We start from the raw sequence: 57,278 nt of genomic DNA on the forward strand, positions 1-57,278 counted from the left end.
TCCCGAAGCGTTAGTGATGGAAATCGAAGTGCCGCGGCGTACTGGATACCCCGCTGGAGCCTGTCATCGGGCTCGCCGAAGGCGAGACCCGGTGGCGGGGTATGACGGCTGTTGACGGAGGAGCCTAGCGTATCCGGCCGGCTTACGGCGCCTTGATCAGGTAGATCGGGCTCGACCACGCCTGATGGCCATCTTCCTGGGTCACGCGCACGTAGACCGGGACGTCGTGGCCGGCCTGCGAGGTCTCGGTTACCTCATGGGTGAGGTGCATCGACGTGACCTTTTTGCCTTCCGGCAGGCGATAAACGCGCAGTTGCCGGCCGAGGCCACCGGCCTCGAAGACCATCTCGCCGTCATCGAGGCCCGCGAGATCGCATTGCGCCGAGACGATATTGGTCTCGATCGAAAGCACGCCGGTCCGCCCGGACTCGAGCCAAAGGTCAAAACCCGCCATGTTTCCGGTGGTGACGGAATCCCATGTGACCACGCCGCTGTCCTTGGCATGCCGCAGGGGTTTATCCGGGTTGAGGAAATTCACCGCCTCGACCCGTTCGATGCGATTGCCATCGACGCTGGCCTTGCCGCGCCAGTTAACCTCACGCCCGCGCCCGCGATATTCCGCGCCGCTCCACATCACCCGGATTCGTTTTCCGAGATCATCAGGCGAAAACGGGCGAACGGTGCGCTTGAGAGTTTTGCCGTGAAAAATGTCGACCCGCTCGATCGGGCATGAACCGATCAATTCCACGCTCAACTGCATGGGCACCTCGCCATTGGCGACGATGGCGCCCATCGGCACTTCACTCGCTGGTTGCCAGGAGGTCGGGCCCAATAGCGGATCGTCGGCATATTGCGGCACCGGGCGACCGAACGTGCCTTTCACCGACATGAACAGGCGTGTGCCGGTGGTGCCGTAATGGCGGCGCTGGCGCAGCGCCTCGAAAACCGCGTCGCGGTCGAGCTTCGGCATCAGATAGCAGGTCAATCCACCGATCGCGCCGAAGGTGGAGGCGCCGGGTTGCGTGGCGCCCGGCCGCCCTTTGTGGTCGTCGCTGTGGCAGACGATTCCTACGCGATAGCCGCGATCGAAGGCGTCGTGCAACAGCCACTCGAAGGTGCCCCAGGTCGAGTGAACCTCGACGGCACGTTCGAAGCGGCCATCGTGCGCGAGCTTGATGTCGGCATAGCGGCCGCCGACATGGGCGATGACGATGGCGTCTTCGTTGCAGCGCGCAAGCGCGGCGAACAATTCCTCGGCGGTGTAGCAATCCTCGCTGGAGGGATCGGAGACCAGAACCCGAGAGGAGCGGCGGATCGGCTTGCCTTCGGTGCGATAAAACACGTTGCGGTCGCCGCCCATGCCGGTGTTGCCCGACCATTCATAGCCGGGCAGCGCGACAAAGTGTCCCGGCGCGTTGAATTCGCGCGTGAGATCGTTGAGCGATTTCCAGAACGCGTCGGTGATCTGAAAGTCGTTGCCCTGGTGTCCGACGATGTCGACGAAAGCCTTGTCGCGGGCATACGCAAAATAGTCGGCAGCCGAATTGGTGCCGATGGTCTCTTCGCTTTGCGCATGCAGGTCGCCCCAATAATGCCGGTAGTGCGCGTTCGCGACCGCGCGTAGCGGCGTCGTCCGGCAAAGCAGCGCGCCGTGCTCGTCCAGGATCTCGATGCCGATATCGCCGGGCGTGCGCGCAACCAATCCTTTGATAATGAACGTCCCGTTCTCGCGCGGCATCAGCAGGCCATCCGGCAATCCGTCAATCGCCGAGGAAGTCTTGAACTTCAGCGCGCCGACGCCTGTCGCCGTCGGATTTCCCCAGCGATCCTCCGCGACGATGCAGAGACGAAACGGTTCGCCGACAATGTTCTGGCTCGGAAGCAGCGCCTTCCAGCGCGCCGCGGGGCCCGCAACGAGCGCGATCTCGGGCGACCGCGGAAGTTCGGTGAATTGATAAGTAGCGAAGGCGTCGACCAGCACCTTGAATTCGAAGGTGGGCTCGACATTGGTCTGCAGCCGCAGCCCGGGCGAGCCCTGCCGCGTGTCGCCGAGGCGGACGGTGATGGTATCGCCGCTGCGCAGGAAACCGCGGCCCACCCTGATCGACAACGCGTTGACCCAGGGCCGCGTAAAATTGCGGTCGACCCGGCAGTGCAGGACCGCACCATTGGATGCCTCGACGGTGGTGTAGTTGGCAGCAGTCGGCTCGGTGAATTGCGGCTTGCCCATGTCGGACGTTCCGCGCCAGACGATTTTGAGGTCGCCGGTATCGTCGATGCCGAATTTGCCCGCGGTGTAGGTCAAGACCAGCGCGACATGCGATCCCGCCACGAACGGGCCCGCGGGTTCGAGCGTCGCGATGCCCATGTGTTCGGGGAGATACGAGGAACCAAGCATGAGACTAACCCTGCGGTTCGAGGTGGCGGTTGAACGCGGCGTGACCGGTGAACCGGGCCGGGCGCGGCGTGCAGTGTCGCGAGGACTATATCCCAAAAACAAGCTTTACATGTCAATAGCACTAAAGCTATAGTTCTTTCCGCGAACGACACTGCCGTCGGACGACCGCGCCGGTGCGGGACGGTTCGAAAGTCGCTGTGGCAGAGCCGGTTTTCGCTCTCGCGACCGTTGGGGGAGTTCAATCCATGGCCATCGCACGCGCCTTCGATTTCATCACACCGCCACCCGGACGGAGCCTGACCAAGCCGCGCACGAGCGGACTGACCATGGTGATCGACCAGGGACTCGGACTGGCCGCGCAGCGCGATCTCTGCGAAACCGCCGGCGATTACATGGATTTCGCAAAATTCAAGACCGGGCAGGCGCGGCTTTATCGCGAGGCGCATTTGCTGCAGAAGGTCCGTCAGTATCTCGAAAGCGGCGTCAAACCTTTCATCGGCGGACAGTTCCACGAATATGTCTTTGCCGTGCATGGCGCCTCCGCACTGCCGGGTTTTTATGCGGAAGCAAAGCGCGTCGGATTCACGACGATCGAGATCTCGGATAATACGGTGCCGCTGACGCCCGCGCAGCGGCGCGATCAGATTCACGGCGCGATCGACGCAGGGCTTGAGGTGTTTGGCGAAGTTGGCTCCAAGGACAATCAAACCTCCGCGGCCGAGTTGATCGACCAGGCCGGGGTTTGCTTCGAGGCAGGCGCGTCGCTGGTGCTGGTCGAAGCCGCCGAACTCGTGACCGCGGGAAAGCCCAATCAGGCGATGTTGGACCAACTCACCGGCCATCTCGACATGAAGCGGGTGATGATCGAATTGCCAGGCCCGTGGATTGCGGAGGTGCGCAGCTGCGACGTCGAATTGCTGAAGAAGCTCCTGGTGGTAGCGCTCGGTCCGGACGTGAATGTCGCCAATGTGTCGCCCGATACGGTGATCGATTTCGAAGCGACCCGCGTCGGGCTTGGCGCCGCCGGCCCGCAGAATATTGTTCATGGCAATCGGCCCGCATGAGGACGCAAATGCCATGAAGATCTCGGGCGGAACGGTCGTGACCGGAGATGGCGCCAGCGTCATTCCGGACGGCTACGTCCAAGTCCGCGACAGCCGCATCGTTGAGATAGGGGCGGGCGGTGGTCCGCCGGACGATGATGTGATCGATGCTTCCGGGCAGATCGTCATCCCCGGCATTATCAACACCCACGCGCATGGTTGCGTGGAAGGTCCGTTCGTGCCGGTCGGCTCTCCGGCGTTTTCCGGCACGGCTGTGCATGCCGAACTCGACCGGCATCTGTTCGGCGGCGAGACCACGGTTCTTTGCGTCTGCGGGTTCTGCCTGCCGCGCGAAATCGACACAAGCCATCCGGTTCGCACCCGTTTGGCAACCAGCCACACGCCATCAAATTTCGCCGCCGCCGATCTCGTCGACGGCAAGGGGCTGTTGCCGCCGCACCGCGCGATGACCGTCGAACAAGCGCTGAAAGACGGCGCGGTAGCGATCGGGGAGATCGGCGCCGGCCATTCACTGGGCGGCGGCGCGCAGGATTATCTTTACATCCCCGACGTCATCGAGAAGGCGACCGGCGTTCGCCTGCGGCCGGACCAGGCGCGGCAATTGAAGTGGGCAATCCTCGGCCGCATGCTGTCGCGCGATGCCTTCGATGCCGCGCGGACCGAAAGATGTCTGGATACGCTCGGCCTCAGCGACCGGCTCGACGTGACAACGGCGCGCCGGCTGATCGACCAATCGGTGCTGCCCTCGATCGCAACCACGCTCGAAGGCTTCGAGGAAGCCGCCGCGCTCTCTGCCAAAACCGGCGTGCGGGCGGTCTTCCATACCTCGCCGGTGTCAGTCGGCGTCATCGAACGGCTCGCCAAAAAATATCCCGCCGCAAAACTCGTCGCCGGTCATGCCAACCAGAGCGACTTTGAGCCGCAAGAAGCGGTCGATTGGGCGAAGCGCCTGCGTACCCTCGGCGTCACCATCGACATTTCGACCTGGGATATTCCCGGCAAGGCCATCCAGGCAAAACCCGATAATTTCCTGGCGATGCTGAAAGCCGGTGTCGTCGACACGGTTTCAACCGATTATGCCGGCGGCGACTGGGAGCCGATTTTGAAAGGTCTTGCCCTCGCCATCAAAGCCGAAGCGGTCGGCCTTGCCGCGGCGGTCGCGCTGGCAACCGCCAATCCCGCCCGCCTGTTTCCTGGTCTCGCCCCCGACCGCGGCGTACTTGCGGCAGGCAAGATCGCCGATGTCGTACTGGTCGACGCCAACAACGTAGGAAGCGTTCGAACCGTCATCATCGGCGGCAAGGTTCTGGTCCGGGATAAGGCTGCTGCCGGCGGGAGATTGAATTGAACAAGATCAGAAACAGCTTGCGCTCGGTCCTGCTGATGCTCCTGGTCAGTCTTTCCGCCGCCGCACTGTCGGCGGCATGCGCGCAAGACAAGGTCAGCGAATTCCGTGTCGGGCGCCAGCCCGGGCTGATCTACCTGCCGCTCTATGTCATCGAAGACCAGAATTTGCTGGCAAAACACTGCACCCGCCTCGGGTTGCCGCCGACAAACCTTCGCCTGATCGATTTCGGCAGCGCGTCGGCGATCAGCGAAATGCTGCTGAGCGGCAGCGTCGAGGCGGTGTCGGGCGCAATCACCCCGCTGCTCACGATGTGGGACAAGACCCGTGGTGCGCAGAAGGTGAAGGCCATCACCAGCCTTTCCAATTCCGTTCTGTATCTGAACGCCAACGACCCCAAGCTGCACTCCTTGCGCGATTTTACCGATCAGGATCGCATCGCGCTCTCTGGCGTCGGATTCTCGATGCAGTCGACGCTGTTGCAGATGGCGGCGGGTCAGGTTTTCGGCGACGGCCAGGAGAAGCGGCTCGACCCGCTGACGGTATCGATGTCGCATCCGGAAGGTCTCGCCGCTTTGTTGTCCGGCAACGCGCGCCTGATCGCGGCGCACCTCACCACTTCGCCGTTCCAGAATATCGAGCTGCGCGATCCCCGCATCCATCGCATCCTGACCTCGACCGACATTCTCGGCGGCTATGCGCCGGCCGCGCTGGTGTTCACCACGCAACGCATTTACGACGCCAATCCGCGCCTGCTGCAAGCCTTCGCGGCGGCGGCGAGCGACGCAACCGCCTGGATCACACAAAACCCGAAAGAAGCCGCCGAGCTATATCTGCGCAAGGAGCCCCAAAAACTCAGCGTCGACGAGCTCCGGGAGCTCCTGGTCAACGGCGACACCAAATTCTCAACCACGCCGGAAAATTCGCTGAAGATCGCGACCTTCATGGCGAAGCTCGGCCGGCTTCACGAGGCCCCGACGAGCTGGAAGGACTATTTCTTCCCGATCCTCAATGGCGACGGAAGTTGAGGCCCACGGCTTGCGAACAGGATCAGGGTTTTAGGACATTTCATGATTGTCGAACGACACGCGCCGGAAATTGAGGCGATCCCGATGCCCGAGCCGCTGCTCGAGCTGGAAGGAGCGACGCTGCAATACAAGACCGCGCAGCATCTCGTCACCGCTACTTACCGGGTGAGCTTCAAGGTGTATCGCGCCGACCGGTTCATTTTGCTTGGGCCGTCGGGCTGCGGCAAATCCAGTCTGTTGAAAGGGATCGCCGGCTTCGTGAAACCGGTCGAAGGCACGGTGCGGCTGAACGGCCGCAAGGTGGCGGCTCCAGGGCCGGACCGGATGATGGTGTTTCAGGAATTCGACCAGCTGATGCCGTGGCGCACCATCAGGGAGAACGTCATGTTCCCGATGCGGGCGAGCCATCGTTATCCGAAGCGCGAAGCCGCCGATCGGGCGGGCGCCTATATCGACAAGGTCGGCTTGACGAAGTTTGCCGACGCCTATCCGCACATGCTGTCGGGCGGCATGAAGCAGCGCGCGGCTATCGCGAGAGCGATGGCGATGGAGCCCGATATTCTCCTGATGGACGAGCCGTTCGCGGCGCTTGACGCGCTGACCCGCCGCAAGATGCAGGACGAATTGCTGCAGTTATGGGATGACATCCGCTTCACCGTGCTGTTCGTCACTCATTCGATCGAGGAGGCCATCATCGTCGGCAACCGCATCCTGGTGCTCTCGCCGCATCCGGGGCAGGTGAAGGCCGAGCTCAACGCCGGCCAGCAGGGCAATATCGGCGGCAGCGCTTTTACCGAACTGCGCGACCGCATCCATGACATGCTTTTTGCCGAGCGCGTGGAGGGTGCAACATGAGCCGGATCGGCATCGTTCAATCGACCGACAAGATTCTCCCGCCGCTGCGCCCGGAAGCAGTCTACGACACCAAGATTCACTTGACCGAAATCGGCGAGGTCGCGCGGCTGTTGTCGCGCTGGGAGCAGATCGGTAATCTTGCCTGGGTGCGCCGCGGCGCCATCCTGATCCTGCTCGGACTCCTCTGGCAGGGCTACGCCACGTGGCTGGACAATCCGCTGGTGTTTCCCAAGCTGAGCGACACGCTGTTAGCGCTTTGGCAGTCGAGCGACGTCATCCTGCTGCGCTGCCTGACGTCGATGAAAGTGCTGATCGCAGGTTACGTCATCGGCGTCGCGCTGGCAGCCGTCTTGACGACGTTTGCGGTTTCGACGCGGTTCGGCGCTGATCTGCTGTCGACATTGACGGCGATGTTCAATCCGCTGCCGGCGATCGGACTGCTGCCGCTCGCGCTGCTGTGGTTCGGGCTCGGCAACGAGGCGCTGGTGTTCGTCTTGATCCATTCGGTGCTATGGAGCGTCTCGCTCAACACGCTGTCGGGCTTTCTCGGCGTTCCCGCTACGTTGCGGATGGCGGGCAATAATTTCGGCCTCAAGGGCATCCGCTATGTCGCGCAAATCCTGGTGCCGGCGGCGTTCCCCTCGATCCTGACCGGGTTGAAGATCGGCTGGGCTTTTGCGTGGCGCACGCTGATCGCCGCAGAGCTGGTTTACGGAACGAGCTCCGGCAAGGGCGGCCTCGGCTGGTTCATCTATGAAAATCGCAACGCGCTCGAGGTCCCCAATGTCTTTGCCGGCCTTCTGACCGTCATCCTGATCGGGCTGTTTGTCGAAAGCGTCATCTTCCGAACGATCGAAAAACATACGGTCGACAAATGGGGCATGCAGCGCTAGCCGCGTCGAATCACCTGCAGGTATAAAACACTTTTGTCTTTTGCATCATTTGGAAGAAGCTGACCATGTCGGGAGAAGTTTTGGAGCGGAATTTGGAGCACCTCCGCGCGGAGTTCGCGCATGCGGAGACGCCGGATCTCCCGAAGCATGTGCGGCTGCGGAACGCCGTTCTGTCAGCGATCCGCAAGGGACACTTCCGGCCGGGCGATCAGCTTCCTCCCGAGCAGGAGCTGTCGCGGGCGGTCGGGGTAAGCCTCGGCACCGTGCAACGGGCGCTGACCCGGCTCGCCGCCGATCGCGCACTGACGCGCGAGCATGGCCGCGGCACGTTCATTGCGCGATCGGAACTTCCGGTCGAGGAACTCTGGCAATTTCGCTTCGTCGAGCGGCTCGGCGAAGCACCATTGCCGGTGAGCGTGGAGTTCGTCGACCGCCGTCTGCTGCGCGGGCCGGGGCCCTGGGCCGACGCGCTCGGCCCCGATGAAAAGGGCTACTGGGAGCTGACGCGCAAACTCACCGTCAATGGCGACTTTCGCTGTCTGAGCCGGCTCTATGCGCGGCTCGGCCGGTTTCCGAAAATCATGAAACTGCCGCAGAGCAAGATGACAGGAAATCTCAAAAGGGTGCTGGCTGATGAATTCGATGTGCCGACGCTCTCATTGGACCAATTCATCCTGCCATGCGTGCTCGACGACGACGTATGCGCATCGCTGCAGATCGATCGCGGCAGTTCCGGAATGGTGGTGAATGCAATCGGTCGCAGCATTGGGCAGGAGATCATTACCTTCCAGTCGCTGTTTGTGCCGGCCGGCGGATATTTTCTCGAGATTTCGCCATCCGGCAATCGCGCCCCGGGCGGGCGGCACGAACGGCGCTCGAACTGACGAAGCGGAACCCCTGGGGTTTTCGGGACATGCTGTAACGTTGTTGGTTTCCGCTCAGCGGAATCCAGCTGCCTTTATTGTTTGCACGTGGCCAAGGTCTTGATCGCAGTTTCCGCTTCCGCGCGCGATCGGTAGATGGTGTCGCTCGCCACCGTGATGTTCGGCGAGTCGGTGCGCGGCATCTTGTCGGCGACGGTGCAGTTCTTGGTCAGGGAATTCAGCACAACGTAGAACGCCGGTTCGGTCTTCGCAGCCTGGGACAGACAGGACGCGTCCAAAATCAAAAGCAAGGTGAGGCAGAGTAAACTCCGTTTCATCGTCGCCTCCGTCGTTGCTGAGGGGCGTTACCTGGATGATCGAAGGCCCGATCATACAGGTAAGGACCGGCGGCTCGGCGTTTACGATATCGATCAGGAGATATGGGAACGTTGGGAGGCCGAGCCTGTTCCGCGAGCGCTGTTTCGAATCACTGGGCCCTGCAAATGATTGGGCCCCGGTGCATCAGAGCATCGCGGGGCCCGTGATCTTCGCGCTTTGCGAAGGATTTCTGGTACACACCAGTTTTGTGTCGAAACCTGGAAAGCGCGTGGCCTTTGCACTCCGGGTCTCGCGGATCTGATCTGAATTGTCGGCGGCGCAAATGACGGCTAGCAGCTGCGGATCACCTTTATCTGCGCCGTGACCTTGTCCTTGGGCAAGGTCGATGCAACTTACCCGGTGGCGTCATGCTCCTCACCAAAAAGTGTGGGCCGGCGAACACTACATGAAGTCGCTTCACACGATGTCATATCGTGTCCGTGTCTACTGCGCGGCGTCCAAATCACATGATCGGACGTCATTGCCTGCGAAGCCAGGGGCCGATTACCCCTGAGTCCAGAGGTGCAGCACGCCAAATGCTGCGGCAGATATTCCTGAGAGTCAAGAACTCGAATGGCAAACGATGCAGGCGAGAACGCCGGGAACCTTCGCATGGATGCGTGCACATTCCGGTCAGTTCATGGGCTAACGAGCACGCCGTTGATGCGGCCGGCGCATCGATCATCCAGTTGTGCACGCGCTGATGCGCAAGCATGCGTGCTGCACTGCGATGTCGGCCCAGGGACAAGAGGGCTGCCATTTTTTCCACAGCACAAAGTTAAGGCACACGGCTCCCGATTTCTGCTAAGCTAGCCAGGCAAATTGGCATCACACTGCGGGAGTGTGAGTTGATGAAAAAGCTGGTCGAAATTCGTAACCAGGAATTTGTGTGCCGAGAGCGCGCCATGCGGGATTCCGAGCGCAGGATATTCTGGCTGGCACAAGCCAAAGAATGGGAGCAACGCGCGCTCGATGAAATTGCGTTTCATTTTAGAGAATGCAATCTTGAAAGCGCCGAGGCCCAGACATCCACCTCGTAGCGGGCGGACGCGCGAAACCTTTTCACTTCCGTTAGAGCACTGAGCAGTGCGCGGTCACTTCGATCGTCGTCGCCACGGCGAGACAGCCGGGCGTGGGCGCGTCAGTGCTGTCGTTCGGGCTTCGTTACGGTCTGCCTGACTTCGGCGCCGCAGTCGGAGCACTCATAGATGAAGTCGATCTTGGCCATGCTCCAATGCGGCTCGACGTCTCTCACAAACATGGGAAGCAACCCGACACAGCCGGGGCAGACGACGGGTACGGTCTCGATTTCGTGATGCTGGACGTAGGCTGGCATCTCGGCTCTCCTTCACAGTGGAAGCACGGTAACCTCAGCCCGAACTAACTTATCGCGTATGACGGATGCCGATCATGAACTCTTTCGAACGTACTAAGAACATCGGAACAATGTTGGTGTGTGTTGCATTCCTGTTACATTTCAGGCCGTGACGCAGCCGCTCCTGCACAAGCGCTGAGCACGGACATGTGCTAGATAACGAAAAAAGCCGTAGGGCCGGATGACGAAGTCACGGATCATCGGAAGCGCCGTCGCGGCGTTGTTGATTGGCGGGGCGGTTGCCGCTTTTGCGATCACATGGCGGCCGGCGATATCGGCGATCGATCCACCTCCGCCACAATCTTTCGACAAAGCGCTCGTCAAGCGCGGCCGCGATCTTGCCGCAATCGGTAACTGCAACGATTGTCACACCGTGCGCGGCGGCAAGTATTTTGCCGGCGGACTTCCGGTGCCAACGCCGTTCGGCACGATCTATTCGTCGAATATCACGCCGGAACCGGAAACAGGTATCGGCCGCTGGCCGGAGGCAGCGTTCCGCCGCGCCATGCGCTCCGGTGTCGACCGTGACGGACGACACCTCTATCCGACCTTTCCCTATGATCATTTTGTCAATGTCACCGACGAGGATGACCGGGCCCTCTACGCTTATCTGATGACAAGAGAGCCGGTTCGCGCGCCCGCGCGCGAGAACGAGCTTCCGTTTCCGCTCAATCAGCGCTTTGTGATCGCCGGCTGGAAGCTGCTGTTTCTTCGTCGCGGCACATACCGACCGGATCCCACGCAGAGCGCGGAATGGAATCGCGGCGCCTATCTGGTCGAAGGGCTGGCGCATTGCGGCGCCTGCCATACCCCGCGCAATGTCCTTGGCGCTGAACGTCGAAGCGCCGAGTTCGCCGGCGGCTATGTCGATTATTGGCACGCCTATGCAATCAACGCGCAATCGCCCGCGCCGGTGCCCTGGGATGCCGACGCCTTGTTCGCTTACCTCCGCAACGGCTGGCATCCCGATCACGGCGTCGCGCGCGGACCGATGGCGCTGGTGGTCAGCAATCTGTCGGAAGTCCCCGACAGCGAGGTCCGGGCGATTGCGGTTTATATGGCCGGCGTGTTCGGCGCGCCGACGCCGGATCGCAAGCGCCGGGCCGAGGAACTGCTTGCGCAAGCCAAGTCACCGCCGGCGCCGGGCGCAAAGGCCGACGCCACCGGCGCGTCGATCTACGCGGCGGCCTGCGCGACCTGCCATGAGAGCAGCCGGCAGTTGCCCTATGCCGGGATCAATCTCGCGCTCTCGACCGCCATCTCCGACTTCGATCCGCGCAACGCCGCCAATATCGTGCTCACAGGCGTTCGCCCCGTCGAGGGCGAAGCTAGCCCGATCATGCCGGGTTTTGCCGATGGCATGGACGACCGCCAGATCGCAGCACTATTGAGATATTTGCGGGCGCGCTTCAGCAACCGACCCGCATGGTACGGGCTTGAAACGACCGTCGCGGACGCGCGCCGCACGCAGACGGTGTTCCTCAAGACAATGCCTGAGCCGTACAATGTACCAGCCGATCCAACGCAGCGAGACAAGCCATGATGACGTTGAAGGTCAATGATCGGGAACATCAAATAGACGCCGAACCCGACACGCCGCTGCTTTACGTGCTGCGCGACGATCTCAAGCTCAACGCCGCGAAATTCGGCTGCGGGCTCGGCCAATGCGGCGCCTGCACGGTGATGGTCGACGGCAAGGCAGTGCTGTCCTGCGTCACGCCATTGCTCCTGCTCGAGGGCAAGCAGGTGACGACGCTGGAGGGTCTCGGGTCGATCGACGCACCGGCGCCGATCCAGCGCGCCTTCATGGAAGAGCAGGCGGCGCAGTGCGGCTACTGCATCGCCGGCATGATGATGCGCGCGCAGGCTTTGCTGCAGAAAAATCCAAAACCGACCGACGACGATATCCGCGCCGAGCTGGAACCGCATCTGTGTCGCTGCGGCACCCATATGCGCATCCTGCGCGCGGTGCATCGCGCCGCGCATCTGATGCGGACCGCGGACGCCTCGACCGTTCAGAGGAGCGCACAATGAACGCGCCCGTCATTCTCGACCGCCGCCGCGTGCTCAAAGGCGGCGGCGCGCTGATCGTCAGCTTCGCGCTGTCGGATGCCTTCGCGCAAGATCAGAGCGCGCCGGCCGCACCGGCGGCAAAACCCCCGGGCAGCCTTGCAACGGCGCCGTATCTTGATTCCTGGATTCGGATCGATGCGGATGGCAGCATCACCGCGTTCACCGGCAAGGCCGAACTCGGCCAGGGTTTTAGAACCGCCTTTCAGCAGATCGCCGCCGAAGAGCTTGACGTTGCCTTCGCCACTCTGAAGGTCGTCACCGCCGATACGCGCCTCACCGCCAATGAAGGCTATACCTCCGGCAGCCATTCGATGCAGGACAGCGGCACCGCGATCCAGAACGCCGCCGCACAAGTGCGCGAGCTATTGATCGCGGAAGCCGCCCGGCGTCTCGATCTGCCGCCTGAAAATCTCCGCACCGAATACGGCGCGGTGATCGCACCGGACGGACGGCGCATCCCTTACGGCGATCTGGTCGCCGGCGATATGCTGCATGTGCAAGCGCAGCCAAGATCGAAGCTGAAAGACCCGGCTACATTCAAGGTGATGGGCCAGCCAATTCCGCGCGTCGATATCCCGGCCAAGGTCACCGGAGGGGCGGCCTATGTCCAGGACATGCGATTACCAGGCATGGTGCACGCCCGCATCGTGCGTCCGCCGAGTTATGGCGCGCAATTAATGGAGTGCGACACCGGGGAAATCGAAAAAATGCCAGGTGTCGTCAAGGTGGTGCGTGACGGCAATTTTCTCGCCGTGGTCGCCAACAAGGAGTTCCAGGCGATCAAGGCGATGCAGGCGCTGTCGGTTGCCGCGAAATGGAAGGAAACGCCGGGCCTGCCGAAACGGGACGATCTGTTTCACATTCTCACCAGCCTGCCATCGCAGGACTCGACCATCTTCGAACAACGCGATCCGTCCGTCTCCGGCCAAAAGACCATCGAAGCAACTTACACCCGGCCATATCAATCGCACGGCTCGATCGGACCATCTTGCGCCGTTGCCCAATTCGCCGACGGCGCGATGACGGTATGGACCCACACCCAGGGTGTCTATCCCGATCGTCAGGCCATCGCGGAGATGCTGCGCGTTCCGCCCGCGAGCGTCCGTTGCATCCACGTCGAAGGCTCCGGGTGCTACGGGCATAACGGCGCCGACGATGCCGCGGCCGATGCGGCGCTGATTGCGCGCGCATTGCCCGGCACGCCGGTCCGCGTGCAATGGATGCGCGAGCAGGAACATGCCTGGGAGCCGTTCGGCCCGGCGATGGTGACGAAGTTGAAGGCCTCGCTCGACGACAACGGCACGGTCGCCGACTGGAATTTCGAGGTCTGGAGCAACACCCATTCAATGCGGCCGGGCGGCGCCGGAGCGATGCTGGCGGCGCAGCACATGGCGCAACCCTTCGCCGTGCCGGCTGCAAAGCCTATTCCGCTTCCCGAAGGCGGCGGCGACCGCAACGCGATCCCGATCTACAAGTTCCCCAACGCGAATGTCGTGCATCACTTCATTCCTGATATGCCGCTGCGGATTTCGGCGATGCGGGCGCTCGGCGCCTATCACAACGTATTTTCGATCGAGAGTTTTATGGATGAACTGGCGCTTGCTGCCGGCGCCGATCCCGTCGAGTTCAGGCTGAAACATCTCGAGGATCCGCGCGGGCGCGACGTGATCGCGAAGGCGGCGGAGGGTTTCGGATGGCGGAAGGGGCAGAAAGCGCCAAGGGATCGCGGCTACGGATTTGCCTTCGCGCGCTACAAGAACCTGGCGGCATACTGCGCCATTGCCAGCGAGGTGGAAGTCAATCGCGAGACCGGGCGTCCGCGGCTGGTGCGCGCGGTGGCGGCGGTCGACAGCGGTCAGGTGGTCAATCCGGATGGCCTGATCAACCAGATCGAAGGCGCGATCGTGCAGTCGATGAGCTGGACCTTGTACGAGAGCGTCACTTTCGACGACACCAGGATCACCAGTATCGATTGGCAGACTTATCCGATCCTGCGCTTCAATTCGGTGCCCGACAGGGTCGCGGTGCATGTCATCAACCGGCCCGGAAAACCTTTCCTCGGCAGCGGCGAAACCGGACAGGGGCCGGCGGCGGCTTCGATCGCCAACGCCATCGCCAACGCCACCGGAAAACGGCTGCGCGATCTGCCGCTGACGCGGAAGAAGATCAAGGATGCGATCGACGCGTGAGATGCCACTATCCAAGCATCGGCGTCAGCGCGCCGACCCCGTGGTATTGCCTGAGGGACCTTCGGCTGGCGGCGGGGTCTGGTCCACCCTCGTCGACCCCGCTGTTCCGCTCGGGCCGGGATTACTCTCGACGTGCCTGGTGCTCCCGGGTCCCCATACGAGGATGGCTAGGACCAGAACGAACGCCGCGGCCAGGACGGTGAGCGTTCCGGCGTTGATCAAGCCCTTCCGATCATGACTATCCCACATGCGGCTCTCCGTCAGGTATCGGCGGAGAACGCTGCTGTCCACGCATGGTTCCCGTCTGTGGCGCCATCGTGAACATCGCCCAGCAAGTTCCGTCGAGAGGCACGGCGGACCCGGACCACCGACATTTCGACTTGCGCGGCATACCGCGAACGGAGAGAACGCCCGCGATATGCCGTCTGACCGCCAAAAGCTATTTCTCGAGGGACCGATCGGCGGCGCACTGCTTCGCCTCGCGATCCCGATCATTTTGGGTAATCTCCTGCAGACCGGCTACCAGTTGACCGATGCGTTCTGGGTCGGACGATTGGGCGCAGCGGCGGTAGCGGCCGTGTCGGTCAGTTTTCCCGTCACCTTCCTCGTGATCGCACTGGGTGCGGGGCTCGGCATTGCCGGAGCGACGCTGTCGGCCCAATACATGGGCGCGGGGCGGCAGGATCTGGTCAATCATGTCGCGGCGCAGACCATGTTGATGGTCACGGTCACGTCAGCGGTTCTTGGCGCGGCGGGCTACGCGCTGGCGCCCCCATTGCTCAAACTGCTGGGCGTCGCACCCGACGTCTATGCCGGCGCGCTCGGGTTCATGCGGGTGTCCTTTGTCGGCATCATCTTCATTTTCGTCTACGCCATGTTTCAGGCGCTGATGCGCGGCGTCGGCGAGACCAGAACGCCGCTATTGATCGTGTTCGGAACCGTGGTCCTGAATTTCCTGCTCGATCCGTTGTTCATCTTCGGCCTGGGACCTCTGCCGCCGCAGGGCGTGATGGGCGCGGCGCTCGCGACGCTGGCGACAAAGGGGCTCGCGGCCCTGCTCGGAATCGCGATCTTCCTGCGCGGCCGTCATGGCATCCAGCTGTCGTGGCGCGGCTTTCGTCCCGACCCGGCCTACATCAAACGCGCGTTCTTCTTGGGCTTGCCCGGGTCGATCGAGCTTTCGACGCGAGGCCTTGGACCGATGCTGCTGTCGTTTCTGGTGGCGAGTTTCGGCACGGTGACATTGGCCGGCTATGGCATCGGGTCGAACATCCTGCAATTCGTCACCATCCCCGCGATGGGCCTGTCGCAAGCGGTTTCAACCCTGGTCAGCCAGAATATGGGTGCGGGGAATCAGCAGCGCGCCGCACGCGTTACGCATCTCGGTGCCGGCGCCAGTTTTGCCATTCTCTCGGTCGTGGGCCTGATGGCCTACCTCTTCGCGCCCGCGTTGGTATCGTTCTTTGTGCCGCGCGCACCGGATGTGATTGCCGAGGGCGCGCAGTTCATTCGGATCATGTGCCTGGCATGGGGCGGCATCGGCGTGCAGCTCTGTGTCGTCGCCGCCTTTCGTGCGTCCGGCAACATGCTCGCCGCCATGGTGATCGCGCTGGTCTCCCAGTTCGTACTGCAGTTTCCGCTGGCCTACATCCTTTCCAAACATACGGCCTTGCAGGCTTCTGGCCTATTCTGGTCCTTTCCGATCACCACCATCATTGTCGCAATTGTCTCGGTGGGCTGGTTCGCCCAAGGCGGCTGGAAAAAGACCGTGCTGACGGAAGAGAGCCGGCAGGCCGCCCAGGTTGCCGAGGAAACGATCAACGAAGAAGGCATCCGCTGAGCGCGGGGTTGTTTCCACCACCACCGGCAACGGCACGTCGGGGACGCGTTTGCTCTGAAATTACTTCCGCTTTCGAGGCACAGCGGAGATGGCCGGACTTGCTCATGGAGCGGCCGGGTCGCGAATGACCCAAAGCGGGCATCGGGACGGTAACTCCGGGCCTAGGAGGCGATTGACACCAATCGCCGTTTGCTCCGATTTTTGTCCCGGTGGATACGACTTGCCGCTTGCGCCCTTCGGCGACGGTAAACTTATCACGGCCGTTGGAGCCCTTTGCCCGAACGAGCGGGCCAGTAACGCAAGCCCCTGGCACTTCTGTCTCGTTCAAGCAAAGGATGAAGACATGCGTGATTTCCGCAACGCCAAAGCCATGGCGCAAACGCTCCGTGCTGCCCTTGCCGCCAAGGACCTCAAGATCACCATCAACCACAGCCTAGAATTGGTCGCCGAAATGTTCGGCGTAGCCGATTGGAATACGCTCGCAGCCAAGATCAGCCACGGGGAGAGACCGATGGCTCGGGAGAAGGTCTCCTCACTGCCGCTGCCTACGGTAGCAAGCAATTCGGTGCCGCCGTTGTCGGCGACGCTTGAGGCGACGCCCGATCGGGCCCTCGTCTTCGCTACCGAGCGAAGGCATGAGTACACGACACTGGAGCATCTTCTGCTCGCGCTGATAGACGACGCGGATGCTTCCGCAATGATGAGCGTCTGCAACGCCGATCTTGGCGCGCTAACTGAAGAGCTGCTCGACTACCTCGACAATGAACTGAAAAGACTGGTAATCGACAACGGCGGAAACCCTAAACTAACCGCTGGGTTTCAACGCGTCGCCGTGTCCCCGATCAAATCCGCCGCCTTTTCCGCCATCATCAGCACACAGGCGTTGATGTGGGCAGAGACAAGATCGGGCATGGCCGAGGCATCGACGACACGCAGCGCTTCGACCCCCCGCACGCGCAATTCAGGATCGAGCGGCGCGGCCTCGTCCGATCCCATCCGGCAGGTGCCAGCCGGATGATGCGCGGTCAATGCCTTACGGCGAATGAAGGCATCGATCTGATCGTCCGTATCGCAGTTGGTGCCTGGCGAGATTTCCGTTTCCCGAAAGGGGTCCATCGCCCTTTTGCCACCGACGACGCGGGCACGTCGGATCCCCTCGCGCAGCGGCGGCAAATCCTCGGGCTCGGTCAAGAAGCGGAAATTGATCCGCATCGGTTCCCGCGGATCGGCCGAGCGCAACCGTACCCGGCCGCGGCTCACCGGATGCAACAACGTCGGTCGGATACCATAAGCATCGGGATAGGCGGGGCGCAGAATGGGAAGCCATAAGCGTGCCTGCGGGGAGACGGTGTGGAACATGAATTCGATGTCGGGAACGCCGAGATCCCTCTGCGTCTTGACGAAAGCGTGGAGACCGCCAGGAACCACGGTGCCAGGCCCTGTCCCGAAGAGATAGGCGCGCACCATGCTCACCGCCATGCGATCGAGGCGCATCTCGCGATGGAAACTCCCCGGCGAGCGGCGTCGCCAGAGGATCCAGGCGCCGAGATGATCCTGCAAATTCTCGCCTACTCCCGGCAGATCAGCAACCGGCGTAATCCCCATCTCTCTGAGATGATCGGCCGGACCCAAGCCGGACAGCATGAGGAGCTGCGGTGTGTTGAAGGCTCCCGCCGAGAGAATGATCTCGCGCGCCGCACCCGCGCGCAGGATCGCTCCGCTCTTGGCGTACTCGACAGCGCTCGCCCGCGTGCCGTTGAACACCACCTTCAACGCATGGGCGCCGACCGCGACCGCCAGATTGGGGCGATCGAGGACCGGCCGCAGATAGGCACGCGAGGCGGAGGAGCGGCGACCGTCACGAATGGTATATTGGCCACGGCCAAATCCTACCTGCTGTGCAGCGTTGTAGTCTGACGTATAGGGATAGCCAGCGGCCTTTCCTGCCTCGATCCAGGCCATGAAGATCGGATCGCGCGTCTTTGCCGGCTGCGTGCCGAGCGGGCCGGCGTCCCCACGCCACTCATCCTCCCCGCCTTCCCAACTCTCGCCCCGCTTGAAATAGGGCAGCACGTCTTTATAGGACCAGCCGGTTGCGCCATTGCGCGCCCAGCGATCGTAATCGCCGGGATGACCGCGCGTATAAGCCATGACATTGATTGACGAACAGCCGCCCAGCACCTTGCCGCGCATCGCCTCGATGCGGCGATTGTCGAGATTGGATTCAGGCTCAGCGTGATAGCCCCAATCATGCAAGCGATAAGCGTGCATCTTGCCCATGCCGAGCGGTATGGAGATGAGCGGGTCACTGTCCCGGCCGCCAGCCTCGAGCAAAAGAACGCTCACTTGCGGATCTTCGCTGAGGCGATTGGCTAGAACGCAGCCCGCCGATCCGCCGCCGACAATGACGTAATCATACGTGTTGCACAAAATGCTTATTCCGGACAGATGCGACGGCCGCGTGGCTTTTCCTTGAGCTCGTCGGCCCAGGCGACAATGTACCAGGACGCTGCGAGGAAACCTGGCAGGACTCTTCAGGCTGGTGTCATGCCGACGCTAAACGTCGGTAAGCGCGGTTACACGGCGATTTCAGAACGAGCGAACCTGGTTACATCCGAAACAGGGGAAGTTTGCCGAATGCGCCTCGCTATTTCGACAGACGGGGAACCAGCTTGAGCCATCACGGTCGGCTCACTCGCGGCATTTTCTAGCGTGCAGATGGGTGCCGCGCCAGCTGTCGCCTTCACCGCTCAGCGAGCGAGCTTACGTATTCCTGTTTAACGAGGTACTTCCGCTGTTGGCACATCGCGACATTTCGCTGCGCTGCAGAATTTGGTCGCTATCCGGGCATAGCGGACATCGAGCAAGCCGCGTCAATCGAGCACGATTTAGCGGGTAAATTGCGGTTCACATCCTGAGAAGGCGGAAACGCCAAAACCCTGTCAGTCCAGCAGCAGCCATGCCGTCCGGAGGCTGTTCCTTGCAGCGCAAGGAGCGCATATTGTAGGTAACTGCCGGGCCGACCGGACCCGCCGTGACGTTCCTGTCCCCTGCGATCTCGCCTTCTGTCATCTCAGCTTGAGGAGTAAGTCCATGACGCACGCCATCCGCTTTCACAAAACCGGCGGACCCGAGGTTCTGGTCTGGGAGGAAGTCAATGTCGGCAAGCCCGGCCCCGGCGAGGTGCGCATCCGCCACACGGCGGTGGGTTTGAACTTCGTCGATATCTATTACCGCTCCGGCCTCTATCCGGGCCAATTGCCGAGCGGCCTGGGCGGCGAGGCGGCCGGCGTGGTCGAGGAAGTCGGGCCCGGCGTCACCGATTTGAAGCCGGGTGACCGCGTCGCCTATGGCGCGGCACCAATCGGCGCCTATGCCGAAGCGCGGCTGATCCCCACCGATCGTCTCTTAAAGCTGCCGGACGGCATCGATGACAAGACCGCGGCGGCGATGATGCTGAAGGGCCTGACGACGCAATATCTGATCCGCCAGACCTATCGGGTCAAAGCCGGCGACACCATCCTGCTGCATGCCGCGGCCGGAGGCGTCGGCTTGATCCTGACCCAGTGGGCGAAGCATCTCGGCGCTACTGTCATCGGCACCGTCGGCAGCGAGGAAAAGGCAAAGCTGGCAAAGGCGCATGGCTGCGACCACACCATCATCTATACGCGCGAGGATTTTGCCAAGCGCGTTGACGAGATCACCGGCGGCAAGAAAGTGCCGGTCGTCTATGACTCCGTCGGCAAGGATACGTTCCTGAAATCACTCGACTGCCTGGCCCCGCTCGGCGTCGCCGCGCTGTTCGGGCAGTCCTCCGGCGCCGTCGAGCCGCTTAATCTCGGCCTGCTGGCGCAAAAGGGATCGCTCTACGTCACTCGGCCGACGCTCAACACCTATGCCGCCAAACGCGAGAGCCTGGTTGCGATGGCGAAGGAGCTGTTCGACGTGGTCAAGTCCGGCGCGGTCAAGATCGAGGTGCATCAGACCTATCCGCTGAAAGACGCCGCCAAGGCGCATGCCGATCTCGCCGCGCGCAAGACCACGGGATCGACGGTTCTGTTGGTTTGAGACCGGGCGCCGATGGCGCGCGTCCTCATTCCGCTGCCGGCGCGGGATTTCGACCCGAGTGAAGCGGCCGTGAGCTGGCGGGTGCTGGTTACATCAGGACATGTCGTCTGCTTCGCCACACCCGACGGCCGGCCGGCGGTGGCCGACGACATGATGCTGACGGGGAGGGGCCTCGATCCCTGGGGCGCCATTCCGCTGCTGGGGAGACTGCCCCTCGTCGGACTTCTGATGCGGGCGAACCGCGACGCGCGCCGGACCTATGGCGAAATGATCGCCGATGCGAATTACGTTGCGCCGCAGCGTTGGGATGCCGTCGATCCCATGGCGTTCGATGGGCTGCTGTTACCCGGCGGACATCGCGCGCGGGGCATGCGTGAGTTTCTCGAAAGCGAAATCCTGCAGCGCCATGTCGTGAGCTTTTTCGAGGCGGAAAAACCGGTGGCGGCGGTGTGTCACGGGGTGCTGCTGGTAGCGCGCAGCATCTCCAAGCGGACGGGCCGCTCAGCTCTCTGGGGATATCAGACGACCGCCTTGACCTGGGCGTTCGAGAGCAGCGCCTGGTCGGTCGCGCGCATCACCCGGTTCTGGGATCCCAATTATTATCGAACCTATCTGGAACAGGCCGGACAACCGAAGGGCTTTATGTCGGTGCAGCAGGAAGTGACACGCGCGCTGGCCCGCGCGGACGATTTCCGCGATGTTCCCCGCGAGGACCCGGACTACCGCCGCAAGACCTCTGGCCTGGCACGCGATTCCATCGACGACGAGACGCCCGCCTTTGTGGTCCGGGACCGCAATTACGTCTCGGCGCGATGGCCGGGCGACGCCCATACGTTCGCCAAGACCTTTGCCGGCATGTTGAATGGTCAACATCGGTTCCATCCGACCGCATGCGTGCGGGCGTGAACTGATTGGCGGGAGCTTACCCCGCGTCGCGAACGTCGCACTACTCCGTTCACCATCGCGCCATCGACATGAGATGGCGGATTATCCCGGGGATGCCGGCGTGGTGATGGTGGCGAACATGGGTTCGCGTTGCGGGCGGCTGCTCGGAATCGGACGGCTGGCTGGAAGAATCGGTTGGTCGGTCTGACGATGCTACGTGAGCTGGTCCGATCCCCTCAAACTGCGCCCTCTGCTCGTCGTTTATCTTTGTCCGGAATCCGACCCAAGTTCCAGGAATTTCCAATAGCAGGAACGATCGAGCCCGTCGCAGGTTGCTTTCCGATCGGTCGCCGCCGGCCCTTTTTGGCGGTTGAGCGGGGAACGTCTTGTAATGGAATCGCAAAAAGAGAGGTTCTCATGCGCACTCGCATCATCCACCTCATCAATCCGAAGACCGACTCGCTGACGACCCGCCCCATATACTTCAATCGTGCACTGTATTCTCCGCTTGCAGGCTTGCTGGCCGTTGCCGCCTGTATCCCGAAGGATCAATACCAGGTGATTCTCACGGATGAGAACATTGAGGCCATCGACTTCGATCTGAAAGCCGACTTAGTCGGAATCTCTGCGATGACGAGCTACGTCAACCGCGGATATGAAATCGCCGACCAATTCCGCGCCAAGGGCGTGCCGGTCGTAATGGGAGGTGTGCATCCAAGCTTTATGCCGCAGGAGGCCTTGCAGCATTCCGACGCGGTCGTCATCGGGGAAGTCGAACTTGTGGTCGACAAACTGCTCGACGATCTGAAGCAAGGGTCGATGCGCGGCACCTACAAATCCGACAAGCTGCATCCGATGCTCGGGATGCCGATGCCGCGCTATGATCTGCTCAAGAAGCACCGCTACGTCAACAAGACCTTTGTCCAGACCTCACGCGGTTGCCATCAAGGTTGCACATTCTGCGCCGAACCGCTGATGAACGGCCTCAAGTTTCGTTATCGTCCGGTCGACGAAGTTATCCATGAGATGGAAAATTGCGGTGCGCGCACCATCTCGATCAACGATGCGGATTTTTTCGGTACGCCGGAGCGCCCAAAAGAGGTGATGCGTGCCTTGAGAGGACGCGGCATTCAATGGCAGGCCGGTGTTACCTCCAAGCTGGCGCAGGATGATCGCATGCTCGAACTCGCGGCTGAAAGCGGCTGCACGATGCTCAGCATCGGATTCGAGTCGATCTCGCGTGAAACGCTGAAGAGCGTGCATAAATATGTCAATCGACCCGAAAATTTCATGGCGCTGGTGGAGAAGGTCCATTCACATGGAATCATGGTGTTTGGCTTGTTCATGTTTGGATTTGACGGAGACAACACGTCGGTGTTCGACGAAACCATCAAATTCAACATCGCGGCAAAATACGATGCCTGCGCCTATTCGGTGCTGACGCCCTATCCGGGAACGCTCACCTGGTATGAAATGAAGAAGGTCGGCCGGATCGTTTCTTTCGATTGGACGATGTATGATCAGGGCCATGTCGTGTATCGCCCGGCCGGCATGTCGGCCGATGAGCTTCGGATCGGTCAAGCCAGCGCCTACGAGGGATTTTACGCGAGGTCTTCGATCGCCGGCCGTTTCCCGCTGCACGGCAAGCGACATCGCGCGCAATGGCTGATCTACAATCTTTTCATGCGCAGAGCCTCGCAAACCGAAAACATCGATTCGATTGCGGCGCCGACAGCGGAGCCAAATGTTGCGCCGATGCCTCCGATCCTGCCGGTGAAACGCGATTGGCGCGCGGCTGTGCTGGAGGCAGGCGGTGCCGGACCGCACCTGATGTGAAGATCTCGTTCCGGGCGCGCGAACTGATGGGCCAGGACTTACTCCGCGGCCACCGTGGTGCCCTGCTTGGCGTCGTCGCGGCCGAATCCCATCGCGACCAGGCCGAGCGCTAGCAGCAACGGGCCGCCGGTGCAGCATGCCGCTATGGGGGCCTATACGATTGATCGATATCTGAGCGGCGCCGGGACCACGCCGCCTTCTCCGTTCACCATCGCGCCATTGACATGAGATGGCGGATTATTCCGGGAATGCCGGCATGGTGGTGGCGTCGAACATGGGCTCGCGCGGCCGGTGGCTGGTCGGAAGCGATCGGTTGACTGGAAGAACCGGTCGGTTGAGCTGACGATGCCGAGCGAGCGGGCCCGATCGCCTCGAACTGCGCCTTCTGTTCGTCATCCAGCTTGCCATAGAAATCGTCCAACGCCGCACGTACGATCTTGACTGCCTGCAGCATGGTCTCGAGCCGGTTGGCGATCACCTCGAGCCGTGCCGGCGGCGTGATCGGTTCCGTGGTCGGGCAGGAAGCCTTGAGCATATCCGCTGCCTTTGCGGTCGCATCCTTCAGCGCCGCGAGGCTGGTACGCTGCGTCTCGTTCAGATGAAGCCTCGCCTCGATCTGAGCCTCGGGCCATTGCGGTACGCTTGCTTGGGCGGATTGGCAGCTTTCAACCAGCGAACGGTTATTGTTTTTTTCGGCTCGGTTCTGGCGCTGATCCTGCGCGATCGCGTTCAGCCGGGCTCTCTGTTCGTCGTTAAGGAGGTCCCAGAATTTCTGCAGCGCCGGTTGAACCGTCTCGACCGCCGCTATCATCGCCTCGATGCGCTGTTGCATGGCCGCGAGCCGGCCGGGCGCCGTCAGCGCGATCTGGGTCGGACATGCGGCCTTGATCTGCTGCGCCGCCTTGATGGAGGCGTTGGCAAGCTCGTCCAGCGCCGCACGCTGGGCGTCGTTCGGCTGAACGGCCTGCTGGATCTGATCGATCGGCAAGCCGGCAATGTCGCGGCTGTCGTCACCGCACAATTCCGCTAACTGCCCGGACACCTCGGTCGAGGCCCTCGAGGCGCCGCCAGCGCGTCCAACCGTGACCCGAGAACCTCCACCGCTCGGTGGCAGATAGGCCAGGAAGTCGCCATAGCCGTAGGGTGCGAACAAGCCGGCGTAGATGTCGTTGTAGCCGTAATCCCAGAACAGCGGATCGTAGTCGTAGCCCCCGATCGCATAGTCATAAATGTCGTAATAGGCGAACGGCCAGAATACCGGGCCGACCCAGCCAAATCCGCCATGACGGTGTCGCCACCATCCGTGTTCGTCGCCGCGGCGGCCATGCCATCCCGCGGTGGCTGCGGCTGCAACGATTTGAGCGCGGGCGTTTGGATTGAGCAGCGCGGCCCTGTTGTGCAATGCGCCGGCGACCGACGGCGAATTCAATACGTTCCGCACGGCGTTCGATCTTGCGGTCGCGGCCTGATTTTGATTGAGGGTTGCATTTCGACCCTGGCCGAGCGCGGCGGCTCGACTGCCGTTCAAAGTTGCCGCGTGATTTATGTTCAACGTTGCCGCGCGGCTGGCGGCCTGGTTCGGACCGCCGCGAACCGCGAACGAGCGCTGGCCGTGGAAACTGGGCCGTGCCGCGAAGTGCGATATTGCCGGTCCCCCACCAATATGCGCGCCGCCGACGTGAGGTGCAGCGACAATTCGTGCACCGCCGAAATGAGGCGCACCCCCGATATGTGCACCGCCGAAATGTGGTGCCGCGCCGCCGCCGAAATGAGGCGCGCCACCGCCGCCGAAATGGGCGCCACCGCCGCCACCGAAATGAGGCGCGCCACCGCCGCCGAAATGGGCGCCTCCGCCGCCACCGAAATGAGGCGCGCCACCGCCACCGAAATGGGCGCCGCCACCGCCGCCCATGGCGTGTGGTGCTCCGCCGCCGCCCCTTCCGGGAGCAGCGTAAGCAGCGCCTGCCAGAACGGCGGTAAGAACGATACAGGTGTAAATTTTGAAGTTTGACATGGCACCCTCGAGTGCCCCCGCGGGTCACGAATGAGCGCGGCTCAATCGGACCCGGATTAACTTGCGGGCGCCGCCAAAGTTCCAGCGGCAATGCTGAGGCGGGGATTTGCGCGGGCCCGAGTTCCAGAATCCGCTGTCGAACGCGTCTCGAAAATTTTCCAAAATCGTAATGTCGCTGTCTTGAAAACGGCTGTAAGAGTATTGCGGGCACGGGGGCTGGAGACAAAAATGAAAGACCTGGTTCGCTACCGCGCAATGGAATCCTTGTGCCGTCAGAGCGCGGTGTTTCATCCCCTCGATAGCTGGCGACTGCTCGCCGAAGCCGAGATGTGGCACCACAAGGCGCTGGACCAAATGGCGTCCGACGCCTTGGTGTCCAGCATTCCGGAGCGCGACCGCACCCCGCCGACGCATCCCTTCGCTCGAACCGAATCCGTTTCCGTTGCGCGCGACCGGAACCGGTTGTCGGCCAGTTAAAACTTCAGAACGGAACGCAGCGCTCGCTCAAACGATCTTTCGCGCGCGAAAGTCGGCAATCGCCTTGTCGTCATAGCCGTATTCTTTCAGCACTTCCTCGGTGTGCTCGCCCTTTTCGGGCGTCGGATGCGCGATTCCGCTCGGGGTGCGGCTAAGCTTCACCGCCTGATTGACGACCTCGATCCCGCCAAGGGTTTTGTGGTGCACCGGCGCGGCCATGCCGAGATGTTTTACCTGTGGGTCGGCGAACACGTCATCCATCCGATTGATCGGGCCGCAGGGCACGCCGGCTTCGTTAAGCATCGCGATCAGTTCCGCGCTCGTGCGCTGCCTGGTGACCTCCGAGATCACCTTGTTGAGCGCGATCCGGTTTTTGGAGCGTGCCGCGTCGTCGGAAAACAGCGGGTCTTGGAGCAGGTGCTCCAGATCGAGCCTCTCGCAAAAGCGTCTGAAGATGTGCTTGCCCGACGCCGCGATATTGATGTGCCCGTTGCGTGTCGGAAACACGCCGGTTGGAATGCTGGTCGGATGGTCGTTGCCGGCCTGGCCCGGAACGTCCTTGGCGATCAGCCAGCGCGCCGCCTGGAAATCCAGCAGCGAGATTTGCGCGCCGAGCAGCGACGACTGCACCCACTGACCCTCGCCCGAAACCTCGCGCTCCAATAGCGCCACCAGGATTCCCATGGCGCAGAAGATGCCGGCGCCGAGATCGGCAACGGGAATGCCGACCCGCACCGGGCCCTGACCCGGCAGACCCGTGATCGACATCAATCCGCCCATGCCTTGCGCGATCTGATCGAAACCCGGACGTTCGCGATAGGGACCGTCCTCGCCGAAGCCGGAAATCGAACCATAGACGATGCGCTTGTTGATCGCGCGAATGGTCTCGTAATCGATCCCGAGGCGGAATTTGACGTCCGGCCGGTAGTTCTCGATCACGACATCGGCCGTCTTGACCATTTGTTTGAAGATGTCGACGCCGTCCTTCTCTTTCAGATTGAGCGTCAGGCTTCGCTTGTTGCGGTGAAGGTTCTGGAAATCGGGCCCATGCCGCGGCCCGCCCATGTCGCTCTCGTCGAGCCCCTTGGGAAGCTCGATCTTGATGACGTCGGCGCCCCAGTCCGCGAGTTGCCGTGCGGCGGTCGGGCCCGCGCGCACCCGCGTCAGATCGAGCACCTTGAAACGGGCAAGCGCCTTCGAGGCCGGGGTAAAAGACATGCAATTGGCTCCAGTTCTTCTTATTCGGATTTGAATTCAGGTTTGAGCATGCGTCAACCGATCAACGCCATCTGCCGCGGCTCGAACTCGAGCCAGGCGGCCGCGCCGACCGGAAAATCTTCCGTGGGCGGGGCCGTGACGCGCAGCGTCATCGCCCCGTCACGCGGCCGTACCACGTAATCCCAGTGCTCGCCAAGAAACGCCCGCTCGAGCACGATCACGCCGACCGGGATGTTGCCGTTGCGCGCGGCGGGGGCCGCTTCCGAAAGCCGCATGCTGTGCGGCCGCACCGAGAACACGGTCTTTCCCTGCGAAGGCACATCGCGTTCAAATCCGGCGCGCGGCAGCGCAAAGCCGTCGAACGAAATCTCATTGCCGTCGCTTAAGCCTTCGAGGAAATTGGTGCGGCCGATGAAGCCCGCCACAAAGCGCGTCTTCGGCTGGTTATAGAGCGCGCGCGGCTGGTCGACCTGCTCGATGCGGCCCTGGTTCATGACGGCGATCCGGTCCGAGGTCACCATGGCTTCGGCCTGGTCGTGGGTGACGTAGACGGTGGTGACATGAAATTCGTCATGCAGGCGGCGGATTTCGAATCGCATCTCCTCGCGCAAGGTCGCGTCCAGGTTGGACAAGGGCTCATCCAGCAGCAGGACTTTTGGCCGGATCACGATCGCGCGCGCCAGCGCCACCCGCTGCTGCTGCCCGCCGCTGAGCTCGGCGGGATAGCGGTCGGCGAGGTGGTTCATGTGCACGACTTCCAGCATCTCGCCGACCCGTCGTTTGACCTCGGTCTTCGCGATCTTCCGCAGCTCCAATCCGAACGCGACGTTTTGCTCCACCGTCATGTTCGGCCAGATCGCGTAGCTCTGGAAGATCATCGACATCTGCCGTCGGTCGGGCGGAACCGAGCCTGCGGGCGAGGAGAGGATCTGGTCTTCCATCTCGATGGTGCCGAGCGTCGGGTCGACAAAGCCCGCGATCATCCGCAAAGTCGTGGTCTTGCCGCAGCCGGAAGGGCCCAGCAATGAGACGAATTCCCCGGACTGCAATTCGAGGCCGATATTGTCGACCGCGAGATAATCGCCAAAGCGCTTGCTGACGCCGGAAAGTTTGAGTCTGCTCAACTAATTTCTCCGCAGCATGAAATCGCGCCCGATCATTTTCGAGCCGATGCCGGCGATGGCGACGGTCGCGATCAACAGGATGACGCCGAGCGCCGACAGCACCTCGAAATTGCCTTCTTCCGACAGATCGAACAGCATCACCGAGATCACCCGCGTGTTCGGTCCGACCAGGAAGATCGCCGAGGAAAGCTCGCGCGTCGCCGGGATGAAGACGAGGATCCAGGCGCCGGCGAGACTTTTCTTGAGCAGGGGGATGAGCACCTTGCGGATGGCCAAAAGGCGGCTGCCGCCGAGAATCCGGACCGCTTCTTCCATTTCCGGGTTGATGCTGCGCAGGCCCGCGGCGTTCGATGTGTAGGCAATGGGTAGAAAGCGGGTGGTGAAGCCGAGGATCAGGATGGTCGCGGTGCCGTAGAGCGCGAGCGGCGGCGGCGCGTAGGCGGCATAGAAGCCGATCGCCAGCACAATGCCGGGCACCACGAACGGCGCCACGCAGAGGAATGCCAGCACATTGCTCCACGGAACGAGCTTGCGGCTGACCACATAGGCGATGGCGAGCGACAGGCTGATCGCGGCGAAAGCGGTCACGGCGGAATAAACAAAAGTGTTGAGGATGGTCTGCTTCGCCTGGGTCTGCTCGACCAGAAGATAATAGAAATTGTGAAACGTCAGATTGTCGAGGCTGAAACCGCGGCCCCAGGCTTTTGCAAAGGCGGCCTGAATTAGAACCAGCATCGGAAGAAACACCGAAAGCGCGCAGACCAGCAGCGCATAGCCGAGCATCACCCAGCGCCACGGCCCAAGCGCGATCATCCGCCGCTCGCCACCCTTGCCGGTGACGGAGGTGTAGCCGCGCCGGCCCAATATCCTGCGCTGCAGCCAGAACATCAGCACGGTGATCGCAAGCAGCGGCATCGAATAGGCGGCCGCCTCCTCGACCCGGACCGGATATTCGAAAAATTGCCAAAGCTGCGTCGATACCACATTGAAACGGGCAGGCAGTGCGATCAGCGCCGGCGCGCCGAACAGGGCAATGGCTTCGAGAAAGCTGATGATGATGCCGCCGATGATCGCAGGCGTCACCAACGGCAAGGTGATGCGCAAGGTCGTCCGCAGCGTGCGGGCGCCGAGGATGTTGGCGGCGTCTTCCATTTCGGACGACACCAGATCGAGCGCGGAGCTTGTGAACACAAAGGTGTATGGAAACGACGTCACCGCGACGACCAGGATCAACCCGGTCATCGAATAGATATTGAAGATGCCGTGGCCGGCGCCGGTTGCCGCCATCCAGATCTTGTTGAGCCATCCGGAATTCGGGCCGGCCAAAAGGATCCAGCCGATGGCGCCGAGATAGGGCGGCGTCACGAAGGCCGCGAACACCATCAGGCGGACGAACGCCTTGGCCGGCATGTCGGTGCGCGAGATCGCCCACGCGATCGGCACTCCGAAGCAGGTCGCGAGCAGCGCAACGCCGACGCCGAGCGTTAGCGAGTTTGCAAGCGACTGCAGATGCCGGATGTTGCCATAAGCGGTCCGGTAATTGGCCAACGTGAAGCGTCCGGTGTCGGTTTCCTGCAGGCTGGAGATGATCAGCCGCAACACCGGGTTGAGGATCAGGAACGCGAGCAGCGCGATCAGCGCGAGCCACAACAGCAGGCTCGCGTCGAGCCGCTTCAATCGCGAAGACAGGCCGGAAAAGCGGAGGACGCGGTCGTCGAGCGTGTTGTCGGTCACTTTGTGTTTGCCCCGTCCGCGACCTATACGCCGAACGTCTCGCGCCACTGTTTGATGACTTCCGGCACGCCCTTGGTGATTTCGTCAACCGTCGGCCGGATGATCTTCAAATCCTTGGCCGACTTGGCCCCCGCGGAGGCCGCCACTTCCGGTCGGATCGATTCGTTGAAATGTTCCACCCAGATCCGGGAGGCCTCCTCGCTCATCAGGAATTCCATGAACAGGCGCGCGGCGTTCGGATGCTTGCTGCCTTTCATGATGCTGGAAGGTGCGATGATCAGGACGGTGCCATCAGTCGGATAGACCATCGCAAGCGGGTTGCCCTTCTTCAAGCTGTCGAGCAGTGCGCCGACCGGCCCGGATCCAGCGATCGCGCTTTCGCCCGCGTTCAGCATCGTGACGGTGTCGACGATCGAACGTCCTATGCGCGGATTGTTCTTTGCCAGCTTTTCGAAGAAATCCCAGCCATATTGATTGCGCATCGTCAGCGCCCAGGTGCCGACATAGCCGCTGAAGCCGGGGTGGCCGAGTGCGATGTTGTCCTTCCATTTGGGATCGAGCAGGTCAGGCCAGTTCTTCGGTGCGTCGGCTTCTTTCACCTTCGCAGTATTATAGCCGATGCCGATCATGCCCGCCGAGGTGACGTGGTAAGTGCCGTCCGGGTCGTAGCCTTTGTAGATATCGAGCACCTTGGAGGCATTGTCGGGAACGTACTTCTCGAAAACGCCCTTGGCTTTCAGTTCGACGGAGTGGCCGATATCGGTCGAACTGAAGACGTCGCATTGAACGGCGCTGGCCTTGAGTTCCTGGGTGATGCGCTGATAGGCGACCTGGGCGGTGGTGCGCAGCACATTGACCTTGAGGCCGGGATAGAGCGTCTCAAAGCTGCGGCCGAGCGCCTGGGCGGTGATATCGTCGGAGTGGGCGGTGTACCAGGTCAGTTCACCCTCTTGCTTGGCCGCCTCGTAGAGTTCCTTCTCGTGCGGCGTCATCGCCTCCGCGGCTTGTCCTAAGACTCTGGAGCCTGAGCCGAGCACAAGAAACGCCGAACTGCCGAGAATGAAATTGCGCCTCCGAATAGGGGACATTGCCGTTTCCTCACCCAAAATCTTGTTGGTTGTTGCGGTGAGTATGCTGACATTTCGCCCGCGCTTCAATTCATTCCGCCGCCAAAGGTCTTACACTTTGGCAGGGCTCAGTTGCGTTGCACCAAATGAGGTGCCCCGCATCAGCCGCGTGCAGGCGCGCTATCCCTCAAAAGCCCGAGCCGCAGCAGGCTTTCGGCGGTCGCCGTGATGGCGTCTTCATTCGAACGCGGCGCCCAGCCCAGTAGGCGCCTCGCCTTTTCGCTGGAGCCGTTCTTGATCTTCCCGAGCTCGGGCAGGATTTGTCTTATCGCGGGATCACGAAGCGCGGCGATGCGAACCAGCCAATTGGGCAATTGCCGGGTCGGTACCTTCGCGGCCGCCTTTCCCATGCGGCGCTTCAGCACCATGGCGATGTCACGCAGCGACATGAAATCGCCGGCGGCGGCGATGAGGCGCTCGCCCTTGGCGTTTGGATCCGTCATGGCGCGGATATGCAGGTCGGCGACATCGCGGACATCGACAATGCCGAAATAGAGCTGCGGCAGGCCGGGGATCGTGCCGTCCATCATGTGCTTCACCAAGAGGATCGAGGCCGAATAATCCAGCCCCAGCACCGGACCGAACACGCCGACCGGATTGATCACGGAAAGCTCGAGCTGGCCACCTTCCCGCGCGATGAAATCCCAGGCGGCGCGCTCGGCAATCGTCTTCGATTTCACATAAGCGGTGGTGCCGCGTCCATTGGGGTCGGTCCAGTTGGTTTCGTCAAACGGCGTTTGCTGCGGCTTGTAGCCATAGCCGATCGCAGCGAAAGAAGAAGTCAGCACCACGCGCCTGACGCCGGCATCGCGCGCGGCGCGCAAGACGCGGAGCGTGCCGTCGCGCGCGGGGATGATCAGTTCGTCCTCGTTCTTGGGCACGCCCGGCGGGACTGGTGACGCCACATGCAGCACGTATTCGCAGCCGGCGACGGCATCCCTCCAGCCGGCGTCATGTTCGAGATCGGCGACAGCGAAGGACAGGCGGTCTGAAAACTCCGCGCCGCCGGTCTTTAGCAGCGCGCGTACGTCCGCCTCGCGCTTGGCGCTGCGAACCGTGGTGCGCACCTGGTAGCCCGCGGCCAGCAGCTGCAGGATCGCATGGCTGCCGATAAAGCCCGACCCGCCGGTAACCAGGATTGTGCCCATCGTCAGTTCCTCAATGCCAAGCGCTTTCAATGCCAAGCGCTGCGTCGGGCCCATACTTCGAAAGACCTTCGCGAGCCGGCCAGCGTCGTCCTCAACGAATCTTGCGCAAGGGCCCAAGGAAAATCACTCATCGTTGATCGGCTGCATGGCTGAGCTCAAGATCTCTGTAGCACCGATTTGAAGCTGGTTTTGCGAGTCTAAATTGGATTTTAATTGAGAACACCAGGGAGGGCCGCCAATGTTCGGCACGCTGCAGGCGCTTTCCTCTGCGTTGTCGGGAGTCTCTTGGGGCGAATTTCCAAGAAGATACCGCGAAAGGGATGAATTGGGCCGTGGAATAATCCACGCGCGGGACGGTTTATTCGGCTCGGAGGTAACATGGCTTTGCTCTCACGCTCCTTCATCCGCAAGCGAACGATTTCGCTTGCGATTACGGCGTCGGTCGCAGCGGTGTCGCTGGTGATGGCGCACGGGCCGACGTCGGCGCATCGAATTCGCCACGCCGTGCCGATCCAATACGTCGCCGCTTGGCAGGACAGTTCCGACGAGACGCCGTTCCTGTCGGAAAACGAAACCGCCATGAACAAGATGATGGCGGACATGACGATCAAGCCGAGCGGCGACATCGATCGCGATTTTGTCGCGATGATGGTGCCGCATCATCAGGGCGCGATCGACATGGCGCAGGCGGAGCTGCGTTACGGCCACAACGAGCAGCTTCACCGCCTGGCCCAGGAAATCATCGTGACCCAGCAGCAGGAAATAGCCGCGATGCGGCTTGCGGTCGGTGACAGGCTGCCGCCCTCGGTGGCGTCCCCGACGCAGCCCGTGCCTGCTTCCGATTCCCCGCCGATGTCGCATCAAGGGATGGGGATGCCGCACGATGCCATGCATCGCAATTGAACGGCCCTGTCGTCCGCACGCGTTTGCGCCGCGTCGTTCCCTAACTCATCGCTAGAAAGCAGGAGAGCCTCAATGAAGCGCAGCCTTTTGACGTTGGGCCTGCTCGCAAGTGTCTGCCTGGTTGGTCCGCACGGAGCCTTCGCCGGGCAGGCGCCTGGTGCTGCGTCCGATCCGGATATTCCGGTGAGCCATCGCGACCGGGTCTATTCCGCGGAACAATTTTCCAACACCGTCTCGGTGACCGATCCCGTCGACAACAAGCTCGTCGGGGTGATCAGGCTCGGCGACCCGCAGCCGGCCAATTTCATGCCGCTCTACACCGGCCAGGTCCTGGTCCACGGCATGGGCTTCTCGCCCGATCACAAGACCCTTGCGGTGGTTTCGATCGGCAGCAATTCCGTGACCTTCATCGATACCGCGACCAATGCGGTCAAGCACACCACCTATGTCGGCCGCGCGCCGCACGAAGCCTTCTTCACGCCTGACGGCAAGGAGGTCTGGGTCACCGTCCGCGGCGAGGACTATGTCGCCGTGCTCGATGGCCAAAGCTTTGAAGAGAAGTCACGCATCAAGGTGCCGGCCGGACCCGGCATGCAGATCTTCTCGCCCGACGGAAAATACGGCTATGTCTGCTCCTCGTTCAATCCGGAGACGGTCGTCATTACCGTCGCCGATCATCAGATCGTCGGCCACGTCAAGCAGGACAGCCCGTTCTGTCCGAACATCGCCGCGACGCCCGACGGCAAGCAGGTCTGGTTCACGCTCAAGGACACCGGCCGAACCGAGGTGTTCGACGCCAAGCCGCCGTTCGCCGTGCTGAAATCGATGGACACCGGCCCGATCTCCAACCACGTCAATATCGTCCGCAATGCCAAAGGCAGCTTCGCCTATGTCACGATCGGCGGCTTGAACGAGGTCAAGGTATTCCGCACCGACGATTTCTCGCTAGCTGCGACCATCCCGGTCGGCAAGCTGCCGCACGGCGTCTGGCCGTCCGGCGACGGCAGCCGGGTCTATGTCGGGTTGGAAAATGCCGACGGCATGACGGCGATCGACACATTGACCAACAAAGTGATCGCGACCAGTCCGATCGGGCAGGCGCCGCAAGCCATCGTCTATGTTCCGAACGCCGTTCCGGAAGGCGACGGCACGCAGCATCTGCAGCAGCTTGGCGTTGCCGGCCAGGTCGCCCACCTTTCGCTGGGCCCGATGAAGACCGTTGGCAGCACCGGCGCGGCCACCGGCGAAGACAAAGCCCCCACCAGCGTCTCGCTGTTCGATCAGGGCCTGATCCAGGTATTGCAGGTCGCGGTGACCGGCCTCGAGCCGAAGCAGCCTTACCTTCTCGCGCTGGCGCAGCAGCCGAACGGCGAGGGGGCTTTGGAGCCGATCTCCGCCTTCATGACCAATCCGGCGGGTTCGGCGATCGTCAATGCAAGCGGCGCGATCCGCCAGGTGGTGCACGGCGAAGACCAGATCCGGCGCCGCTATCTGGTGATCGCGGCGGGTCACGCCGACAAACCGGGCCCGATCGTGCAGGTGCAATTGAAATAGCAGGCGCGGCCCGAAAGCTCGTCATGCCCGGGCTTGTCCCGGGCATCCACGTCTTACCGGCGGAGAAGCAAGAAAGACGTGGATGGCTGGGCATAGGCGAGCGGAAACGACGCCGTCCTTCGGACGGCTATGCCCGGCAATGACGCAAAAATTAGCATCCATCACACCTCCTCATGCTTGCGAAGATCACGGGCGTGATCGAAACGACCGGCCTGCAGATCGGCGCCGCTGACGGGAATCTCGGGAAGCGCCGCCTCCGCCAGAATTTCCGCGGTGATATCGCCGACCGAATTGTCCGCGATTTCATGAATGAAGCTGATGTTCCTGTATTCGCCGGAGGCGATCCGCGAGACCACTTCGCGCCGGGTCACTTCGGGATCGACGATCGCCTCGCGACCGCGCCGCCCATAATCGATCATCACGACGAAATATTGCATCGCAGGCACGCTCTCTTTGCCCAGGTCCACGCACCCGGGGCGCCGGCGACTATTTCCGAAAATCAGAAGCTAGTCAAGCTAAAATTCTGAAAAACAGAAAAACTACATGGCCTGACCTGAGTTGGCCCTGGCCCGGCGAGAATCAGGCCCCGCCTCACTTCGAGGCCCCCTTGGCGCCCCCGCCATGCGTCTTGGCCGCCTTCCGCGCCCGGCCGGCGGCCTTGGCCCGCAGCCGCTCGATCTGGCCCCGCGGCAGCGTGACGCAGATTTCCCCGATCCATTCGAGTTTTACCCCGTTGATCGGCTTGGCGTTGAAGCTCGTGAGGTTGACGACGCTCGCGGACTTTCCGCGCTCGATGGTTTTCAGGTAGCGCTCGCCGGTCTTCAGCCGGACCGCGGCCTCTTCGCCGTAGAAGCTCGAAACCGGGTGGCGCTGCTCCTTGAAAACCACGATGATATCGCCGTTTTCATACTTCGGCAGCATGGAATCGCCGGCCACCTCGAAGGCGATGGTTTCCTCGGAAATCGGGAACGGCAGCTCGATCTCGCCGAGACCCTCGGGGGGCACCTGCTCGTGTTCCGGCTCGATCACCGCGCCGGCGCCGACCCGGCCCATGATCGGCACCGAATTCAGTTCGAGATAGTCGATAATGGGCTGGATTTCGCTCGCCTTGATCAGGCGGATCTCGGCCAAAATCTCCGAAACCGCGCCGGGGCGGACGCCCATCGCCATGGCCAGACCGCCCTTGGTCTTGCCCGGCTTCTCCAGCCCCCGTTCGATCATCCTGACATCCAGCATGGGGTGCATACTTCTGAATTTCAGAAGCGAATGCAATTCCGATTTTCAGAAATCGGACTTGACATTTATTTCGGAATATCAGAAATTATCCGGCGTCAACAGGCTCCGGAGCGCAAGCGCATGCAATCGACAGACTGGGCGCCCGAGCATTCGGAAGCGCTGGGCGAGCATCTCGCCAGGGGCATGTCGTTTTCGCAGGCTGCAAAGGCGCTCAACGCGAAATTCGGCACCGCCTATTCCCGCAGCGCCGCGATCGGCCGGGCCAAGCGGATGGGATTTGCCGCTGCTCCCGAGCGGCCGGACGACCCTTTCAGTCCTCCGCCGATCGCGAAGACGCCGCGGCTCGAAAAACCGCGCCAACGCCACGTCCCCGAGTTCATGCGGCCGATGCCGGCCTGGAAGCGCAAAAAAATGCCAAAACTCCGCTGTGTCGAAATCGTGCCGCGCCATCTCTCGCTGTTCGATCTTGAGCGCGGCGATTGCCGTTATCCCTATGGCGGCGACGAAGAGGGCGAGGCGGTCACGTTTTGCGGCCACCCGAAGCGTCCGGGCTCGAGCTATTGCACGGCGCATTTTCATCTGACGCGCGGCCCCGGCACCGCCGCGGAACGCGCCGCCGGCACCGTCCTGCTTCGGCTGGTTGCGGCGGCATGAGGCGCAAGCGGCATCTTTCAATCGTCAACTTCCAGGGAGTACTGCAATGGCACGGGCAAAACGCAACAGATCGCAAAAGGCCGCACGAGCCCATGACCGGCGATCCCGAGATTTGCCGCGCAACGCCGAGGTGGCGGCGGTCGAAGTGGATGATCCGCTAGCGCTGGAGCCCGGCGAAAAGATCGTCACGCTGCGCTCGATCCGCAACGATCCCTTGGGCCGGCTGCACTCGCATCGCCAGATCGACGAGGCGCAATATCAGGGCGGCCGGGCGTTTCAGGACGATTGGGAGAAGGCCGAGCGCGGCCCGCGCGCGGTCGATCCGACGCGGGAATATGTCGACGGCGGGCAGACACGGGAGCCGATCACCGAACGTCAGCGCAAGGCCGTGCTGCGGCTCAACCGCGCCGAACGCGAACTCGGCGCCGACGGCTCGGCGCTGGTGCGTGAGGTTTTGGTGCTCGGCCTGTCGATGGAACAGATCGGCCAGCGGCGCGGCCTGCGCGCCCAGCGCTGGATCGACTATTTCGCGCGGCGATTTCGCGAGTGCCTGGACCGGCTGGCGCTGATCTATGGGTTTGCGACGGAGAAAAGGTAGCCGGATCCGCTCGACTCGTCATATGTTCTTCAGCAAAGCGCGCTTCATCTCCCGGATGCGCGCCTCATCACGTTTGTAGAACGTCCATTGCTTGATGCGCTTTGGCCTGAGTAATCCCGCCTGCGACAATATATTGAGATGCTCGCTGATGGTTGGTTGGCTTACGCCAAGCTTTTTGGCGATCAGCACCCCGCACACGCCGTCCTTCACCAGATCGCCGTCGGTCTGCGCCGGAAAATGCGCGGCGGGGTCCTTCAGCCATTCCAGGACCTGAAGCCGACGCTCGTTAGCAAGCGCCCGCATCGCTTGAGAAATTGGCATATTGCTAATTAGCTATTTACCGATGTCAATGCGTCAGTCTGGCTAACGGCAATCAGCGAGGCACCGAAGTGGTCGTGCATGACGACAAGCCTGTAGACCGGCAAGAGATAGCGGCGACGGAGCGGCTTATCAGACCGCATATCCGCCAAACGCCGGTTGTCGAAGTTGACGGCGGTGATTTCGGACTGGGCGCGCTTCGCGTGAGCCTCAAGCTCGAGCTGTTGCAGCATGGAGGCTCGTTCAAGGCGCGCGGTGCATTCGCCAATCTCTTGATGCGGGACATTCCGAAGGTCGGCGTCGCCGCCGCCTCCGGCGGCAATCACGGGGCAGCGGTCGCTTATGCCTCGATGAAGCTAGGTATTCCCGCAAAAATCTTCGTTCCAAGTATTTCGTCGCCTGCGAAGATTCAAAGGATCCGCGACACCGGCGCCGAGCTCGTGGTCGGTGGCGACGGTTACGCCGACGCGCTCGCGGCTAGCGAAGAATGGGTTGCCCGGTCGGGGGCGCTCGCCATTCACGCCTTCGATCAGCGGGAAACCATACTCGGTCAGGGAACAAGCGGCCTGGAGTTCGAGCGTCAGGCTCCAGAGCTCGACACGGTACTGGTCCCGGTTGGCGGCGGGGGGCTGATCGCCGGCATCGCCGCCTGGTACGAGCGTCGCGTCAGGGTCATCGGCGTTGAGCCGGAGGCGTCTCCAACGCTGACAAAGGCAATCGAGGCGGGAGGGCCGGTTGATGCCGAAGCCGGCGGGATTGCGGCCGATTCACTTGCGCCGCGCCGGGTCGGCGTGCAGGTCTTTCCAATCGTCAGCCGTCACGTCGAACGCGTCGTTGTTGTTTCCGACGATGCCATCCGGCATGCCCAAAAGAGCCTTTGGGCAACGCTAAGAATAGTTGCTGAGCCGGGCGGTGCTGCGGCCGTCGCGGCGCTGCTGTCGGGGCGCTATGAATTCTCGCCAGGCGAACGCATCGGCGTGCTCTTGAGCGGCGGCAACACCGTCGCTGTGAACTTTGATCGTTAATCATTGATGCTTGCGAGATCAAGAAAGCGCGCCGCTTGTGGGCGATCCCGGTGACCGGAAGGAAAGGTCAGGCGTCAGGTGCGTTGCGCAATTCGTCGACGCGTCCAGCCCATCGCGCGTCCGCAACATCGCCACCGCATCGACGATGCGACCCTCCTTCACCGGCATGCGGGCCGGATCGGGCGCGGCCGGCTTTTGGCCATCCCCAAACACCGCCTCAAGCACCACATCGCGGATGGCGCTGTAGCGCGCGTGATCGGGCTCATAACCGATCGTCAGCGGCAAGATGGCCGACGCCGTCACCAGGCTGAGGCGGCAGGAGGGGGCCGCGGGGTTGTCCGGCATCGGCGCGATCTCGACCCTGGCGTCGATGATGTCGGCGGACGCCAGGCGCAACCGCGTAACACGCAGCACGTCAAGCCGGCGCAGGGTTGCGGCTTACGCGATGTCCGCTATGCGTCGGTAGCGATCAAATTCCGCAGCGCAGCGAAACGACGTGATGTGCCATCACCGGAAACACTCAGCATGAGCAGATGAAATGAAAACCAGTAAAGCGCGTACCCCCGCAGCGACGATGGCAGGCAAGATCATTTCCCTATCCTTGAACAGAATGAAGCATCCGCCGAAAAGAAAAGGCACAAACGATAAATAAAAATTTAAGTGTGGCGCCCTTGCGTCGGTGAATTGCAATTCTCAGTCTCTGACGAGGCCAGCAGGACGTCGAATGATGACGCGTCGACGTGTGCTGAGCACAGCCGGTCTGGGCAGACTGGCATCGCGGGGCCAGTAGGACACGGACGGTCAGCGAGGTCGCGTTGAATATGAAGCCATTCTGGTTTGGAGCGGGTCCAGTAAGTAATGCCGGAGTGCTCGTCCGACTGGGCGCGATCGGTGCGGTGATGCTGAGCGTGGCCGGGGCGTTCGCTTACGTGGGCGGCTGGCTCTCGCCAGTACGACTGACCCAGGACCGAATGATGGCTGCTTTCCAGGATGCCAACGGCACTCACGCCGGCTTCCGCCGCAACCATGCGAAGGGAGTTTGCGTCACCGGCTGGTTCGAAAGCAGCGGGCAGGCAGCGGCACTGTCGAAAGCCGCTGTCTTCAGGCCCGGACGCGTCCCGGTGGTAGGCCGCTTCGCGCTCGCTGGCGGCATGCCCTTTCAGACAGATGCGCCTGCGACGGTGCGCAGCATGGCGCTGCGCTTCCCGCTACCCGGCGGCGAGGAATGGCGCACGGGCATGAACAACATCCCGGTTTTCGCGGTGAACTCGGCGCGTGGCTTTTACGAGCAATTGCTCGCCTCCAGCCCCGATCCCGCGACCGGAAAGCCTGATCCGGTTAGAATGAAGGAATTCCTGGCCGCCCATCCGGAAACGGTCCGGGCGCTGCCGTTAATCAAGAAGCGCCAAGTCACTTCCGGTTTTGCAAACTCCACCTTCAATAGCCTCAATGCCTTCCGCTTCGTCGACGCCGCAGGCGCCTCGGTCCCCGTTCGTTGGTCCACGGTGCCGGTGCAACCCTTCGCGGCTGACAGCGCAGAGCCATCAGCGGCAGGAGACAAGAACTACCTCTTCGATGACCTGATCGCCCAAATCGCGCAGCATCCACAGCAATGGCGGCTGATCGTAACGATCGGCCAAGCCGATGACCCGACGAACGACGCCACGCTGCCCTGGCCCGCCGGCCGCCGGCAGGTCGACGCCGGGACGGTGACAATCGATCACGCATCGAGTGAGGACGATGGGCGCTGCACCGACGTCAACTACGATCCTCTGGTGCTGCCATCCGGCATCGAGCCATCCGACGACCCGTTGCTGAGCGCCCGCTCCGCGGCCTATGCGCGCTCCTTCACGCTGCGTGCCGAAGAGGAGCATGAGAAGCCGCCCAGCGCGGTAACGGCGCCGGAAGTGCAAGCTGGAGGCAAGTCATGACCACCAAAGCACGCTTCCCCGCTGCGTCCCGGCTTCTGCATTGGATGATGGCTGCCATGATAGTGGCAATGCTGTTCATCGGCGTGGGCATGGCCGCTTCGGTGTCCGCACGCTACGAGCTTCTGGTCTCGATCCACCGGCCGCTTGGAATAGCCATCCTTGTGTTGTGCGTGATCCGTTTCGTGAACCGGTTCATCAATCCGCCGCCGGAGTTGCCCGATACGCTTCCATCCTTGCAGCGGTTCGCCGCCAAGGCATCGCACATCGTACTGTATGCGCTCATGTTCATCATGCCGCTGGTCGGCTGGGGCATGCTCTCGGCGGCGCGCTATCCGATCGTGCTCTACGGGCCGCTGCGGTTGCCACCGATCCTGCCGCATGATTTGACGCTCTATGCGTGGCTCCGCGACCTCCACACTGACCTCGCCTACCTGTTCTTCGCGACCTTCCTCGCGCATTTCGGGGCAGCGCTTTTCCACGGCCTGATCCGGCGCGATGGCGTGCTCGAGAGCATGGCGTCGTGGCGGTAAGCCATTTTTGTGGGCTCCTTACCGTTGAGTCTCCCATTTCTGTTTTGTTGAAGTTGGTTACCCACGGACCAGAGATGCAGTTTCCTGCGCGAGCCGGTCTTTTGGTCGTTCAAACTTGATCTTGATTTCTGATGGCAAAGATTGAACAAACTGGTGGCGGGAAGTAAGTCGAAAGCAAATTGGACGCCGAGCCTGAGAGGAATCACTTTGCAATGCGCATGTGACGCGTCGGTCAGTTCGCGTCCTGTGCGGCGCGATGTGCATCCGACAGCTTCTTCTCGTCCTCCGGCGTCAGCTTCGGCGGCTCGACCGAGATCGTCAGCTTGTTGAGCTTGCCGGTGAACGTGAATGGGACTTGATAGTCGTGGTCATCTACCGGCGTGCCGGTTTTAGAGCCGATGTCGAAGGTCTCATCGACTGGCAGGGACAGCGGCACGGTGCGCTCCATCGTCTGCGTCGAGACGATCTTGCCGTCCACCGTCAACGTTCCGGTACCTGGACGGCCGATCCCGCTCATGTTGTTGAAGGCAAGTGTAGCAAAGCCGAGACCGTCGTATTTGAAGTCGAACACGATGGTGTGCTTACCGGACGAGAGCGCTTGCGGCCCTTCCCAGCGGACCCGTTTGAGCGCGAGCAGGTTCCAGGTGAAGACCGGCCTGCCCTTTAGCAGGTACAGACCATACCCGCCGAATCGCCCGCCTTCGGCGACAATCGACCCGTCGCCACCTCCTGGCGGGACATCGATATCTGCAGTGATGGTGTAGGAGGTGTTGAGGAGCTGTGGCGCCACGCTGCCGGGTAGGCCAATGACGGGCGTCGAGTAGGTAAACACCTTCCGTCCCGCCGTCACCGAGGGCCGCGCCGCAACCAAGCGCGTTACGGCCGAGGCATCCAGCGGCAGAACCTGATACTTGGCGAACTCGCCAAACATAAGGTCTTTCATCTCCTGCAGCCTGGTTGGATTGTCCGCGGCCAAATCAGTGTACTGCGTCCAATCATGCTGGACATCGTACAACTCCATCTTGTAGGCGGTCGCGGGATTTTCAATCGCCTTGCCGAGCAACGCCCACGGCGCACGGAGGGGAACCGAGCTCAGCATCCAGCCGTCATTGTAGAGGCCCTGCACGCCCGCCATCTCGAAGTATTGGATGTGATGCGAAGAGGGTGCATCGGCATTGGCCTTGTCGAAGCTGTAGACCATGCTGACGCCTTCGATCGGCTTCTGCGCGATGCCGTCAACCTGCACCGGCGCCGGGATGCCGGTCGCCTCCAGGATCGTCGGCACGACGTCGATCACATGGTGGAACTGCCCGCGGGTGCCGCCCTTGTCCTTGATCCGCGCCGGCCAGGAGATCGCCATGCCATTGCGGGTGCCGCCGAAGAAAGACGGGATCTGTTTCGTCCACTTGTAGGGTGTATCAAACGCCCAGGCCCACGGAACCGCGAAGTGCGGGTAGGTTTCGCTGCTGCCCCAGGCGTCGTAGAACCTCATATTTTCGGCGACCGACGGATCGACGCCGTTATAGGGGAGAAGCTCGAAGAACGCGCCGTTCATCGAGCCTTCCGCGCTCGCGCCGTTGTCGCCGCTGATGTAGATGATGAGCGTGTTGTCGAGCTTGCCCATGTCCTCGACCGCCTGGACGACGCGGCCGATCTCGTGGTCGGTGTAGGCGAGAAAGGCAGCGTAGACGTTTGCCTGGCGGATAAAGAGTTTCTTTTCCTCGTCATTTAGAGAATCCCAGGTCTTCAGCAGCCTGTCCGGCCAGGCGGTCAGCTTGGCGTCCTGCGGGATGACCCCCAACCGTCTCTGGTTTGCGAAGATCTGGTCGCGCAGCGCGTTCCAGCCCTTGTCGAACAAATGCATGTCGCTGATCTTCTGGATCCATTCCGGCGTCGGGTGATGCGGCGCGTGCGTTCCGCCCGGGACATAATAGAGGAGGAACGGCAGCGACGGATCGATGGAGTTCAACTTGTTCATCCAGCCGATGGCGTCATCGGCCATGGCGGTGATCAGGTTGTACTCGGGATGACCGATGTACGGGTAAATCTGCGTGGTGTTGCGGAACAGCATCGGGGTCCACTGGCTGGTGTCTCCGCCGACGAAGCCGTAAAAATATTCAAATCCCATGCCGGTCGGCCATTGGTCGAATGGGCCGGCCTGGCTGGTTTGGTAAGTCGGAGTATTGTGATCTTTCCCGAACCAGGATGTACGGTATCCGTTCTCCAGCAAGATTTGACCGATAGTGGTAGCATCCTTGGGGATGACGCTGTTGTAGCCGGGGAATCCGGTCGCCATTTCCGAAATCACGCCGAAGCCGACCGAGTGGTGGTTGCGGCCGGTGATGAGGGCGGCGCGGGTCGGCGAACAGAGCGACGTCGTATGGAAATTCGTGTAGCGCAGTCCGTTAGCTGCAATCCGATCCAGGGTTGGGGTCGGGATGACACCGCCGAAGGTAGACGGCGCCCCGAAGCCAACGTCATCAGTCATGATCAGCAGGATGTTCGGCGCGCCCTTCGGCGGCACGACCCGCGTCGGCCACGCCGGTTTCGACTGCGCGGCGTTGAGATTGATGTCGCCCTTGAACGGCTGGGGTGGTGGCGGCAGGTAACGGCCGTCGATCGTCGTCGTGGCGTCGGGCGAACCGGGCACGCCGGTCGTCTGCTGGGCCGTCGCCGGAACGAAGGCGAACACGGACCAAGTCAGAATAGTGAACGCCAGTGCGGGTGTTTTCATGGACTGAGCCTCCCTCAGCGGAAGGCTACTCCGATCCGCTCTACGCGCTATGCAATTTCGGCAGAAGTGCAGGATTGGGCCTTGGTGGTCGCTCTGGTTAGATTCAACATCGCGGCGGGCCTGATGTCGGTTCTAGGTCATTCGCGACGAGGTCGAGCCGACGGCAAGCCCGGCCGCGTCCGCTATGCCCCGAAAGCGGGAGTGAATTCAAACGCGGCGTCGCGCGACCCGTCGGCGCCATCCGGATCTACGAATCGGAGTTTTTCAAAAACCTAATTTGTTGAAGCGGATCAACGTGATTTGGGCCGTCCAGTCCCTTTTGCAAAAATATTCTGGTTTTCGATTCACCCAAATCACTTCTAGAACTGTCGCCGTCTCGTCCCACTCGAGGGGCGTATCGCGATCGTCACGGACGCGGGATGGGATGCGGTGGACGCGGCAGCGCTATTGACGAACAGCGCTTAAGCGGACGGCGAAGGCGTGTGGTCCTGACACCCCGACGCTGGTGTCAAGTTCGCGGAACGCAAGTTTCGCGGATGACGGTGGCAAAAGAGCCCGGTCACCGGGGAGAGCACGAAATAAGCCGTTAAAACCATTGCGTGCGGGAATGCCGGGATGTTCCGGTGGACTCGTGGTGACTAACGCGCGTGTTTACTACACTACACGCGCGGCTGCGGGTGCATCGGCGCCCGGCATTCCCCACGCCCTCACGGGGCGGAGAATTCAGCACAACTCGGGCGCATCGCGCCGCGAGGGCGCGGAGCCATATCCTGACGTCATTGACGCAATTACCCCGGACGTAGTCGACGCGGATCATCCAACACGCGATGATCGCGACGATAGAGCAAGGCCTTCGGCCATCGCCAACGCAGAGATATCAGGGATCACAGCCATGGATCGCCGCCACATGTTGAAATCAACCGCCTCAACAGCGCTTGGAGCTGGTTTGCTGGTTTCCGCTGCCAGCGCAGCAAAAAGCGCGCAGCCGACGTCTTCGCACGAAAAGACGCGTGGCGCAGATTACGTCGAATGCGCTGACGGAACGAAGCTGGCGTATACCGATTGGGGCGCGGGCAAACCGGTCGTCTTCATTCACGCCTGGGCGCTGCCATCCGCGATGTGGGACTATCAGCGCGGTCCGCTCAGCGAAAAGGGCTTGCGTTGCATCGCCTATGACCGCCGGGGACACGGGCGCTCGGGGGTGCCGAATGGCGGCTATGACTGCGATAATCTCGCCGACGATTTATCCACGCTTCTCGACGAGCTCGATCTGCACGGAGTGACGCTGGTCAGCCATTCGTTCGGAGCCGCCGAGGTCGTTCGCTATCTGAGCCGGCATGGTTCGAGCCGGATCGAAAAAATCGCGCTGATCGCGCCCGCGGGGACGCCGTTCGCGACGAAAACGGCGGATAATCCAAACGGCGTCCCGCCCGAGCAGCTGGAGTTCTTTCGAACCAGGGTCCTGCAGCAGGAGGACGGCAAGAAGGCGTTCTTCACCGCCGACACTTCACTGAGCCTGCAGAACTGGGGCATGGCGCTGATGCTGACGACGCCGCTTCGGGTCGCGGTCGAATGCAACAGGCAAATCACGTCAACCGATTTCCGCGCCGAATTGCCGAAGATCACCGTTCCAACCCTGATCATTCATGGCGACAACGACGTCTCCGCTCGGATCGAGACGACCGGGCGGCCGACCGCCGCGCTGATCCCGAATGCCGAGTTGAAGGTTTATGAGGGCGCGCCGCACGGCTTGTTTCTGACGCACAAGGAGCGCCTCAATGCGGACCTGCTCCGTTTCATAAAGGGATAGGCCATCAAGAGATCGCGAAAATCCGTCAGCTCTCTACCTGGTCCATCGCACCTGCGGCGTCACCTCGCGCCGCAGCCTGATGTCGATCTACATCGCCTGCAAAAAACTCTCTTCCGAGACGCAGGGGACGCACCGGTAGGTCAGCAAATCGAAATTCTGACCGTGCGGCTCGATCGAGGCCAACCTCATCTGTGTGCCGCATTTGATGCAGGGCATCTCGATCTCGGTCCGAAAGCGGGTGCAGGTCGGCGTCGGCCGGGGTATCTGCAGCATCGTATCCTCTATTCCCGGAGAAAGAAGACGCAACGCCAACCACTCGGGCCATCAGCCAGCCGTCACTATGTCCGATTCCCGACACAATTGGCAATGGGTCGCGGCGGCCAATCCGGGTTCCACGCCGAGGCTTTTTTCCTAGCGCCTGTCATCCAGGATCGGCCGGCGCCGCCGCAAGGGGCGGCGGCTTCCGGCTTGGTTTCGCGGCGGCGGGAGTCCCGCCGCAGCGGCGAAAACTTATTGATGCGGCAGAATCGTGTACGGCGTGGTGTAGGGTTCGACACGCAGCGAGGAATTTGCAAGCAGCCCAATTTTCGCGGTCGGCGCCTGCTGCAATTCGCCGTTTTGGCCGCGGTGTACATTGTATTGCCACACCGTCATGTCGCCTTTCTGCGCCAGCGCGTGCGCGACCGCGCTGGCGTCGGCTCCCCCAAGAGCCTTGAGCTCGTCAGCCGAGAGCCCGATGATAATCTCGTCTTTGACGGTAACGACCTTGAACAAAACCATCTTGCTCTCCTGCGCCCACGCGGCCTGCGCGCCAGCGACCATCAGAACCGCAGCAGTGCCGCACTTCACCCTATTGCGTTGAGAAAACATGCATAGTCCTTCTGCTTGATGACGCACGTCAAATCCCTGACGTTCGGCCACCGGCGCCCATGAATCAATGTGGCCAAGATCGCAACTCCGCATTGGTCGCGCCGAGCAGCTCCGGGGTTCATGGCAAGGAAGCTTGGAGGCTATGTCGAATATCGAAACTGGTAGCCATTGCACCCAGCGGTGCAGATCGAGGCGCTCATCCCTCAAAATCCTCCGGCGCTGAAGCGCAGCGGCTGCACCACGTCGTAGGCTGCTTTGGAGAGCGGCACCGCGTAGTCGACGGTCAGGTTTCCGAACGGCGAGGCCCAGGTCAGGCCGGCGCCGACCGAGGAACGCACGACGTTGTTGTTGGCGAGCTGCAGCGATTGCGTCGAGCCCGGAAACGCCGTCGGCCCGCTATAGCCGAACACGCTGCCGGCATCGACAAAAGCGGTCGCCTTGAGACCGTATTCCTGGGGCACGCCGGGGATGTTGCTCTGGAATTCCAGCGTGCTCGCCCAGTACATGTTGCCGCCGATATTATCCATGGTCGAGCCTGGCGTGAGGTCGCGTGGCCCAAAGCCGTTGGGCGCAAAGCCCCGCACCATGTTCGGGCCGCCGAAGAAGCTGTTCAGCAATGGCACCTGCTGGCCGCCCCAGCCGGTGATATAGCCGCCCTGCGCGCGCACCAGGCTGACCACGTCGTCGTTGATCGGGTGATAGTAGCGCACGTCCTCGGAGGTGCGCAGGAATTTTACGTCGCCGCCGAGACCTGCAAGGTCCTGCCTGAGCTGCGCATTAAATCCGCTGGTCGGACTTTTGTTGTTGTCGAGCGTGTTGTACGTGACGGTGTCGCCGACGGAGGAGACCCATTGCGAACCGGCGGCCGCGGCCTGCTGGATCGGCAGCGACGTCGTCGCCGTCGACGACGACGACCCCAGCGTCACATCCTGATTATAAAGCGAGTAGCGGTACTGCACGCCAATCTGCTCGGTCAGCGGTGTGCCGAATTGCAGCGTCGCGCCATAGATGTCGCTGCCATAGGACTGGTAGGGGCTGGCGTCGTTTTGCCTACCGTAAAGTTCGATCCCTGCCGAAACACGGGTGCCCAGAAAATACGGCTCCGATGCCGACAGGTCGATCCCGCGCCCATACTGACCATAGGTCACCGCGGCGTTGACGGCCTTGCCGGACCCCAGGAAATTGCGATCGCCGACCTTGACCTCCGCGAGCAAGCCGTCGGTCGTCGAGTATCCTCCGGAAATCGTGAACTCGCCGGTCGATTGCTCCGCCACTTCGACGTCGAGCACGACACGGTCCGCCACCGAACCCGGTTTGGTCGAAATCTTGACGGTCTTGAAATAGTTCAAATTCTTCAGCCGCCGCTCGGCGCGATCGATCAAGGTCTTGTTGTAGGCATCGCCTTCGGCGATGTCGAACTCGCGCCGGATCACATAGTCCCGGGTGCGCGTGTTGCCGTGGATTTCGATGCGCTCGACATAGGTTCGCGGCCCCTGATCGATGGTGAAGGCGACATCGATGCGCTTGGCTTCGGCGTCGCGGGTGATGCGGGGCTGCGCCTGGGCAAAGGGGTAGCCGAGTTTTGCCAGTTCGATCGCGAGAATCTCGTCGGATTTGTCCAGCGCGCCGCCGTCGAATGGCGCGCCCGAGCGCGCCACCGGCAGGGCACGGAGTTTTTCGCAAGAGAGTCCCGGCACGTTGCAGACGACGCTGATATCGCCAAAATGATAGAGCGGGCCCTCGTCGATCGAGAACGTGAGCGTAAACCCGTGCAGCGCGGGATCGTATTCGGCGACCGCCGCGGTCACGCCGGCATCGGCATAGCCCTTGCTGCGATAGTACAGCCGCAACTGCTCGCGATCGGCCGCGATCCGGTCGGGGTCGTAGTCATCGCCGCCGGTCAGAAAGCTCAACATGTTGGTGGCGGAAGTCTTGGTCACCGCGGCGAGCTGCCGCTTGCCGAAAACGTGATTGCCGACAAAATTGATCTGCCGCACCGTGGTCTTCTTGCCCTCAGTCACCTCATAGACGAGATCGACCCGGTCGTTGCCGCGGTTGATGATCTGCGGCGCCACGCCGACATCGTCGCGCCCGGCATGGCGGTAGGCTTCCATGATGCGGCCGACGTCGGCCTGAACCACCGCGCGCTGCAGCGCGCCGCGCGGCTTGGATTCGACGACGGCTGCAAGATCCTTGTCCTTGATCTTCTTGTTGCCCTCGAAGGCGACATGATCGAGCACCGGGGCCTCTTTGAGATGCACGACCAGCCGATCACCGGCGCGCTCGATGGTCACGTTCTCGAACAGGCCGGTCGCGACAAGCGCCTTCAGCGCCGCATCGCGTGTTGCCTCGTCGTATCGTCCGTCTTGCGCGGCATGAAAATAGGAACGCACCGTCTCGGCGTCGACGCGGCGATTGCCCTCTACCTCGATGGTCTCGGCCGCGGCGGCCTGCGCAACGAAAAGCGCGAGCGAGGTGACAAGCAACACGCCGGCTGCTTTCGACCGGCATTGCTGGCGTGGCATTCTGGATTGCCTGATCACGTCCCGCCTGTCTCCCATTCGACAGGGTGCGATCGAATTGCCCGCGCAGGGCGAAAGAATGTCTGGGATAAGGTCAGTTGCGGGCCGAAGCGTTCACGGCTTGCCATAATTTCGACGCGGCTGCGAACCGTGCGTTCCCGAAAATGTCGTAGAGCCGCTTCAAATGTTTCCTACTCAAAGAGCCGGAAACGTTGGCGCCGCGACCGCCGCGGGTGCGAACGTGCTTCCTCGGAGCATCACATGCGCTACGCAGCTTTCCTCACAGCTACCTTGTTACTGATCACGCCGGCACAGGCCGCGGTCTCACCGGAGGTCGACCCGCACGCCTCGCTCGGCGTCGTGCAGCAATGGATCTACAATTACCGCGCCAAGCCGGATTACGCCCACGTCCCCGCCGCCGTGCGCGTGCTATTCCACGCGCAAACTTTCAAGGAGCCGGAGAACGCCGGCATCTATCTCGGCTTCATCGCCGGTGCGATCGGATCGAACCCGGCCAAGGCCGAGCAGCTTGTGAACAGTTTCTTTCCCGTGCCTCCGGAAGACGAATGGGTGATCGTCCGCGCCATCGCCTTTTCGGGGCTGCCCGACTGGCGGAATCTGCTGCGCCGGGTCGCGCCGAGGATGCCGGGGCGAAAGGTGATGATCGACAGCTACCTCGCTGGCACGCTGCCGACGCTCGCCAACATCCCGCTGGAAGACGCAAAGCCCGGCATGTTCGACCGGCTGCGCGGTGCCTTCACCAAAAATCCCTTCGCCAAGGACGACAAGAAGCTGAAGATGGCGCAGACCTTCGCCGGCAATCAGGACCTGTTGGACACGTTGTGGGGATATTATTTCGCGACCGGCTCCCACCTTCCGATCCTGCGCATCATGGAGATGCTGCCCTGGAGCAAAAGCCGCGACACCATCGACAAGCTGACGGTCGGCAGCATGGCGCGCTATACGCTCGCAAGTTACGCGGTGCGCGATGCCGGATTGCGCGAGTTTCTCCGCAGCGAACTGCCGAACCAGCCTGAGGCGATCAAGCTGCCGCTCGGCGAGGTGATCGAGGCCGCCGACACCGTTCAGCTCGGCTCGGTGCGCAAGGATGCGCTCGCTGCGGTGGATGAGCTCAAGACCAAGGGTTCGGATTCAAGGCGCAATCTCGACTTCTGGGGCCAGGTCGGCGTCGGCGCGGTCGCCTTAGGCTGCGTCTCTGCGGCGGCGCTCGGCCAGGTCGCGGTCGGCATCCCCTGCGTGATCGGCGGCTCGGCATCGCAGGGCCTGCTGTCATTCTGGGAAAAGCAGCAATGACCTGAGATCAGCGAACCAGGAAAACGTCGAACATGCCCGTCACCATATCGCTGATCTCTGCGCGAACCTTCGGATCGTGCTTCGAGCGGACCAGCTCAGCGGAAGTCTCGTGCAACAGCGCCAGCAGCGTCCGCGCGATCAGGTCGACAGGGTAGGGCTTGATGATCTTGGCGTCGCGCAGTGTGCCGAGCACGGTGCGCAGCGTTCCGAACGCGTAGCGAAGTTCGACCTTGCGCCAGGCCTCGGGCCCGACCACTTGCGGCGCTTCCACGAAGATGATGCGCTGCACCGCAGGGGATGCACAGAGATCGATCAGCTTCTCAAAGCCCAGCCTTAGACGTTGCCAGGGATCATCCGATTTAGCTGAAGCGGCGGTTGCCAATATTTCGGCTTCCAGATCTTCCGCGACCGCGATGAACAGCCCCTTTTTGCTGGCAAAGTGATGATAGACGGCGCCCGTCGTGACCCGCGCGTCGGCGGCGATCTTGCCGATCTCCGCATCGGAATAGCCGTCACGGGCGAAATGCTTCCGTGCCACGGCCATCAGCGCGGCGCGGGTTGCTTCGAGATTCTGTTCCTTGCGCGATTTCACCACGGCCCGATCGTCCTGCCACTTGACATAATTAGAAAATGTAACATAATTGGATTATGTTGATCGCTCCTTAGCCGCCGACGCATCCTATTGCATGGGCGGCGCAACTGAAAGGTTTCGGTCATGGCGTCAATCTTTGGGACCGCTGTTCTGGTGATCAATACCTTGTTCTTTCTGTTGACGACGTGGAGCAGCGCCACCGCGCCGGAACGGTTTGCCGCAAGCCTCGGCCTTGGGATCGTCAACAGCGGCGGGATCAACGAAATCAGAGCGCAATATTCCGGCTTCTTCCTGGCGGCAGCCTTCGTCTGCACGGCCTCGCTGTTCGGCCAGCTATCGCGACAAACATCGTTTGTTGTCTTGGGCGCCATCTACGGCGGCCTGCTCGCGGGCCGATTGGTCAGCTTTGCGCTCAATGCGGGTGTCGCCGGCTACGGTCCGACCATACTCGTGCTCTATGCCGTCGATGCAGTCGGTCTTTCATTGGCGGTGGCGTCGTTCGTTTTGGAAAACCAGTTGAAGGCGTGAAAGCACGGCGCGCCATTCGATTTGGCCCGGCTTCCACGATCCCGCATCCGACGTACCATAACAAGGACAGACCGACATGCCGACGAAAGCGCCGCCTTCAGATCACGAATACAAATACGTCGTGACCGAATTTGGAAACATCGCCTACCGGGAGGCCGGATCGGGACCGGTCGCGATTTTTGTCCATGGCGTTCTCCTGAACGGCCATCTTTGGGACAGGCTGATCGAGCAGTTGGCCGGCACCAGGCGGTGCATCGCAATCGATATTCTCGCCCATGGCGCAACGCGGGCCGGCGCTGACCAGGACCTCTCCTTCGACGCGCAAGCGAACATGCTCGCCGCGTTCTGCCAGGCCATGAAATTCGATCGCGTGGACGTCGTCGCCAATGACAGCGGCGGCGGGATCGCCCAGATTTTCGCAGCACGCCACCCGGAGCGCATCAGGAGCCTTGTGCTCACTGATTGCGATGCTCACGACAACTGGCCGCCGAAGCAGGCAGAGCCGCTGCACAGGCTTGCGAAGGCGGGCGGGCTTGGCGCGATCGGCCAGCGCATGCTCGAAGACGTGGCATTCGCCAGAACAAGTTTTGGCACCGGCTTCGAACATCCGGAACAATTATCACCTGAGGACTTCAAAACCTGGCTCGAGCCTCTGTTCGATTCTCCCGCATCGGTACGCAACCTCGAACGCTTCATTACAGCGTTCGACAACAGGCAAACTGTTGCCGTCGAGCCCCTACTTCGCAAACTGGAGGCTCCGACGTTGATCGTCTGGGGCACGGCCGACGTGTTCTTTCCCGTGAAATGGGCCTATTGGCTGCGCGGCGCGATCCCGGGAGCGCGCGAAGTCGTCGAACTGGAAGGCGCGAAACTGTTCTTTTCCTGGGAGCGGCCGGTCGAGTTGGCGACCGCGCTCCGAAACTTCTGGCGATAGAGGGCGACTTCAGCGACTTTTATCTACGTTGGCTATCTAGGTTGGCAGAAGCGAAGTCGCTTGCGGACTGGAGCGGCGACCTCCCGGTCAATAGCATCGCGGCCCTTGAAACATCGTTTCAAAGGCCGCGCGCAAGAGGAAATTGTTTTTAAGGCAAGCTCGCGGATGCGAGCTTACTGGTTGTCGACCGCCGTCTTGCCGTGACGCGCGACGTTCTTTGCGCCCGCATGCTTCGGCTGATAGGCCAGCGCGTTGTTCGTGGAAGTACCCTTGCTTGCGGAAGTGCCGGCGGCGGGCAGGAACGGATCCCGGTAGCAATTGCCGAACACGCCGGCAACCGCGGCCTGACACTGCTCCATCGTGGCATAGCCGCAGCCACGCATGCCGGAAGTGTTGGTGACGCAGTAATCGCCGGCGCTTGCAGGCGTCGCCATCGTCATGAATGCCATCGCGAACATGGCCGTGGCGGGTGCGGCGGCGAATTTCAGAACCTGTTTCATCTTCTCTCTCTGTTTTTTGTGACGTTTTCGATGCTGGGCTTCAGCCCTGCAACGGAGATGGGATGCGATAAGTTGCCGCGCCATCGGCGCCGGAAAAAAACAAAAGAATTCTCTTCGAGGCTCGTCGAAGCATCGAAATGCGCGTGCCGAAGCCATATTGTAGGATGATCATCATACAATGATCGAAAACCACCGTCACGCGACTATCATATAGTGATCCATTTTCCAAAAATTCCTGTCGAGGTCTGAATTTGAAGCAGGGAGGATATGCACGGCCGACGATAAACTCGACGTGATCCGCCGTTGCATCCGCCTTGTCGGCGGTCGCGATCTGATTCGCCTTCGCAGAAGCGCTCTTCCGACTTCCGCTTCTGCCGATCACGCTTTGGCGAGCCGACCGTGAAGTGCTAGGCTTCGCGGCAAGACAAGCGATGAGGACGCCATGGGCTTTATTTTCGTTATTGTCACAATACTCGTCTTGTATGTCATCGTTTCACTTCGCGTGCTCCGGCAATATGAGCGCGGGGTGGTGTTTTTTCTCGGCAGGTTTGCGGGTGTTCGCGGCCCCGGGTTGACGCTGATCTTCGTTCCGATCCAGCAGATGGTGCGGGTGTCGCTGCGCACCGTCACCATGCAGATTCCCTCGCAAAAGATCATCACCAGGGACAATGTCTCGATCGATATCGCAGCCGTCGCCTACTATCATATCACCGATCCGGAAAAATCCGTGATCGCGATCGAGAACGTCTACAATGCGATCAACCAGATCAGCCAGACCACCGTGCGCAACGTGGTCGGACGCTTCAACCTCGATGAATTACTGGCGGATACCGCGAGCATAAATGACCAGATAAAGAACGTCATCGACATTCACACCGAACCATGGGGCACCCAGGTGACGGCGGTTGAGATCAAGGACATCACGCTGCCGGACAACATGCAGCGGGCGATGGCCAAGGAGGCCGAGGCCGAACGCGAGCGCCGCGCCAAGATCGTCGCCGCCGAAGGCGAATATCAGGCAGCGGTGAAGCTCGGCGAGGCGGCCGACATCATCACGCAACATCCCGTGGCATTGCAGCTGCGTACCCTGCAAACCATGGCGGAGATATCGATCGAGAAGAATTCCACCATCATTTTCCCGGCGCAGTTCATGAGCACGGTGCAGGAGGCGATCGCGCTGCTTTCAAAAGATTCGACGGCGAAATAGCCCGGTGTCGAAGCTGCGCTGGTATTGCCGTCTACTCCGCCGCACGCAATGGGGTGGGGGAAGGATGCACCGCCTCGGCCAGTTGCCTGGCATAGATCTCCTGCCACGAACTCTTGTCGTCGCTGACGAAATACCCGCTGCGCGCGCCACGGAAAACCTCGGCATCCTCGGCGCCGGGCGGCATGACGCCCTTGTCGCGTAATGCGCGCGCCGCCATCAGTAGCCGTCGGCGCGTGCGCGTGATCATCTGATCCGATGGCGCCAGATGCTCCCACGCGTGATCCGTGACCGGCCCCATGCTCTCGGTGATCGCCTGATCCTGCAAATGGATGCCGTCTATACCGCTATAGATCGCATTGCTCTGCTGGGCGGCGCGGTCTATGCCCCAATCGTTGCTTGCGTTCGCGACGAGCCGCCAACGTCCGAGCCAATCGGTCGTGTTCGGCAGGAATTTGTTGCTGCGCCCGGTGCCGCCGATCGGCCTGCCGTCCTTGAAGGCGGGCTGCGGCTGCGTCAGCGCCGATATGCCGGGCTTCCAGCGCAGGAAGCAGAACATGGTGTGGCCATCGTCGAGCGGCACCCAGGCGCGTGCATGCACGTGACTGCCGAACTCGCCATTAGGCGCCTGACTCCAGAACGGAAACAGGAAGTTGGCGAAGCGCCAGTAGGTGCTGTCCGGGCCGGCCGCGCGGTAGGCTGCGTATTGCGTGCCCCAAGCGGCATCGGTGATGTGGTACTCGGGCGCACGGTTGGTGATGGTATGGTGGACCGGATCATCCTCCGGCACATCGTCCGGGTCGACGTGGCCGGCGTGCAGGAAGCCGAAATGCGAAGTATCGATCTCGCCCTCGATCGCCTGCAGGTAGTTGCATTCGCGCTGGATGAAGGTGACGCTGACCTCGTCATCGGGAACATCGAGGATTTCAAACGCCGGCAGCGGCGGCGCCTTGGCGCTCGATCCCATATAGACCCAGACCACCCCGGCGCGCTCGACGGCTGGATAGGCCTTGGCCTTCACTTTGTGCTTGAAATCCTGGTGCGGCGGCACGCTCGCCATGTCGACGCAGTTGCCCGCGACGTCGAACTTCCAGCCGTGATAGATGCAGCGGATGCCGCCTTCCTCATTGCGTCCCAAAAACAGCGAGGCGCAGCGGTGCGGGCAGCGATGGTCCATGACGCCGACCCGGCCGGCGCTGTCGCGAAACGCGATCAGCTTCTCGCCGAGCAGCATCAGCCGAACCGGCGCCCCGTCGCGCGCCAGTTCAGAGGACTGCGCTGCGGGAATCCAGTATTGCCGCATCAGCTCACCCATGACTGTTCCGGGGCCGACTTCTGTGAGCTCTCTGCCTTCGGTCGCGGTTGTCATCCTGCCCTCCCGATGCGGCCTTGCGCCGCTTAATTGACGATATGCTATCACAGATCGCGGGTGCCTGGTGCGCCCCCATCCCTTGGAACCGGACGGCCCCTAGTCGGCCCTGATGTTGGCCGTCCGGACCACCTTGCCCCACTTATCGGTTTCGGCGGCAATATGCTTTGCGAAGTCGGACGGCGAACCGACAAACACGGTAGCACCAAGGTCGGCAAGCCGCGCCTTCAGCTTTGGATCGGCGAGGCCGGCGTTGATCTCCCGGTTGAGCCTGTCAACGATCTCGACGGGCGTTTTCGTGGGCGCGCCGACGCCGAACCAGCCGCTGGCCTGGTATCCGGGCACGAACTCTCCCACGGTCGGGACATCGGGCAGCACTTCCGAGCGCACCGCCGTGGTCACGGCCAGCGCACGAAGCTTGCCGCCTCTGACATACTCGATGGATGAGGACAGCGGGCTGAACATCATCTGCACTTGCCCGGCGAGCAGATCGGTCAGGGCGGGCGGTGAACCGCGATAGGGCACATGCACCATGTCGACGCCGGCCATGATCTTGAATAGCTCGCCGGCCATATGCGGCCCGGTGCCGCTGCCGGGTGACGCCATATTGAGCTTGCCCGGATTGGCCTTGGCGTAGCTGATGAATTCGGGGACCGTCTTAGCTGGAAATGAGGGATGCACCTCCATGCCGTAATTCTCGTGGCTGATGCTCGCAACCGGCGCGATGTCGCGGATGAAATCGTATTTGAGCTTTTGGTAGAGCGTCGCGTTGACGGCGTTCGACAAGTTGATCAGCAGGAGCGTGTAGCCATCGGCGGGCGCCTCCACCACGACCTCGGTGGCGATATTGCCGCCGGCACCCGGCCGGTTCTCGATGATGAACTGCTGGCCGAGCCGTTCCGACAACCATTGCGCCACCAGGCGCGCCGCGATGTCGGGTGCACCGCCGGCGGCGAAACCGACGACAAGGCGTACCGGCCGTGTCGGGTAGGCCTCGGCGCTGGCGATGCGCGAGACAGCTGGAATACCGACTGCCATCGTAGCTAGCTGCAGGAACTGGCGGCGCGCAAATTTCATCGCAGTCGCTCCCTAAGATACCGGGTCAGCGTTGGGAGAGCGTAGCGCCTTTGGGAATTGGCCGATAGAGCGCTAGCGACCTTCGTCTGCGCTAGGACGTTGCGGTTGCGGCCCCGCGAATGGCACGAGCAACAGCCCGATGAGTGCCGCAAAGGCGAGCAGCGCCCAGGCTTCGTTGGCACTGAGCGCAAACGCCGCTTTCTCGACCATCGGACGAACATAGGCTTCGATTGCCGCGTCCGATATGCCGGGAGGCCGGTGCGTGAACAATTTCAGATCAAGTCCGATCGCCTGTGCCGCCGTGACATCGCCCGCTATCAGACGTTCGCGCAGGGCCTCGGCGTGTCCGCCCGTGCGTCCATAGAGAATAGTGTCGATCGAAGCGATGCCGATTGCGCCGCCGAGGTTTCGCATCAAATTGAACAGGCCGCTGGCGTCGGGTACCTCGGCTTCATTGAGCGCGCCAAGCGCCAGCCGTGTCGGCGGCAGCAGGCAAAACATGATGGCGACGCCGCGCAGCACTTGCGGCCAGAACATCTCGCCGAAATCGGCGACGCGGCTTTGCAGCGCACTGCAGCCAAGGCCAAGCGCGAACAGCGCGAACCCGAGAGCCGATAACCAGCGCGGATCGAACCTGCTTTCCAGATGGCCTGCGATCGGCGCGGTCACCAGTTGCGCAACGCCGGTGACGAGCATGATGGTGCCGATCTCGAATGCATCGTGACGCCGGACATAGGCGAGGTACACCGGCATCAGATAGACCGAGCCGAACAATCCGACCCCGAGACAAAAGCTCAGGGCGCAGCCGATCGCAAACCAACGGTTCTTCAATGTCCCCAGCTCGACCAGGGGATGCCTGGCCTTGAGGGTTCTTCGCGCAAAGACTGTTGCCGTGGCGCCGCTTAGCAGGAATAGGAAAACGCAGCGCGGAGAAAGCCAACCGTCATGCGGGGCCTCTTTCAGTCCAATCTCCAGGCTCGCGAGTGAAATTGCGATCAGCGCCAGAGAGACCCCATCGAGCGTGGCGAGATCCGCCAATCGAGGTTTTGCGCGCGGCAGCAAGAAAGGTGTCGCCGCTGCGGCGATCACGCCGGGAACGACGTTGATCAGAAACAGCCAATGCCAGGACCAGGTCTCGGTGAT

Annotated in this window: 52 protein-coding genes and 1 pseudogene (1 of these 53 cut by a window edge); 28 read left to right on the top strand and 25 right to left on the bottom strand. The window is 61.9% G+C overall.

Annotated features, from left to right (window positions below):
- Positions 1-142: 142 nt before the first annotated feature.
- Positions 143-2,398, bottom strand: a complete 2,256-nt coding sequence (locus B5526_RS28450; RefSeq protein WP_079543099.1) for a DUF3604 domain-containing protein — start codon at positions 2,396-2,398, stop codon at positions 143-145.
- A gap of 245 nt (positions 2,399-2,643) precedes the next feature.
- On the opposite strand from B5526_RS28450, the gene B5526_RS28455 reads away from it, so the two are divergent.
- The 6 genes from B5526_RS28455 to B5526_RS28480 all read left to right on the top strand — a co-directional run bounded on the left by B5526_RS28455 (position 2,644) and on the right by B5526_RS28480 (position 8,467).
- On the top strand, positions 2,644-3,462 hold the full coding sequence (locus tag B5526_RS28455) for a phosphosulfolactate synthase (protein ID WP_079543100.1): 819 nt from the start codon (positions 2,644-2,646) through the stop codon (positions 3,460-3,462).
- Complete coding sequence (locus tag B5526_RS28460) at positions 3,443-4,810, top strand: amidohydrolase family protein (protein WP_079543101.1); 1,368 nt, start codon at positions 3,443-3,445, stop codon at positions 4,808-4,810. Before B5526_RS28455 ends, B5526_RS28460 begins: the two co-directional genes overlap by 20 nt.
- A complete protein-coding gene (locus B5526_RS28465; protein WP_079543102.1) occupies positions 4,807-5,835 on the top strand; it encodes an ABC transporter substrate-binding protein in 1,029 nt (342 codons plus the stop codon). Before B5526_RS28460 ends, B5526_RS28465 begins: the two co-directional genes overlap by 4 nt.
- Positions 5,836-5,877: 42 nt before the next feature.
- Complete coding sequence (locus B5526_RS28470) at positions 5,878-6,690, top strand: ABC transporter ATP-binding protein (protein WP_079543103.1); 813 nt, start codon at positions 5,878-5,880, stop codon at positions 6,688-6,690.
- Positions 6,687-7,583: an ABC transporter permease gene (locus tag B5526_RS28475; RefSeq protein ID WP_079543104.1), complete on the top strand. Its 897-nt coding sequence runs from the start codon at positions 6,687-6,689 to the stop codon at positions 7,581-7,583. The genes B5526_RS28470 and B5526_RS28475 overlap by 4 nt, the downstream gene beginning before the upstream one ends.
- A 92-nt stretch (positions 7,584-7,675) precedes the next feature.
- Positions 7,676-8,467 (top strand): GntR family transcriptional regulator, encoded by a 792-nt coding sequence (locus B5526_RS28480; protein ID WP_172842127.1) that lies wholly within the window; start codon positions 7,676-7,678, stop codon positions 8,465-8,467.
- 74 nt (positions 8,468-8,541) lie between these two features.
- Here the strand turns inward: B5526_RS28480 and B5526_RS28485 are convergent, their stop codons facing one another.
- On the bottom strand, positions 8,542-8,784 hold the full coding sequence (locus B5526_RS28485; protein ID WP_154071505.1) for a hypothetical protein: 243 nt from the start codon (positions 8,782-8,784) through the stop codon (positions 8,542-8,544).
- Between the two features lie 891 nt (positions 8,785-9,675).
- Between B5526_RS28485 and B5526_RS28495 the strand changes: the two genes are divergently transcribed.
- A complete protein-coding gene (locus tag B5526_RS28495; protein ID WP_079543108.1) occupies positions 9,676-9,864 on the top strand; it encodes a hypothetical protein in 189 nt (62 codons plus the stop codon).
- A 101-nt stretch (positions 9,865-9,965) separates the two neighbouring features.
- On the opposite strand, the gene B5526_RS28500 is transcribed toward B5526_RS28495, so the two are convergent.
- Entirely contained in the window at positions 9,966-10,160 is a 195-nt protein-coding gene (locus tag B5526_RS28500) for a hypothetical protein (RefSeq protein ID WP_079543109.1), read from the bottom strand.
- A 220-nt stretch (positions 10,161-10,380) separates the two neighbouring features.
- Here B5526_RS28500 and B5526_RS28505 point away from each other — a divergent pair, with 220 nt between their 5' ends.
- The 5 genes and pseudogenes from B5526_RS28505 to B5526_RS39620 all read left to right on the top strand — a co-directional run.
- The gene (locus B5526_RS28505; RefSeq protein ID WP_079543110.1) at positions 10,381-11,742 is read left to right on the top strand and encodes a cytochrome c; all 1,362 of its coding nucleotides are present in this window, start codon (positions 10,381-10,383) and stop codon (positions 11,740-11,742) included.
- On the top strand, positions 11,739-12,233 hold the full coding sequence (locus tag B5526_RS28510; protein ID WP_079543111.1) for a (2Fe-2S)-binding protein: 495 nt from the start codon (positions 11,739-11,741) through the stop codon (positions 12,231-12,233). The genes B5526_RS28505 and B5526_RS28510 overlap by 4 nt, the downstream gene beginning before the upstream one ends.
- Entirely contained in the window at positions 12,230-14,461 is a 2,232-nt protein-coding gene (locus B5526_RS28515) for a xanthine dehydrogenase family protein molybdopterin-binding subunit (protein WP_079543112.1), read from the top strand. The genes B5526_RS28510 and B5526_RS28515 overlap by 4 nt, the downstream gene beginning before the upstream one ends.
- 418 nt (positions 14,462-14,879) lie before the next feature.
- Positions 14,880-16,301: an MATE family efflux transporter gene (locus tag B5526_RS28520; RefSeq protein WP_079543113.1), complete on the top strand. Its 1,422-nt coding sequence runs from the start codon at positions 14,880-14,882 to the stop codon at positions 16,299-16,301.
- Positions 16,302-16,644: 343 nt separating this feature from the next.
- A pseudogene (locus tag B5526_RS39620) lies at positions 16,645-17,046 on the top strand (glyoxalase superfamily protein); the annotation flags it as partial.
- 74 nt (positions 17,047-17,120) lie between these two features.
- Here the strand turns inward: B5526_RS39620 and B5526_RS28530 are convergent.
- Positions 17,121-18,731: a GMC family oxidoreductase gene (locus B5526_RS28530; RefSeq protein ID WP_172842128.1), complete on the bottom strand. Its 1,611-nt coding sequence runs from the start codon at positions 18,729-18,731 to the stop codon at positions 17,121-17,123.
- Between the two features lie 663 nt (positions 18,732-19,394).
- Between B5526_RS28530 and B5526_RS28535 the strand changes: the two genes are divergently transcribed.
- The 3 genes from B5526_RS28535 to B5526_RS28545 all read left to right on the top strand — a co-directional run bounded on the left by B5526_RS28535 (position 19,395) and on the right by B5526_RS28545 (position 23,090).
- Positions 19,395-20,369: a quinone oxidoreductase family protein gene (locus B5526_RS28535; protein WP_079543116.1), complete on the top strand. Its 975-nt coding sequence runs from the start codon at positions 19,395-19,397 to the stop codon at positions 20,367-20,369.
- A gap of 12 nt (positions 20,370-20,381) precedes the next feature.
- On the top strand, positions 20,382-21,275 hold the full coding sequence (locus B5526_RS28540) for a type 1 glutamine amidotransferase domain-containing protein (protein WP_079543117.1): 894 nt from the start codon (positions 20,382-20,384) through the stop codon (positions 21,273-21,275).
- 174 nt (positions 21,276-21,449) lie between these two features.
- Entirely contained in the window at positions 21,450-23,090 is a 1,641-nt protein-coding gene (locus B5526_RS28545) for a B12-binding domain-containing radical SAM protein (RefSeq protein ID WP_244562079.1), read from the top strand.
- A 205-nt stretch (positions 23,091-23,295) separates the two neighbouring features.
- On the opposite strand, the gene B5526_RS28550 is transcribed toward B5526_RS28545, so the two are convergent.
- The gene (locus tag B5526_RS28550) at positions 23,296-25,104 is read right to left on the bottom strand and encodes a Spy/CpxP family protein refolding chaperone (protein WP_079543119.1); all 1,809 of its coding nucleotides are present in this window, start codon (positions 25,102-25,104) and stop codon (positions 23,296-23,298) included.
- 228 nt (positions 25,105-25,332) lie between these two features.
- Here B5526_RS28550 and B5526_RS28555 point away from each other — a divergent pair, with 228 nt between their 5' ends.
- Positions 25,333-25,581 carry a hypothetical protein gene (locus B5526_RS28555; protein ID WP_079543120.1) on the top strand — a complete coding sequence of 83 codons (249 nt, stop codon included), beginning with the start codon at positions 25,333-25,335 and terminating at the stop codon, positions 25,579-25,581.
- Positions 25,582-25,608: 27 nt separating this feature from the next.
- Here B5526_RS28555 and B5526_RS28560 read toward each other — a convergent pair whose 3' ends face one another.
- The 5 genes from B5526_RS28560 to B5526_RS28580 all read right to left on the bottom strand — a co-directional run bounded on the left by B5526_RS28560 (position 25,609) and on the right by B5526_RS28580 (position 31,932).
- Positions 25,609-26,799, bottom strand: a complete 1,191-nt coding sequence (locus tag B5526_RS28560; protein ID WP_079543121.1) for a CaiB/BaiF CoA transferase family protein — start codon at positions 26,797-26,799, stop codon at positions 25,609-25,611.
- Between the two features lie 53 nt (positions 26,800-26,852).
- The gene (locus tag B5526_RS28565) at positions 26,853-27,923 is read right to left on the bottom strand and encodes an ABC transporter ATP-binding protein (protein ID WP_079543122.1); all 1,071 of its coding nucleotides are present in this window, start codon (positions 27,921-27,923) and stop codon (positions 26,853-26,855) included.
- Positions 27,924-29,657, bottom strand: coding sequence for an ABC transporter permease (locus B5526_RS28570; protein ID WP_079543123.1), 1,734 nt, complete (start codon positions 29,655-29,657; stop codon positions 27,924-27,926).
- 23 nt (positions 29,658-29,680) lie between these two features.
- Positions 29,681-30,745 (bottom strand): ABC transporter substrate-binding protein, encoded by a 1,065-nt coding sequence (locus B5526_RS28575; RefSeq protein ID WP_079543124.1) that lies wholly within the window; start codon positions 30,743-30,745, stop codon positions 29,681-29,683.
- Positions 30,746-30,885: 140 nt separating this feature from the next.
- Positions 30,886-31,932, bottom strand: coding sequence for an SDR family oxidoreductase (locus B5526_RS28580; protein WP_079545522.1), 1,047 nt, complete (start codon positions 31,930-31,932; stop codon positions 30,886-30,888).
- A 378-nt stretch (positions 31,933-32,310) separates the two neighbouring features.
- On the opposite strand from B5526_RS28580, the gene B5526_RS28585 reads away from it, so the two are divergent.
- Positions 32,311-32,835, top strand: coding sequence for a DUF305 domain-containing protein (locus B5526_RS28585; RefSeq protein WP_244562080.1), 525 nt, complete (start codon positions 32,311-32,313; stop codon positions 32,833-32,835).
- 72 nt (positions 32,836-32,907) lie between these two features.
- A complete protein-coding gene (locus B5526_RS28590) occupies positions 32,908-34,389 on the top strand; it encodes a YncE family protein (RefSeq protein ID WP_079543125.1) in 1,482 nt (493 codons plus the stop codon).
- Between the two features lie 161 nt (positions 34,390-34,550).
- On the opposite strand, the gene B5526_RS28595 is transcribed toward B5526_RS28590, so the two are convergent.
- Positions 34,551-34,826: a hypothetical protein gene (locus B5526_RS28595; RefSeq protein WP_079545526.1), complete on the bottom strand. Its 276-nt coding sequence runs from the start codon at positions 34,824-34,826 to the stop codon at positions 34,551-34,553.
- A gap of 154 nt (positions 34,827-34,980) precedes the next feature.
- Positions 34,981-35,625: a S24 family peptidase gene (locus B5526_RS28600; RefSeq protein WP_079543126.1), complete on the bottom strand. Its 645-nt coding sequence runs from the start codon at positions 35,623-35,625 to the stop codon at positions 34,981-34,983.
- Positions 35,626-35,745: 120 nt separating this feature from the next.
- Between B5526_RS28600 and B5526_RS28605 the strand changes: the two genes are divergently transcribed.
- Entirely contained in the window at positions 35,746-36,279 is a 534-nt protein-coding gene (locus tag B5526_RS28605) for a GcrA family cell cycle regulator (RefSeq protein ID WP_079545528.1), read from the top strand.
- A 46-nt stretch (positions 36,280-36,325) separates the two neighbouring features.
- A complete protein-coding gene (locus tag B5526_RS28610) occupies positions 36,326-36,877 on the top strand; it encodes a DUF6456 domain-containing protein (protein ID WP_079543127.1) in 552 nt (183 codons plus the stop codon).
- An 18-nt stretch (positions 36,878-36,895) separates the two neighbouring features.
- Here B5526_RS28610 and B5526_RS28615 read toward each other — a convergent pair whose 3' ends face one another.
- Positions 36,896-37,198, bottom strand: a complete 303-nt coding sequence (locus tag B5526_RS28615) for an ArsR/SmtB family transcription factor (RefSeq protein WP_079543128.1) — start codon at positions 37,196-37,198, stop codon at positions 36,896-36,898.
- Positions 37,199-37,206: 8 nt separating this feature from the next.
- Positions 37,207-37,428 (bottom strand): hypothetical protein, encoded by a 222-nt coding sequence (locus B5526_RS39180; protein WP_244562434.1) that lies wholly within the window; start codon positions 37,426-37,428, stop codon positions 37,207-37,209.
- Here B5526_RS39180 and B5526_RS28620 point away from each other — a divergent pair.
- Positions 37,327-38,220, top strand: a complete 894-nt coding sequence (locus B5526_RS28620; protein ID WP_244562407.1) for a threonine/serine dehydratase — start codon at positions 37,327-37,329, stop codon at positions 38,218-38,220. The two genes, B5526_RS39180 and B5526_RS28620, sit on opposite strands and share 102 nt — an antisense overlap.
- Before the next feature lie 18 nt (positions 38,221-38,238).
- Here the strand turns inward: B5526_RS28620 and B5526_RS28625 are convergent, their stop codons facing one another.
- The gene (locus B5526_RS28625) at positions 38,239-38,616 is read right to left on the bottom strand and encodes a hypothetical protein (RefSeq protein WP_079543130.1); all 378 of its coding nucleotides are present in this window, start codon (positions 38,614-38,616) and stop codon (positions 38,239-38,241) included.
- Positions 38,617-39,041: 425 nt separating this feature from the next.
- Between B5526_RS28625 and B5526_RS28630 the strand changes: the two genes are divergently transcribed.
- Together B5526_RS28630 and B5526_RS28635 are read left to right on the top strand one after the other, a co-directional pair.
- Complete coding sequence (locus B5526_RS28630) at positions 39,042-40,151, top strand: catalase family peroxidase (protein ID WP_079543131.1); 1,110 nt, start codon at positions 39,042-39,044, stop codon at positions 40,149-40,151.
- Positions 40,148-40,681, top strand: a complete 534-nt coding sequence (locus B5526_RS28635; RefSeq protein ID WP_079543132.1) for a cytochrome b — start codon at positions 40,148-40,150, stop codon at positions 40,679-40,681. Before B5526_RS28630 ends, B5526_RS28635 begins: the two co-directional genes overlap by 4 nt.
- A 232-nt stretch (positions 40,682-40,913) precedes the next feature.
- Here B5526_RS28635 and B5526_RS28640 read toward each other — a convergent pair whose 3' ends face one another.
- Positions 40,914-43,415 (bottom strand): arylsulfatase, encoded by a 2,502-nt coding sequence (locus B5526_RS28640; protein ID WP_079543133.1) that lies wholly within the window; start codon positions 43,413-43,415, stop codon positions 40,914-40,916.
- Between the two features lie 907 nt (positions 43,416-44,322).
- Between B5526_RS28640 and B5526_RS28645 the strand changes: the two genes are divergently transcribed.
- The gene (locus B5526_RS28645; protein ID WP_244562081.1) at positions 44,323-45,225 is read left to right on the top strand and encodes an alpha/beta fold hydrolase; all 903 of its coding nucleotides are present in this window, start codon (positions 44,323-44,325) and stop codon (positions 45,223-45,225) included.
- Positions 45,226-45,312: 87 nt separating this feature from the next.
- On the opposite strand, the gene B5526_RS28650 is transcribed toward B5526_RS28645, so the two are convergent.
- The 3 genes from B5526_RS28650 to bamA form a co-directional block, all read right to left on the bottom strand.
- Positions 45,313-45,498: a hypothetical protein gene (locus tag B5526_RS28650; protein ID WP_079543135.1), complete on the bottom strand. Its 186-nt coding sequence runs from the start codon at positions 45,496-45,498 to the stop codon at positions 45,313-45,315.
- A 237-nt stretch (positions 45,499-45,735) separates the two neighbouring features.
- Complete coding sequence (locus tag B5526_RS28655; protein WP_433994667.1) at positions 45,736-46,047, bottom strand: hypothetical protein; 312 nt, start codon at positions 46,045-46,047, stop codon at positions 45,736-45,738.
- A gap of 251 nt (positions 46,048-46,298) precedes the next feature.
- Positions 46,299-48,620: an outer membrane protein assembly factor BamA gene (gene bamA, locus B5526_RS28660; protein ID WP_079543137.1), complete on the bottom strand. Its 2,322-nt coding sequence runs from the start codon at positions 48,618-48,620 to the stop codon at positions 46,299-46,301.
- A gap of 258 nt (positions 48,621-48,878) precedes the next feature.
- On the opposite strand from bamA, the gene B5526_RS28665 reads away from it, so the two are divergent.
- A complete protein-coding gene (locus B5526_RS28665) occupies positions 48,879-49,931 on the top strand; it encodes a hypothetical protein (RefSeq protein ID WP_079543138.1) in 1,053 nt (350 codons plus the stop codon).
- A gap of 7 nt (positions 49,932-49,938) precedes the next feature.
- On the opposite strand, the gene B5526_RS28670 is transcribed toward B5526_RS28665, so the two are convergent.
- Complete coding sequence (locus tag B5526_RS28670; protein ID WP_079543139.1) at positions 49,939-50,526, bottom strand: TetR/AcrR family transcriptional regulator; 588 nt, start codon at positions 50,524-50,526, stop codon at positions 49,939-49,941.
- Positions 50,527-50,646: 120 nt separating this feature from the next.
- Between B5526_RS28670 and B5526_RS28675 the strand changes: the two genes are divergently transcribed.
- Both B5526_RS28675 and B5526_RS28680 read left to right on the top strand, forming a co-directional pair.
- Positions 50,647-51,051, top strand: a complete 405-nt coding sequence (locus B5526_RS28675) for a hypothetical protein (RefSeq protein WP_079543140.1) — start codon at positions 50,647-50,649, stop codon at positions 51,049-51,051.
- A 76-nt stretch (positions 51,052-51,127) separates the two neighbouring features.
- Positions 51,128-51,985: an alpha/beta fold hydrolase gene (locus B5526_RS28680; protein WP_079543141.1), complete on the top strand. Its 858-nt coding sequence runs from the start codon at positions 51,128-51,130 to the stop codon at positions 51,983-51,985.
- Positions 51,986-52,158: 173 nt separating this feature from the next.
- Here the strand turns inward: B5526_RS28680 and B5526_RS28685 are convergent, their stop codons facing one another.
- Entirely contained in the window at positions 52,159-52,485 is a 327-nt protein-coding gene (locus B5526_RS28685) for a DUF3551 domain-containing protein (protein ID WP_172842129.1), read from the bottom strand.
- Positions 52,486-52,525: 40 nt separating this feature from the next.
- A complete protein-coding gene (locus tag B5526_RS38530) occupies positions 52,526-52,867 on the bottom strand; it encodes a hypothetical protein (protein WP_172842130.1) in 342 nt (113 codons plus the stop codon).
- Positions 52,868-52,927: 60 nt separating this feature from the next.
- On the opposite strand from B5526_RS38530, the gene B5526_RS28690 reads away from it, so the two are divergent.
- Positions 52,928-53,692 carry an SPFH domain-containing protein gene (locus B5526_RS28690; protein ID WP_079543143.1) on the top strand — a complete coding sequence of 255 codons (765 nt, stop codon included), beginning with the start codon at positions 52,928-52,930 and terminating at the stop codon, positions 53,690-53,692.
- Positions 53,693-53,723: 31 nt separating this feature from the next.
- On the opposite strand, the gene B5526_RS28695 is transcribed toward B5526_RS28690, so the two are convergent.
- The 3 genes from B5526_RS28695 to B5526_RS28705 form a co-directional block, all read right to left on the bottom strand.
- Positions 53,724-55,058 (bottom strand): Rieske 2Fe-2S domain-containing protein, encoded by a 1,335-nt coding sequence (locus tag B5526_RS28695; protein WP_079543144.1) that lies wholly within the window; start codon positions 55,056-55,058, stop codon positions 53,724-53,726.
- Positions 55,059-55,157: 99 nt separating this feature from the next.
- Positions 55,158-56,135, bottom strand: a complete 978-nt coding sequence (locus B5526_RS28700; protein ID WP_079543145.1) for a Bug family tripartite tricarboxylate transporter substrate binding protein — start codon at positions 56,133-56,135, stop codon at positions 55,158-55,160.
- Between the two features lie 72 nt (positions 56,136-56,207).
- Positions 56,208-57,278: the 3' portion of a DHA2 family efflux MFS transporter permease subunit gene (locus B5526_RS28705; protein ID WP_079543146.1), read on the bottom strand. It continues 426 nt past the right edge of the window; 1,071 of the gene's 1,497 nt are visible here — the last part of the coding sequence; its start codon lies off the right edge, out of view; its stop codon occupies positions 56,208-56,210.

Origin of the sequence: Bradyrhizobium lablabi, from assembly GCF_900141755.1 — a bacterium.
Classification (GTDB): domain Bacteria; phylum Pseudomonadota; class Alphaproteobacteria; order Rhizobiales; family Xanthobacteraceae; genus Bradyrhizobium; species Bradyrhizobium lablabi_A.

What these genes read in the sequence shown, in the direction of transcription:
- B5526_RS28450 (WP_079543099.1), bottom strand. Translation starts at nt 2,398, where the DNA reads ATGCTTGGTTCCTCGTATCTCCCCGAACACATGGGCATCGCGACGCTC.
- B5526_RS28455 (WP_079543100.1), top strand. Translation starts at nt 2,644, where the DNA reads ATGGCCATCGCACGCGCCTTCGATTTCATCACACCGCCACCCGGACGG.
- B5526_RS28460 (WP_079543101.1), top strand. Translation starts at nt 3,443, where the DNA reads ATGGCAATCGGCCCGCATGAGGACGCAAATGCCATGAAGATCTCGGGC.
- B5526_RS28470 (WP_079543103.1), top strand. Translation starts at nt 5,878, where the DNA reads ATGATTGTCGAACGACACGCGCCGGAAATTGAGGCGATCCCGATGCCC.
- B5526_RS28475 (WP_079543104.1), top strand. Translation starts at nt 6,687, where the DNA reads ATGAGCCGGATCGGCATCGTTCAATCGACCGACAAGATTCTCCCGCCG.
- B5526_RS28485 (WP_154071505.1), bottom strand. Translation starts at nt 8,784, where the DNA reads ATGAAACGGAGTTTACTCTGCCTCACCTTGCTTTTGATTTTGGACGCG.
- B5526_RS28495 (WP_079543108.1), top strand. Translation starts at nt 9,676, where the DNA reads ATGAAAAAGCTGGTCGAAATTCGTAACCAGGAATTTGTGTGCCGAGAG.
- B5526_RS28500 (WP_079543109.1), bottom strand. Translation starts at nt 10,160, where the DNA reads ATGCCAGCCTACGTCCAGCATCACGAAATCGAGACCGTACCCGTCGTC.
- B5526_RS28505 (WP_079543110.1), top strand. Translation starts at nt 10,381, where the DNA reads ATGACGAAGTCACGGATCATCGGAAGCGCCGTCGCGGCGTTGTTGATT.
- B5526_RS28510 (WP_079543111.1), top strand. Translation starts at nt 11,739, where the DNA reads ATGATGACGTTGAAGGTCAATGATCGGGAACATCAAATAGACGCCGAA.
- B5526_RS28515 (WP_079543112.1), top strand. Translation starts at nt 12,230, where the DNA reads ATGAACGCGCCCGTCATTCTCGACCGCCGCCGCGTGCTCAAAGGCGGC.
- B5526_RS28520 (WP_079543113.1), top strand. Translation starts at nt 14,880, where the DNA reads ATGCCGTCTGACCGCCAAAAGCTATTTCTCGAGGGACCGATCGGCGGC.
- B5526_RS28535 (WP_079543116.1), top strand. Translation starts at nt 19,395, where the DNA reads ATGACGCACGCCATCCGCTTTCACAAAACCGGCGGACCCGAGGTTCTG.
- B5526_RS28540 (WP_079543117.1), top strand. Translation starts at nt 20,382, where the DNA reads ATGGCGCGCGTCCTCATTCCGCTGCCGGCGCGGGATTTCGACCCGAGT.
- B5526_RS28550 (WP_079543119.1), bottom strand. Translation starts at nt 25,104, where the DNA reads ATGTCAAACTTCAAAATTTACACCTGTATCGTTCTTACCGCCGTTCTG.
- B5526_RS28555 (WP_079543120.1), top strand. Translation starts at nt 25,333, where the DNA reads ATGAAAGACCTGGTTCGCTACCGCGCAATGGAATCCTTGTGCCGTCAG.
- B5526_RS28560 (WP_079543121.1), bottom strand. Translation starts at nt 26,799, where the DNA reads ATGTCTTTTACCCCGGCCTCGAAGGCGCTTGCCCGTTTCAAGGTGCTC.
- B5526_RS28575 (WP_079543124.1), bottom strand. Translation starts at nt 30,745, where the DNA reads ATGTCCCCTATTCGGAGGCGCAATTTCATTCTCGGCAGTTCGGCGTTT.
- B5526_RS28580 (WP_079545522.1), bottom strand. Translation starts at nt 31,932, where the DNA reads ATGGGCACAATCCTGGTTACCGGCGGGTCGGGCTTTATCGGCAGCCAT.
- B5526_RS28585 (WP_244562080.1), top strand. Translation starts at nt 32,311, where the DNA reads ATGGCTTTGCTCTCACGCTCCTTCATCCGCAAGCGAACGATTTCGCTT.
- B5526_RS28590 (WP_079543125.1), top strand. Translation starts at nt 32,908, where the DNA reads ATGAAGCGCAGCCTTTTGACGTTGGGCCTGCTCGCAAGTGTCTGCCTG.
- B5526_RS28595 (WP_079545526.1), bottom strand. Translation starts at nt 34,826, where the DNA reads ATGCAATATTTCGTCGTGATGATCGATTATGGGCGGCGCGGTCGCGAG.
- B5526_RS28600 (WP_079543126.1), bottom strand. Translation starts at nt 35,625, where the DNA reads ATGCTGGATGTCAGGATGATCGAACGGGGGCTGGAGAAGCCGGGCAAG.
- B5526_RS28605 (WP_079545528.1), top strand. Translation starts at nt 35,746, where the DNA reads ATGCAATCGACAGACTGGGCGCCCGAGCATTCGGAAGCGCTGGGCGAG.
- B5526_RS28610 (WP_079543127.1), top strand. Translation starts at nt 36,326, where the DNA reads ATGGCACGGGCAAAACGCAACAGATCGCAAAAGGCCGCACGAGCCCAT.
- B5526_RS28615 (WP_079543128.1), bottom strand. Translation starts at nt 37,198, where the DNA reads ATGCCAATTTCTCAAGCGATGCGGGCGCTTGCTAACGAGCGTCGGCTT.
- B5526_RS39180 (WP_244562434.1), bottom strand. Translation starts at nt 37,428, where the DNA reads ATGCTGCAACAGCTCGAGCTTGAGGCTCACGCGAAGCGCGCCCAGTCC.
- B5526_RS28630 (WP_079543131.1), top strand. Translation starts at nt 39,042, where the DNA reads ATGAAGCCATTCTGGTTTGGAGCGGGTCCAGTAAGTAATGCCGGAGTG.
- B5526_RS28635 (WP_079543132.1), top strand. Translation starts at nt 40,148, where the DNA reads ATGACCACCAAAGCACGCTTCCCCGCTGCGTCCCGGCTTCTGCATTGG.
- B5526_RS28640 (WP_079543133.1), bottom strand. Translation starts at nt 43,415, where the DNA reads ATGAAAACACCCGCACTGGCGTTCACTATTCTGACTTGGTCCGTGTTC.
- B5526_RS28645 (WP_244562081.1), top strand. Translation starts at nt 44,323, where the DNA reads ATGTTGAAATCAACCGCCTCAACAGCGCTTGGAGCTGGTTTGCTGGTT.
- B5526_RS28650 (WP_079543135.1), bottom strand. Translation starts at nt 45,498, where the DNA reads ATGCTGCAGATACCCCGGCCGACGCCGACCTGCACCCGCTTTCGGACC.
- B5526_RS28655 (WP_433994667.1), bottom strand. Translation starts at nt 46,047, where the DNA reads ATGGTCGCTGGCGCGCAGGCCGCGTGGGCGCAGGAGAGCAAGATGGTT.
- bamA (WP_079543137.1), bottom strand. Translation starts at nt 48,620, where the DNA reads ATGCCACGCCAGCAATGCCGGTCGAAAGCAGCCGGCGTGTTGCTTGTC.
- B5526_RS28665 (WP_079543138.1), top strand. Translation starts at nt 48,879, where the DNA reads ATGCGCTACGCAGCTTTCCTCACAGCTACCTTGTTACTGATCACGCCG.
- B5526_RS28675 (WP_079543140.1), top strand. Translation starts at nt 50,647, where the DNA reads ATGGCGTCAATCTTTGGGACCGCTGTTCTGGTGATCAATACCTTGTTC.
- B5526_RS28680 (WP_079543141.1), top strand. Translation starts at nt 51,128, where the DNA reads ATGCCGACGAAAGCGCCGCCTTCAGATCACGAATACAAATACGTCGTG.
- B5526_RS28685 (WP_172842129.1), bottom strand. Translation starts at nt 52,485, where the DNA reads ATGAAACAGGTTCTGAAATTCGCCGCCGCACCCGCCACGGCCATGTTC.
- B5526_RS28690 (WP_079543143.1), top strand. Translation starts at nt 52,928, where the DNA reads ATGGGCTTTATTTTCGTTATTGTCACAATACTCGTCTTGTATGTCATC.
- B5526_RS28695 (WP_079543144.1), bottom strand. Translation starts at nt 55,058, where the DNA reads ATGACAACCGCGACCGAAGGCAGAGAGCTCACAGAAGTCGGCCCCGGA.
- B5526_RS28700 (WP_079543145.1), bottom strand. Translation starts at nt 56,135, where the DNA reads ATGAAATTTGCGCGCCGCCAGTTCCTGCAGCTAGCTACGATGGCAGTC.